The sequence below is a fragment of the uncultured Pseudomonas sp. genome (genome assembly GCF_913777995.1).
GTDB lineage: Bacteria > Pseudomonadota > Gammaproteobacteria > Pseudomonadales > Pseudomonadaceae > Aquipseudomonas.
This window is the reverse complement of record NZ_CAJYVE010000010.1, coordinates 1-57,671: the sequence shown is the minus strand read 5'-3', so window position 1 is coordinate 57,671 and position 57,671 is coordinate 1. Positions and strand designations below refer to the sequence as shown.

The 57,671-nt window shown below is 64.8% G+C and carries 48 protein-coding genes; 35 read left to right on the top strand and 13 right to left on the bottom strand.

All coding sequences use genetic code 11. The features are described from left to right. The first annotated feature begins 366 nt into the window (after positions 1 to 366). Positions 367 to 1,332 (top strand): AraC family transcriptional regulator, encoded by a 966-nt coding sequence (locus tag QZ497_RS02985; protein ID WP_295470903.1) that lies wholly within the window; start codon positions 367 to 369, stop codon positions 1,330 to 1,332. A gap of 164 nt (positions 1,333 to 1,496) precedes the next feature. Beyond that, complete coding sequence (locus QZ497_RS02980; RefSeq protein WP_295470901.1) at positions 1,497 to 2,327, top strand: oxidoreductase; 831 nt, start codon at positions 1,497 to 1,499, stop codon at positions 2,325 to 2,327. A 49-nt stretch (positions 2,328 to 2,376) separates the two neighbouring features. Here the strand turns inward: QZ497_RS02980 and QZ497_RS02975 are convergent, their stop codons facing one another. The 8 genes from QZ497_RS02975 to QZ497_RS02940 all read right to left on the bottom strand — a co-directional run bounded on the left by QZ497_RS02975 (position 2,377) and on the right by QZ497_RS02940 (position 12,020). Next, positions 2,377 to 2,997 carry a dimethylsulfonioproprionate lyase family protein gene (locus QZ497_RS02975; RefSeq protein WP_295470900.1) on the bottom strand — a complete coding sequence of 207 codons (621 nt, stop codon included), beginning with the start codon at positions 2,995 to 2,997 and terminating at the stop codon, positions 2,377 to 2,379. A gap of 74 nt (positions 2,998 to 3,071) precedes the next feature. Beyond that, positions 3,072 to 5,210, bottom strand: a complete 2,139-nt coding sequence (locus QZ497_RS02970) for a methyl-accepting chemotaxis protein (protein ID WP_295470898.1) — start codon at positions 5,208 to 5,210, stop codon at positions 3,072 to 3,074. Between the two features lie 371 nt (positions 5,211 to 5,581). Beyond that, a complete protein-coding gene (locus QZ497_RS02965; RefSeq protein WP_295470897.1) occupies positions 5,582 to 6,415 on the bottom strand; it encodes an ABC transporter substrate-binding protein in 834 nt (277 codons plus the stop codon). A gap of 38 nt (positions 6,416 to 6,453) precedes the next feature. Continuing rightward, positions 6,454 to 7,113: an amino acid ABC transporter permease gene (locus QZ497_RS02960; protein ID WP_295470895.1), complete on the bottom strand. Its 660-nt coding sequence runs from the start codon at positions 7,111 to 7,113 to the stop codon at positions 6,454 to 6,456. Then, the gene (locus QZ497_RS02955) at positions 7,110 to 7,751 is read right to left on the bottom strand and encodes an amino acid ABC transporter permease (protein ID WP_295470893.1); all 642 of its coding nucleotides are present in this window, start codon (positions 7,749 to 7,751) and stop codon (positions 7,110 to 7,112) included. The genes QZ497_RS02960 and QZ497_RS02955 overlap by 4 nt, the downstream gene beginning before the upstream one ends. Next, positions 7,751 to 8,548, bottom strand: a complete 798-nt coding sequence (locus QZ497_RS02950) for an amino acid ABC transporter ATP-binding protein (protein ID WP_295471557.1) — start codon at positions 8,546 to 8,548, stop codon at positions 7,751 to 7,753. Before QZ497_RS02950 ends, QZ497_RS02955 begins: the two co-directional genes overlap by 1 nt. A gap of 34 nt (positions 8,549 to 8,582) precedes the next feature. Continuing rightward, positions 8,583 to 9,890, bottom strand: coding sequence for a Xaa-Pro peptidase family protein (locus tag QZ497_RS02945; RefSeq protein ID WP_295470891.1), 1,308 nt, complete (start codon positions 9,888 to 9,890; stop codon positions 8,583 to 8,585). A gap of 93 nt (positions 9,891 to 9,983) precedes the next feature. Next, positions 9,984 to 12,020, bottom strand: a complete 2,037-nt coding sequence (locus tag QZ497_RS02940) for an NADH:flavin oxidoreductase (protein ID WP_295470890.1) — start codon at positions 12,018 to 12,020, stop codon at positions 9,984 to 9,986. 501 nt (positions 12,021 to 12,521) lie between these two features. On the opposite strand from QZ497_RS02940, the gene QZ497_RS02935 reads away from it, so the two are divergent. After that, positions 12,522 to 13,247, top strand: a complete 726-nt coding sequence (locus QZ497_RS02935) for a TetR/AcrR family transcriptional regulator (protein ID WP_295470889.1) — start codon at positions 12,522 to 12,524, stop codon at positions 13,245 to 13,247. A 66-nt stretch (positions 13,248 to 13,313) separates the two neighbouring features. On the opposite strand, the gene QZ497_RS02930 is transcribed toward QZ497_RS02935, so the two are convergent. Next, positions 13,314 to 14,150 (bottom strand): IclR family transcriptional regulator, encoded by an 837-nt coding sequence (locus tag QZ497_RS02930; protein WP_295470887.1) that lies wholly within the window; start codon positions 14,148 to 14,150, stop codon positions 13,314 to 13,316. Between the two features lie 82 nt (positions 14,151 to 14,232). On the opposite strand from QZ497_RS02930, the gene QZ497_RS02925 reads away from it, so the two are divergent. From QZ497_RS02925 to QZ497_RS02900, 6 genes are all read left to right on the top strand, one after another. Next, a complete protein-coding gene (locus tag QZ497_RS02925) occupies positions 14,233 to 15,039 on the top strand; it encodes an enoyl-CoA hydratase/isomerase family protein (protein WP_295470886.1) in 807 nt (268 codons plus the stop codon). A 3-nt stretch (positions 15,040 to 15,042) separates the two neighbouring features. Further along, on the top strand, positions 15,043 to 17,133 hold the full coding sequence (locus QZ497_RS02920; protein WP_295470884.1) for an acetate--CoA ligase family protein: 2,091 nt from the start codon (positions 15,043 to 15,045) through the stop codon (positions 17,131 to 17,133). 262 nt (positions 17,134 to 17,395) lie between these two features. Continuing rightward, a complete protein-coding gene (locus tag QZ497_RS02915) occupies positions 17,396 to 18,154 on the top strand; it encodes an ABC transporter ATP-binding protein (RefSeq protein ID WP_295471556.1) in 759 nt (252 codons plus the stop codon). A 26-nt stretch (positions 18,155 to 18,180) separates the two neighbouring features. Further along, positions 18,181 to 18,948, top strand: a complete 768-nt coding sequence (locus QZ497_RS02910; RefSeq protein ID WP_295470882.1) for an ABC transporter permease — start codon at positions 18,181 to 18,183, stop codon at positions 18,946 to 18,948. A 129-nt stretch (positions 18,949 to 19,077) separates the two neighbouring features. Next, positions 19,078 to 20,076 carry an ABC transporter substrate-binding protein gene (locus QZ497_RS02905; protein WP_295470881.1) on the top strand — a complete coding sequence of 333 codons (999 nt, stop codon included), beginning with the start codon at positions 19,078 to 19,080 and terminating at the stop codon, positions 20,074 to 20,076. Between the two features lie 73 nt (positions 20,077 to 20,149). Further along, complete coding sequence (locus QZ497_RS02900) at positions 20,150 to 22,234, top strand: 3-hydroxyacyl-CoA dehydrogenase NAD-binding domain-containing protein (protein ID WP_295470879.1); 2,085 nt, start codon at positions 20,150 to 20,152, stop codon at positions 22,232 to 22,234. 1 nt (position 22,235) lies between these two features. On the opposite strand, the gene QZ497_RS02895 is transcribed toward QZ497_RS02900, so the two are convergent. Further along, the gene (locus QZ497_RS02895) at positions 22,236 to 23,135 is read right to left on the bottom strand and encodes a GGDEF domain-containing protein (RefSeq protein ID WP_295470877.1); all 900 of its coding nucleotides are present in this window, start codon (positions 23,133 to 23,135) and stop codon (positions 22,236 to 22,238) included. A gap of 706 nt (positions 23,136 to 23,841) precedes the next feature. On the opposite strand from QZ497_RS02895, the gene QZ497_RS02890 reads away from it, so the two are divergent. Further along, positions 23,842 to 25,140: an MFS transporter gene (locus QZ497_RS02890; protein WP_295470875.1), complete on the top strand. Its 1,299-nt coding sequence runs from the start codon at positions 23,842 to 23,844 to the stop codon at positions 25,138 to 25,140. Between the two features lie 13 nt (positions 25,141 to 25,153). On the opposite strand, the gene QZ497_RS02885 is transcribed toward QZ497_RS02890, so the two are convergent. Continuing rightward, positions 25,154 to 25,570, bottom strand: a complete 417-nt coding sequence (locus QZ497_RS02885) for a carboxymuconolactone decarboxylase family protein (protein ID WP_295470874.1) — start codon at positions 25,568 to 25,570, stop codon at positions 25,154 to 25,156. Between the two features lie 202 nt (positions 25,571 to 25,772). Here QZ497_RS02885 and pdxY point away from each other — a divergent pair, with 202 nt between their 5' ends. From pdxY to QZ497_RS02805, 16 genes are all read left to right on the top strand, one after another. Beyond that, positions 25,773 to 26,642: a pyridoxal kinase PdxY gene (gene pdxY / locus QZ497_RS02880; RefSeq protein WP_295470872.1), complete on the top strand. Its 870-nt coding sequence runs from the start codon at positions 25,773 to 25,775 to the stop codon at positions 26,640 to 26,642. 203 nt (positions 26,643 to 26,845) lie between these two features. Next, on the top strand, positions 26,846 to 28,063 hold the full coding sequence (gene hutI, locus QZ497_RS02875; RefSeq protein ID WP_295470871.1) for an imidazolonepropionase: 1,218 nt from the start codon (positions 26,846 to 26,848) through the stop codon (positions 28,061 to 28,063). After that, positions 28,053 to 29,003, top strand: a complete 951-nt coding sequence (hutG, locus tag QZ497_RS02870; RefSeq protein ID WP_295470870.1) for a formimidoylglutamase — start codon at positions 28,053 to 28,055, stop codon at positions 29,001 to 29,003. Before hutI ends, hutG begins: the two co-directional genes overlap by 11 nt. A 32-nt stretch (positions 29,004 to 29,035) precedes the next feature. Then, complete coding sequence (hutU, locus tag QZ497_RS02865) at positions 29,036 to 30,706, top strand: urocanate hydratase (RefSeq protein WP_295470868.1); 1,671 nt, start codon at positions 29,036 to 29,038, stop codon at positions 30,704 to 30,706. A 3-nt stretch (positions 30,707 to 30,709) separates the two neighbouring features. After that, the gene (hutH, locus tag QZ497_RS02860; protein WP_295470867.1) at positions 30,710 to 32,242 is read left to right on the top strand and encodes a histidine ammonia-lyase; all 1,533 of its coding nucleotides are present in this window, start codon (positions 30,710 to 30,712) and stop codon (positions 32,240 to 32,242) included. 177 nt (positions 32,243 to 32,419) lie between these two features. After that, positions 32,420 to 33,133 carry a histidine utilization repressor gene (gene hutC / locus QZ497_RS02855; protein WP_295470866.1) on the top strand — a complete coding sequence of 238 codons (714 nt, stop codon included), beginning with the start codon at positions 32,420 to 32,422 and terminating at the stop codon, positions 33,131 to 33,133. Between the two features lie 101 nt (positions 33,134 to 33,234). Further along, positions 33,235 to 34,962 (top strand): gamma-glutamyltransferase, encoded by a 1,728-nt coding sequence (gene ggt / locus QZ497_RS02850; RefSeq protein ID WP_315961196.1) that lies wholly within the window; start codon positions 33,235 to 33,237, stop codon positions 34,960 to 34,962. Positions 34,963 to 35,330: 368 nt separating this feature from the next. Further along, positions 35,331 to 36,251 carry a transcriptional regulator FeaR gene (gene feaR, locus QZ497_RS02845; RefSeq protein ID WP_295470864.1) on the top strand — a complete coding sequence of 307 codons (921 nt, stop codon included), beginning with the start codon at positions 35,331 to 35,333 and terminating at the stop codon, positions 36,249 to 36,251. Positions 36,252 to 36,342: 91 nt separating this feature from the next. Continuing rightward, positions 36,343 to 37,830, top strand: a complete 1,488-nt coding sequence (locus tag QZ497_RS02840) for an aldehyde dehydrogenase family protein (protein WP_295470861.1) — start codon at positions 36,343 to 36,345, stop codon at positions 37,828 to 37,830. A gap of 504 nt (positions 37,831 to 38,334) precedes the next feature. Then, entirely contained in the window at positions 38,335 to 39,507 is a 1,173-nt protein-coding gene (gene iacA, locus QZ497_RS02835) for an indole-3-acetate monooxygenase (protein WP_295470859.1), read from the top strand. Positions 39,508 to 39,523: 16 nt separating this feature from the next. Further along, positions 39,524 to 39,886 carry an IacB protein gene (locus tag QZ497_RS02830; protein ID WP_295470857.1) on the top strand — a complete coding sequence of 121 codons (363 nt, stop codon included), beginning with the start codon at positions 39,524 to 39,526 and terminating at the stop codon, positions 39,884 to 39,886. A gap of 16 nt (positions 39,887 to 39,902) precedes the next feature. Continuing rightward, positions 39,903 to 41,186, top strand: a complete 1,284-nt coding sequence (locus tag QZ497_RS02825; RefSeq protein WP_295470856.1) for an aromatic ring-hydroxylating dioxygenase subunit alpha — start codon at positions 39,903 to 39,905, stop codon at positions 41,184 to 41,186. Continuing rightward, on the top strand, positions 41,186 to 41,662 hold the full coding sequence (locus tag QZ497_RS02820; protein ID WP_295471555.1) for an aromatic-ring-hydroxylating dioxygenase subunit beta: 477 nt from the start codon (positions 41,186 to 41,188) through the stop codon (positions 41,660 to 41,662). The genes QZ497_RS02825 and QZ497_RS02820 overlap by 1 nt, the downstream gene beginning before the upstream one ends. Positions 41,663 to 41,672: 10 nt before the next feature. After that, positions 41,673 to 42,413: an SDR family NAD(P)-dependent oxidoreductase gene (locus QZ497_RS02815; RefSeq protein ID WP_295470854.1), complete on the top strand. Its 741-nt coding sequence runs from the start codon at positions 41,673 to 41,675 to the stop codon at positions 42,411 to 42,413. A gap of 170 nt (positions 42,414 to 42,583) precedes the next feature. Continuing rightward, a complete protein-coding gene (locus QZ497_RS02810) occupies positions 42,584 to 43,543 on the top strand; it encodes a PDR/VanB family oxidoreductase (protein WP_295470853.1) in 960 nt (319 codons plus the stop codon). Positions 43,544 to 43,554: 11 nt separating this feature from the next. After that, positions 43,555 to 44,052: a flavin reductase gene (locus tag QZ497_RS02805; protein ID WP_295470852.1), complete on the top strand. Its 498-nt coding sequence runs from the start codon at positions 43,555 to 43,557 to the stop codon at positions 44,050 to 44,052. 9 nt (positions 44,053 to 44,061) lie between these two features. Here QZ497_RS02805 and QZ497_RS02800 read toward each other — a convergent pair whose 3' ends face one another. Continuing rightward, on the bottom strand, positions 44,062 to 44,538 hold the full coding sequence (locus tag QZ497_RS02800; RefSeq protein WP_295471554.1) for a MarR family transcriptional regulator: 477 nt from the start codon (positions 44,536 to 44,538) through the stop codon (positions 44,062 to 44,064). A gap of 119 nt (positions 44,539 to 44,657) precedes the next feature. On the opposite strand from QZ497_RS02800, the gene QZ497_RS02795 reads away from it, so the two are divergent. The 5 genes from QZ497_RS02795 (at position 44,658) to QZ497_RS02775 (ending at position 50,344) form a co-directional block, all read left to right on the top strand. After that, on the top strand, positions 44,658 to 45,779 hold the full coding sequence (locus QZ497_RS02795) for an amidase family protein (protein WP_295470850.1): 1,122 nt from the start codon (positions 44,658 to 44,660) through the stop codon (positions 45,777 to 45,779). Positions 45,780 to 45,800: 21 nt separating this feature from the next. After that, a complete protein-coding gene (locus tag QZ497_RS02790; protein WP_295470848.1) occupies positions 45,801 to 46,313 on the top strand; it encodes a nuclear transport factor 2 family protein in 513 nt (170 codons plus the stop codon). A 165-nt stretch (positions 46,314 to 46,478) separates the two neighbouring features. Continuing rightward, the gene (locus QZ497_RS02785; RefSeq protein WP_295470847.1) at positions 46,479 to 47,927 is read left to right on the top strand and encodes an APC family permease; all 1,449 of its coding nucleotides are present in this window, start codon (positions 46,479 to 46,481) and stop codon (positions 47,925 to 47,927) included. A 100-nt stretch (positions 47,928 to 48,027) separates the two neighbouring features. Beyond that, positions 48,028 to 49,332, top strand: a complete 1,305-nt coding sequence (locus tag QZ497_RS02780; protein ID WP_295470845.1) for a hypothetical protein — start codon at positions 48,028 to 48,030, stop codon at positions 49,330 to 49,332. A gap of 76 nt (positions 49,333 to 49,408) precedes the next feature. Then, positions 49,409 to 50,344, top strand: a complete 936-nt coding sequence (locus QZ497_RS02775; protein ID WP_295470843.1) for a helix-turn-helix domain-containing protein — start codon at positions 49,409 to 49,411, stop codon at positions 50,342 to 50,344. Between the two features lie 50 nt (positions 50,345 to 50,394). On the opposite strand, the gene QZ497_RS02770 is transcribed toward QZ497_RS02775, so the two are convergent. Then, a complete protein-coding gene (locus QZ497_RS02770) occupies positions 50,395 to 51,231 on the bottom strand; it encodes a helix-turn-helix domain-containing protein (RefSeq protein WP_295471553.1) in 837 nt (278 codons plus the stop codon). Positions 51,232 to 51,608: 377 nt separating this feature from the next. Between QZ497_RS02770 and QZ497_RS02765 the strand changes: the two genes are divergently transcribed. The 4 genes from QZ497_RS02765 to QZ497_RS02750 all read left to right on the top strand — a co-directional run bounded on the left by QZ497_RS02765 (position 51,609) and on the right by QZ497_RS02750 (position 57,303). Further along, complete coding sequence (locus tag QZ497_RS02765) at positions 51,609 to 53,060, top strand: APC family permease (RefSeq protein WP_295470841.1); 1,452 nt, start codon at positions 51,609 to 51,611, stop codon at positions 53,058 to 53,060. A gap of 70 nt (positions 53,061 to 53,130) precedes the next feature. Then, complete coding sequence (locus QZ497_RS02760; RefSeq protein ID WP_295470840.1) at positions 53,131 to 54,549, top strand: aldehyde dehydrogenase family protein; 1,419 nt, start codon at positions 53,131 to 53,133, stop codon at positions 54,547 to 54,549. A 10-nt stretch (positions 54,550 to 54,559) separates the two neighbouring features. Further along, on the top strand, positions 54,560 to 55,909 hold the full coding sequence (locus QZ497_RS02755) for an aminotransferase class III-fold pyridoxal phosphate-dependent enzyme (RefSeq protein WP_295470838.1): 1,350 nt from the start codon (positions 54,560 to 54,562) through the stop codon (positions 55,907 to 55,909). A 119-nt stretch (positions 55,910 to 56,028) separates the two neighbouring features. Then, on the top strand, positions 56,029 to 57,303 hold the full coding sequence (locus QZ497_RS02750; protein ID WP_295471552.1) for a hypothetical protein: 1,275 nt from the start codon (positions 56,029 to 56,031) through the stop codon (positions 57,301 to 57,303). Positions 57,304 to 57,671: the final 368 nt, after the last annotated feature.

The window sequence follows — 57,671 nt, the reverse complement described above, 5'->3', positions numbered from 1 at the left end:
TCAAGTCCTACCATACAAGCGAGCTTGCTCGCGGTAAGCTGGCAAAGCCGCGCCATCTGCTGGGAGCCTGACGACTTGATCGCGAGCACGCGCTGCAACGGTCTGATCGAGGGGTATTGGGCGCAAGGCGGGTCGAGCACGCGCTCCAGGGCATTGAGCATGATGCCGCCCTTGCCTGGGATCGAGTTGCAGAGCCGTGGTGGATATGTCGCCTCTGGAATTCATACGGCACGGGGCGCATGATCCGCACTGGCATTCATATCTGGGCGGTATTGACCACCGACCTCGATTTCTCAGTGACTCACACAGCAGTTAGATCCGATGGCACGTAACCTCACCTTTTCTCTGCACATCGGTTGGCGGACATTGCTCAAGGATTTCGGTGTGCAGCCCGAGCCCGTGCTACGCCAGGCCCGCTTGCCAGAGGACCTCTTTTCCCGCCCGGACCACGGGCTGTCGACCGACGAGTACTTTCGTTTCTGGCAGGCCCTGGAGTCGCAGGTCGACGACCCGATGTTTCCACTGCGTCTTGTCGAAACCGTATCAGCCGAAGTTTTCGATCCGCCGCTATTCGCGGCCTTGTGCAGTGCCAATCTGATGCAGGCCGTGCAGCGCCTGGCCAAGTACAAGCAGCTCGTCGCGCCCATGAGCCTTGAAGTGAAGGTGGACGAAAGCGGTGAAATGACCGTCTTTCCACGGTGGTTATCGATGCACGAAGAGGTGCCCCATTCCTTGCAAGTCGCCGAGGTCGCGTTCTTCCTGCGGTTGGCCAGCCTGGCCACGCGTGAACGCATCAAGGCTGTGCAGGTAACGTTTGCGCACCTGCCGCCTGACCGCTATGGGCGACGCTACGAAGCGTTTTTCGGTGTTCCAGCCAGGCAAGGAGCAAACCTGAGCATCACCTTTACCGCCGCCGATGCACTGCGACCGTTCCTTACTGCCAATCAGCAGATGTGGAGGGTGTTCGAGCCTGATCTGCGTCGTCGCCTGAGTGAATTGGATGCCGCGGCGACGATGGCCGAGCGCGTTCGTGCGGTCCTGCTCGAACTGCTACCCAGCAATACGGCCACGATCGAGCAGGCGGCGCTGCGCCTCGGGCTCAGCAAGCGCACCCTGCAGCGCCGCCTGGAGGAGGAAGGGGAGAGTTTCCGTGCGTTGGTGAATACCACGCGTGCGAGCCTGGCCCGTCATTACCTGGGCAGCACTCGCTTGTCTGGGGGCGAGATCGCTTTTCTGCTCGGTTTCGAAGACCCGAATTCGTTCTATCGCGCTTTTCAGGACTGGACAGGGGAGACGCCGGATACCGCGCGTCAAGCCATGCGCCTGGGCTGAGCGCAGGCTGCAAGGCCGTGGGTGCCGTGCCGACAGGAGAGCCTGTCACGAAATCAGCTCTGTGGCGTGCGTGGCGCAAGATGCAAGTCCATTGGCATATCGTGCGAGAGGCAGTGGCTGCCGTGCTTGAGACACTGAGCACCTTCCTACGAGTGAGGTGCGCCATGTTCAGCAAGGACAATAAAACGGCCCTGGTTACCGGGGCTTCTTCAGGCATGGGTAAAGCCATTGCCAGACAACTGATTCAAGACGGCTACCAGGTCTACGCCGCCGCACGCAGTGTCGACAAAATGACAGACCTGGCGCAGCTCGGTGCTCACCTCTTGCGAATGGATGTGTCCAAGGACGACGAGATGGTCAAAGGTGTGCAGACCATCCTGGCCCTTACAGGTGGCGTAGATGTACTGGTCAATAATGCGGGGTTCGGTCTGTACGGCCCCGTGGAAGAAATCGGGCTTGACGAAGCTCGCTATCAGTTCGAAGTCAACCTGTTCGGTGCCGCCCGCCTCACTCAGTTGTTGCTGCCCGCCATGCGTGCCCGACGCGCCGGACACATCGTCAACATCACCTCGATGGGGGGCAAGATGTACAGCGCCCTGGGGGCCTGGTACCACGCCACCAAGCATGCCTTTGAGGGCTGGTCGGATTGCCTGCGCCTGGAGTTGGCCGAATTCGGCATCAAGGTGGTGATCGTCGAGCCCGGTGTGATCGAAACGGGCTTCGGCGACGGCGCCAGCGAAACCCTGGTCAAACGCGCTGTCGGCGGTCCTTACGGGCGGTTGGTGAAACAGGTCGCCAAGTCGATCGAAAGCACCTATGGACACGGGACCGGCAGCGACCCGCAGGTGATTGCCGACGTGGTGTCCAAGGCCGTGGCCAGCGGCAAGCCGCGTACTCGCTACGCCACCGGAAAGTTCGCCAAGATGCTGATCCGCATGCGTGTCTGGCTCGGTGACCGGCTGTTTGACCGCATCATTCTCAGCCAGACCCGCTGAACGAGGGAGTACAGGTTCCGCGCAGTCGGGGCCTGGACCATACGCGGACTTACAACAACAGCCCCCACAACGCCAGCAGCGGTTTTTCTGCGGATCTCATCGAGTGAACGATGGACGGCTCGTTGTGCACGATGCCGCCACAACCTGGACTCCACCAGCCACGGCCCTCCTGATACCACTCACCCTCGCTCAGCACGATGTAGAACTCTTCGGGCGGGTGCTGATGAAACGGATAAGTCACCTGCGGCGCCATCACCGCCACGCCCAGGGTGAGGGTCGCGCAGGCGATGGGCGCGGTTGGGCCCACCAGCATGGCGTGGCGATGGCGGTCGACAAAATGGTCATCCTGCCCTGGGGCGGCCTGGCGCTGCATCCAGTCGGCATGGGGCAGCAAGGCGTAGATGCTGTCGATGACCCTGTCGACCTGCGGCGCGGTACCACGGGCATCCGCCATGGCCGTGTCGAACCAGGCGCGGATAGCGGTCGGGGGCGCAACACGCTCGCCTTTCCCGGCCAGTTGCAACACGGCCGATTGCAGCGTCTTGCGGCAGCGCTCGATACCAGCGTTGTGGGTGACGCTGTGACCTTCGCTGACCAGCAGTGCGGCCAGCGCGTCCAGCAACTGCCTGGCATGAGCGGCGTGGTGATCAGGGCTGGCGACTTCGGGCATCGGCAGAGCCTCCGGGGTTCGGCAACAGGCTTGAGGACGGGTGCCGCGGGAGGGCTACTGCACCTGGCCGCTATCTAAACACGGAACTGATCCATTAGGCGCAACTGATCATTGGCCAGGCCGTTCAGCTGGCTGCTGATCTGCGCGGCGTCGTCGGCCTTCTCCGTCAGGCTTTCGGTCACGCTGCGGATGGCCGAAACGTTGCGATCGACTTCCTCGGCCACCGCGCTCTGCTGTTCTGCGGCACTAGCAATCTGCAGGTTCATGTCATTGATGACCGTCACCGCGGCGCTGATTTCGTTGAGGGCATGCGAGGCTTCATGGATGCGCTTGGCACTGGTTTCGGCCTGGGACTGGCTGGAATGCATGGTCGCGACCACGTTGGCGGTGCCTTCGCGGATACGCGCGACGACCAGGCGGATCTCTTCGACCGAGTCCTGGGTGCGCTTGGCCAGGCTGCGTACTTCATCGGCGACGACCGCGAAGCCTCGGCCGTTCTCACCGGCACGTGCGGCTTCAATGGCGGCATTGAGGGCCAGCAGGTTGGTCTGCTCGGCAATACTGCGAATCACATCCAGTACCAGGCCGACCTCCTGGCTGCTGTGCTCCAGCGCCGAGACTTCCGCTACGGCCTTGTTGACTTCGCTGGCCAGGCTGGAAATGTCCTGGTTGCTTTTTTCGATGATCGACATGCCTTGTCGGGAGGCCTGGTCCGCGTTGCGGGCGGCTTGCGTGGCATTCGAAGCGCTGTTGGCAACGTCGTGCGCGGTGGCGTTCATCTGGTTGGACGCGGCGGCCACCTGCTCGATTTCCCTGAACTGGATCTGCATGCCTTCGCTGGTCTCCCGCGCGATGCTCGACGACTGATCGGCGGTCTGGCGCGCATTGGAGGTGATCTGCTTGATCTGCGCGATGGTCGGCTGCAGCTTGTCGAGAAAGCGGTTGAACCATTTGACCAGTTCTCCCAGCTCGTCGGCCTTGTGGTAGTTGAGGCGCTGCGTCAGGTCGCCGTCACCACTGGCAATGTCCTTGAGCATTTCGGCGACACCGTTGATCGGCCGGGTAACCCCGGACGCCGTGGCCCAGATCAACAGCAGGCCCAGTGCCGCAGCGATGGACGCGATCACCAGAGATTTGATCGTGTTGTCGGTCTTGGCTTGCTCCAACAGGCTCTGCAACTTGTCAGAGTCGGCCATCAGCACCGCCTTGGGCAGATCGATCGACACACCCCATGGCGCCGCGCCGGGAATGGGCGCAACGGCACTGACCGCACGGATGGAGGCATCGCTGGTGAGGATCGACGCTGCCGGGTCTTTCAGGCCGTTGAGCAGCGGCTCGCTCTGTGCGCCGAGAACGTCCTTGACGTTCTTGCCGACCTGCGCGGCGTCGTCACTGTAGGCCGCCAGAATGCCGCTGGGCGTCACCACCAGCACTCGACCGACGCCCCCGAAGATCTTCTTCTGCGCATCGCTGGCGGCCTGTTGCAACGAGCCCAGGCTCAGGTCCACGCCAATCACCGCGACGACTTTTCCGTTTACGACCACCGGTTGGGAAAGTGAAGTCATCAACTGGACGACGCCACCTTGGGTGTCGGCGTAAGGAGCCATCAGGCAGGCTGCCTTGCTATCGCGGGGGCAGGTGTACCAGCTGTTGTAGGGCACACCGCTGATACTGAGTTCCGTCTTTGAGATATCGCTTTCGCTGATGGGGAAGTTCATGTCCTGACCTGTGCCGCGGTTCCAGGCGCTGGCAAAACGTCCCGACTCACTCGAGCCGCGGGCCATGTCATCGACGAACTCGCTGTCCTTGCCATCCAGGGCATTGGGTTCATAGGCCAACCAGATGCCCAGTACGTCGGTATTACGCTCGAAGGTGGTCTTCAGTTCCTTGTTGAGTTCTTCACGCAGCGTCGCCGCGCTCAGGTCACGCTGTGCGGCCATGGCTTGCAGGTTCTTGGCGTGGTCGGAAAGCGCAGTGATGACCTGCAGATTCTTGGCGAAGTATTGCTGCAGGCTTTTGCCCTGGTTGCCGGTTTCGGCAGACAGCAGCCGTTCCACACCGTCGGACAGCATCTTGCTGCTGGAGCTACTGATCAGGCGGTTGTTCTGCACGCCCTGGTAGATATCCATGCCAACCACCAGGCCTGTCACGATGACCAGGCACAGCCCGGACAGCAGGGTGATCTTGGAGCGGATGGAAAGGGCAGTGCGCATGGGCAAGCTCCAGTTGGGTGTTGTGATGTCGACCCGAGGCATGGTCGATGATCTTTCACGCTCTTGGGGGCATCGGCTTGGGCCAGTCTTTCTTTAAGGAATGCCGCTGGACGGACGTCGTTGTCGAAGACGGCGCCTCCCTGACAGCAGCGATATCGGCCGTCCCGGCGGCCAAAACGCAGCGTCGGTGGAGGAGGGGCAGCGGCAGGTTTCAGGCCGGCAGCTCTCTGCGGCTGAAGGCGCCTCTGCAGGGCGAGAGCGGCGCCGAAGAATGACGGGTGAGACCGACTTCAGCCGGGAAGCCTTTCGCGGCTGAAGATGTGCCTTCCAGGCGAGCGCGGTGCCGATGGATTCGACAGTATCAGGCTCGCTCAGTCGATCAGCCGAGGTGCTCCGACCTCGGTGATCTTTTCATCCAGGCCGTAGCTGCTGACGATCTTGCGCATGTCGCCGTCTGCATGCAGTTGCTGAATGTGCGCCGACAGCGCCTGGCCCAGCGCGTCGTTCTGTTTGGAGAACAGGATCGCGGCCTGGCCGGGTTGTTGCGAGGCCTTCACCCGCGGGTCGCCTTGCGCCACATTGATGCTGGCTCCCGCATAGGCGCCTTTCTGCTGCGCGGTCTTGGCCACTGCGAAGCTGTCGGTGGCGACATCGATGCGCCCCGAGCTCAGGTCCTGGGCCATGGCGACGGGGTTGGGGTAGAGCACCAGGTTGTCACCCAGCACCTTCTTCAGGTCGGCTACCCACAGGTAACCTTGCACCGTTCCCACGCGCTTGCCTTCGAGCTGGTCGATGCGGCTCAGATTGTCCTTGGAAATGATGCCCATCACGTCGAGGAAGGTCGGCGCACTGAGGCCCAGGACCTTGGCCCGTTCGGCGGTACGGTACCAGTCGCCGATGCCGACATCGGCGCGCCGGGTGATCACCGACTGCACGACCGCAGCGGTATCCACCACACTGGCGCGCAGGGTCAGGCACTCCTTGGCGGCGAAGCGCTTGAGGATGTCGCCCTCCACGCCGCCGACCTGAGCATCCGGCCCGGGAATCGCATAGGGCGGAAACACGTAGGTCGCCACCTTCAGCACGCCTTTTTCCAGGGTGTCGAAGTGATGCGCGGGCGTGCAATCGGCCAGCGCCTTGCTGGCTGCGCACAGCAGCAGGCCGGCGAGGGTGAGGTGCTTGAACAAGGTGGCGGCGTCAGTCATGGCGGTGTCCTCGGGGTGATGAGCGTCAGTAGCGAAGTTCAGGCTTGCTCGGGAGCCAGTCGGCGCTCCAGGTGCTCCACCAGCAGGGCGGCGGGAATGCACAGGGCGGCGTACATCACGCCCGCCAAGACCAGCACGGGCATGTATTGGAAGGTGCTGGAGCCGATCATCGACGCGCGGCTCACCAGCTCCGGCAGGGCGATGGTGAAGCACAGTGACGAGGCCTGGAAAATCATGATGGAGAAACCCAGCAGCGCCGGAATGGCAATGCGCAACGCCTGGGGCAGGATGACGAAGCGCATGGCATCCACAGCGTTGAGACCGATGACGTCGGCCGCTTCACGTTGGCCGGGGGCCACCGCCTCGATGCCGCCGCGCAGGATCTCGCTGGTGTAGGCCCCGGTGCAGTAGGCCAGGGCCAGAGCCGCAGCGCTGTAGGCGCTCAGGGTGATGTGCACGGACGGCAGTCCAAAGTAGAAATACTGCAGCAGGATCAGCGCCGGCGCTCCGCGACCCAGCTCCACGACGAAGAGGGTCAGCCAGCGCAGCGGTAGCACGCGGCTGGATACGCCTACGGCGAACAGCAGCCCCAGGGGGATGCCGATGAGCAATGCCAGGCCGGTGACCTGCAGCGACAGCAGCAGCCCGTGCCATAGGTCCGGGAACCACCCGGCCCAGTTGGAGAACAGTTCGATCATCGCTGGATCCTCCGGCTCAGGCGGTCACCCACGCGCCGGGCGAGCAGCGCCACGGGGACGCTCAAAGCGATGTACAGCAGTGCCGCCAGGCTGTACACCGGCAGGCCCTGGAAGGTCTGCTGGGTCTGTTGGTAGGCGGCGGCGCTGATGTCGAAGACGCCCAGCGTCGAAGCGATGGCCGAATCCTTGAGCAGGCCGATGGCGTAGGTGGCGGCGGCCGGAATGGCGATGCGCACCAGTTGCGGCAGGACCACGTCGAAGAAGCGCTGCCGAGTGCTGAGGTTGAGGACCAGCGCTGCCTCGTACTGGCCTGCGGGACTGCCCGCCAGGGCGCCGCGATAGACCTCGGCCATGTGCGCGGCAGTAATCAGCCCCAGGCCTATGCTCGCCGCCGTGAACGGCGACAGGCTCAGCCAGTCGTTGCCCAGGCCGAAGAAGATCAGGAACAGCCACACGATGGGCGGGATGGCCCGCAGGGTAAGGATCACCGCAAAGGCCAGCAGGCGCACGGCTTTGACCCGGCACACACGCAGGCCACACAGCGGCAGGCCCAGAACCAGGCCGATGGCGAAGGCGACGGCGGTCACCGCGAGCGTCCAGGGGATGCCCTGCAGCAGGGCGAGCAGGATGGCGCTCATCAGCGATTCCTCACGGCGGCCAGGAAGCGCTTGACCCGCTCATGCTGCGGGTTACGCATCACCAGGGCGCTAGGTCCCTGTTCGATGATGCGACCTTCGGCCATCACTACCACCCGGTCGGAGATGGTCTCGGCGAAGTGCATCTCATGGGTGACCATGATCATCGACATGCCTTCCTGGGCCAGCTCCTTCATCACATTGAGGACCTCGACACCCAGTTCCGGGTCCAGCGCCGAGGTGGGTTCGTCGAACAGCATCAGCTCCGGGTCCAGTGCCAGTGCCCTGGCAATCGCCACGCGCTGTTGCTGACCGCCGGAGCACTGGCTGGGATAGGCCTTGGCCTTGGTTGCCAGACCCACGCGATCAAGCAGTTCCATCGAGCGACGTTCGGCCTCCTGGCGACTGCGACCCAGGCTGCGCACCTGGGCCAGGCTGACGTTCTGCAGCACGGTCATGTGCGGAAACAGGTTGAAGGATTGAAACACCATGCCGATGCGCCGACGCAGGGCCAGCAACTCTTGGCGCGAAACGCGGCCGCCCTTCAGGCTCAGGCCTTCCAGCGTTACCGTACCGCAGGTGGGGGGCTCCAGATGGTTGATGCAGCGCAGCAGGGTGCTCTTGCCCGAGCCGCTGGGGCCGATGATGGCCAGCACTTCGCCCTTGGCCATTTCCAGGCAGACGTCATGCAGGACTTCATAAGGGCCGAAGCGTTTACCGATGCCGTCCAGGCGCAGGAATGTCGGGCATGGTCGGGGCGCGTCCTGCAATGACGATACGCAGGGGCTGGCAATATTCATCTGGCTCATTACGCGATCCTCGCAGACACGGCTATCAGTTCAGGTCGGGATCCAGCAACGGCGTGCGCGATAACTTCACCGCGCCGGCCGCCGTAATCACCACTTGTTCCTCCAGCTTCACGCCTTCGGGGCCGCCTTGTTCGCCGATGAAACTCTCGACCGAGACCACCATGTTCTGCGCGAAGGTGCCGTCATAGCCCCAGTCCGGGAAGTCGTTGGCGTAGGCCACACTGGGGTACTCGTCCACGAGGCCGACGCCATGCAGCATCATCATGTAGCGGTTGTGCTGGTACTTCTCCGGCACCGGCCAGCAGCGCTCGGCGAACTCCCGGAAACCCAGGCCGGGACGCAGCAGGTTGATGTTCTGCGTCAGTTGCTCGGCAGCGGTCTGCAGCAGGTCGCGCTGGCGAGCTGTGGGCGCCTGGCCGGGGCACACGAAGCTGCGTGAGATGTCCGACAGGTAGCCACCGGGGCCCACCATGTCGGTATCGAAGCAGACCATTTCCCCGGCCGCGATCGGCTTGTCGGTAGCGTCCTGAAACCATGGATTGGTGCGCTGCCCAGAGCTGAGCAGACGGCTTTCGGCCCATTCGCCGCCATGCGCGACGTTGGTGCCGTGCAGAATGCTCCACAGTTGGTTCTCGGTGATGCCGGGTTTCAGGCTGGCGCGCATCCGCGCGATGGCCAGGTCGCAGACGTCCATCGACACGCGGTGGCTGGCCAGTTCTTCGCTGGATTTGATCAGCCGTGCCTGTTCCATCAGCGGTTGGGCATCGTGCAGGGCCACGCCCAGGTCCACCAGCCTGACGGCGCCCCAGGGGTCGCAGCGGTCCACTGCCAGGCGCCGGTTGCCACCGCCGTATTGCCGTACCAGGTCGGCGACCTCCCGGGCCCAGCAAGTGGCCTTTTCCTCGACCCTGGGCCCGGCCAGGAAGTACAGCCAAGGCGTTGCCGGGCGAATCTCGTCGAGGGTCTCGATGTGCTCGCTGTTGTGCTTGCTGCTGCTGAAGTCGAACAGAATGACCGGCCCGCTGGTGGTCACCAGCACATAGCGGCTGGGGGAGTGCATGACCCATAGCCCCAGGTTATTGGTGTCGGTGGCGTAGCGGATGTTGATCGGGTCGGCCAACAGCGCACCGGCATAGTCATGGGCGACCAGCTGCTCGCGAATACGCTCCAGTCGATAGCGACGCAAGGCACGACGGTCGATGGACGCGTGGGCACGCAGCAGCTCGGCGTCGAGCGGAGCAAGTTGGTGTTCGCTGACGCTGGCGTCCTGGCGGAAGCCAAGACGGGCATCGACGGCCGGATCGAAGCCGGGGAGGGGCTCTGGATAGCTCATGTAAACCTCGTCTGACGTGTATTTTTCTTGTCATCCATCGAAGAGGCAGTCTGCAAAGGCGTTGCAAGCGCCCCGTCTGGGGGGCGCGTGTTCTTATAGGTCCTTCATCAGGCGCAACGCGTCGTAGATGGCGGCGTGGGTGTTGCGCGACGAGACCGCATCGCCGATGCGAAACAGCTGGAAGTGACCTGCCGGGTTGGTGACGACCTGCTGCGGCCGGCCGACGATGAGGTCCTGGTATTCGACCTGGCCCTCGTTGCTGGCCAGCGGCTTGAGCTCGAAATAGAGGTCATCCAGTGGCCGGGTGCCGTGGTTGACCACCACCTGGTCATAGTGGAAGACCTTCTCCAGTTCGCTGTAGTCGGTGCCGACGATGGCCTTGAGTCGGTCGCCGTCGCGCTCCACGGCACGCAGCCGGTAGGTGACGGTGAAATGGGTGTCCAGACCCTGTAGCGAACGCATGTAGGGCACCAGGTTCATGCCCATCACTTCAGGGGCGAAGCTGCGGTCTGGGGTCATGATCTCGGTACGCGCACCGCTGCGGGCGATGAATTCGGCGGCCTGCAACCCGGCGTGATCACCTGCATCGTCGTAGATCAGCACATTGCGCCCCGGCTTGATGTCGCCGGCGATGATGTCCCAGCTGGACACCACCAGGTCGTTACCGCGTTCAAGCACCTCGGTGTGCGGCAGGCCGCCGGTGGCGATGATCACCACGTCGGGTTCTTCGGCCTGAATTCGCTCGGCATCCGCCCAGGTGTTGAAGTGCATGCGCACGCCGAGCCGCGCGCATTGCGCCAGGCGCCAGTCGATGATGCTTTGCATTTCCCGGCGCCGCTCCGAGCGGGCGGTGAGGCGAACCTGGCCGCCGGCCTGCTCGGCCAGCTCCAGCACCACCACCTGGTGGCCGCGCTCGCCAGCCACCCGGGCGGCCTCCAGGCCACCGGGCCCGGCGCCCACTACCACCACCTTGCGCGGGGTGGCGGACTTGGGAATGTCGTGGGGCATGGTGGTTTCGCGCCCGGTGGCAGCGTTGTGGATGCAGTAGGCGGCACCAGCGTTGTAGATACGGTCCAGGCAGTAGTTGGCGCCCACGCAGGGACGAATGTCGTCTTCGCGGCCTTCGATCAGTTTGCGCACCAGGTGCGGATCGGTCATGTGCGCGCGGGTCATGCCGACCATGTCCACCAGGCCGGCGGCAATCGCGTGGCGGGCGGTGGCGACGTCCGGGATCTTGGCCGCATGGAAGGTCGGGAAACCGGTCAGCGAGCGGATCTCGCCGGCGAAGTCCAAGTGCGGTGCATTGCGCATGCCCTGTACCGGAATGATGTCGGTCAGGGCTGCGTCGGTGGCGATGTTGCCGCGGATGACGTTGAGGAAGTCGATCATCCCGCTGTCCTTGAGCAACTGAGTGATGGTCAGGCCTTCTTCCTTGGTCAGGCCACCCTTGGCGACCTCGTCGGCGGTATAGCGCATGCCGATGATGAAGCGCTCACCCACTCGGGCACGAATGGCCTTGAGTACCTCGAAGGTAAAGTTCAGGCGGTTGCGCAACGAGCCGCCGTAGGGCTCCTGCAGATCATTGGTCAGCGGCGACCAGAACTGATCCATCAAGTGCCCGTAGGCCTGCAGTTCGATGCCGTCCATGCCAGCGGCCACCATGCGTTCTGCGGCATCGGCGTAATCCTTGACGATACGTTCGATATCCCAGCTTTCCAGGCGTTTGGGAAAGGCCCGATGAGCCGGTTCGCGATTGTGCGAGGAGGACACCACCGGCAGCCAGTCGCCCTTGTCCCAACGGGTACGCCGACCCAGGTGGGTGAGCTGGATCATTACCGCCGCGCCGTGTTCATGGCATTCGTCGGTGAGTTCCTTGAGCCAGCCGACCACCTCGTCCTTGTAGGCCAGCACGTTGTTGAACACTGGCGGGCTGTCGCGCGAGATGGCGGCGGAACCCGCCGTCATGGTCATGGCCACCCCGGCCTTGGCGCGTTCCACATGATAGGCGCGGTAAAGCTGCTTGGGCATGCCGTCTTCGGGGTAGGCCGGTTCGTGTGAGGTGATGATGACGCGGTTGCGCAGTGTCAGGTGCTTGAGTTGATACGGCTGCAGCAAGGGATCGTTTTTCATGACCGGCTCCACCAGCGCTCATCAGGTGGAGATAAATTAGAAGCATCTGTACACATGTGTCAACTAAAGAGATGCATATGAACATTTTGCTCCGGCGGGGTGCTGCCGCGAGCCCAGGTCGTGCCCCACAAGTGTGCGTGCTGGAACGGCAATCGGACCCATGCGCAGTCGCGAGCAGGCCGGCCCACCCAGCCGTTGGCTGGATGTGCTGAATCCCGTTCGTGGAGGCTTTGCGAGTCGGATTAGGCGAGCGAAACGTGGGCGATCGCGGAAACGAAGGCGGGCGCAAGCGAGGCGACAGGGCGTTATCGGGAAGCCGCAGCCCTCCTGACGCCAGCCGCCGTTACCGGGGACGATCTAGGGCAGCGCTCAATAATGTGGCGCTCTGCGGCGTATCACCCTATGCCTTGCCCGGGGGCGGGCAGTTTATCTAACACCTATGTACATAAAAAAACCGTGACTGTACATTTGGCGCGTCATGTTGATTCGAGTTGAGCCGCTATGGCGCAGGTAAGCAAAACACGTAACAAGGACTCTGAAAGCGGCTGGCGGGGTTCGGCAGAAGGTTGGCTGGAAGCTGCCTATGAAACCCTGAAGGAGTCCGGCATCGATGCGGTCAAGGTCATGCCGTTGGCCAAACGACTGAAGCTGTCGCGGACCAGCTTCTACTGGTTCTTCGAAGACCGCGAGCAGTTGTTGGCCGCGCTGCTGGAGCGCTGGCGCGAGAAGAACACCGGCAGCCTGGTCAAACAGTGCGAAAGCTACGCGGAAAGCATTTCCGAAGCCATCCTCAATGTCTTTCTCTGCTGGTTGAACAACGACCTGTTTGACTCGCAGTTCGAATTCGCCGTCCGCAGCTGGGCGCTGCAATCGGCGGATGTGGCGCAGGAAATCGCCGCGGCCGATGAAGTGCGCATTGCGGCGCTGTCCAGCATGTTCAAGCGTTTCTGCTTCGACACCCATGCTGCGGATGCACGGGCACGCACCCTGTACCTGACGCAGATTGGCTATATCTCGATGAACACCTCTGAGGGGTTGATCGAGCGTTTTCGGCGTATTCCGCACTACACGAGAATCTTCACCGGCAAGGCTCCCAAGCGCCGCGAACTGGATCGTTTCTTTGGCATGTTTGGCTACGCAGAGAGTGAGCCCGGCGTGTTCGTGCCGCTGGCCTCGACCTTCGAGGGCACGACGAGCCAGGCGGCTGAAAAGGCCGACAACCGCTGAAACCTCGCCGGTCTGGGACTTCGATGCTTTGAGCGCGCCGTGACCTGGCCGATCACGACTGCCGGTCTATTCGGCACCTGCCGTTGCCAGATCAAGCCGTATTGCCTCAGCCAGCTCCAGCAGCACCGGCCCGTAGCGCTCTACGATGACTTGCGAAGCTTCCCCCGTCGCCAGGCTGATGTTCAGGGCATGGCTGGCGTACGCCGGGTTGCCGAGCGGGGTGGCGATGGCCAGTACCTCCGGCTGCCAGGCGGCCACGCAATAACCGCTGTTGTGCACCTGTGCGATGGCCTCCTCGATTTCCAGGATCAACTGATCGGCCCGCGTCTGGCAGCGCCGCGACCTGAAAAGCGCCAGCAGTGGTTGACGCTGTGCCGGGGCTAGGGTCGACAGATAGGCCCTGCCCAGCGAGGTGATGTCCATTGGAATGCGCTGGCCAGCCAGCACGTTGCGTGGCGATTTGCGGCGGCTGAAGCGGATCGACTCCAGGTAGATCATCTCATCGCCGTCGGCGGCGGCGAGGCTCACGTTCACCTGGTGTTCGCGGGCCACCTGCGCCATCAACGGTATGGCGACCTGCAACAGAGGGCTGCTGTGGTACATCGAATGCGCCAGGCCCAGCAGCGTGGGGGCCAGGCGGTAGCCGCCAGCAACCGGGTCGTAATCGAGAAAACCCGAGCGTACCAGGGTCTGTGTCAGCCTACTGACGGTGGATTTGGACAGTCCGGTCAGTTCGCTCAGGTCGCCATTGGTGAGTTGTGCGGTGCCGGGACGGAAGGCGCGCAGCAGGTCCAGGCCACGCTCCAGAGAACGGTTCGGCGGTGCCTTGCCTTGGCCGGGCAGGGACGCGCACGCCTCACCTTCATCACTGCGTTCCAGCAGGTGGAATGCTCGCGTTGTCATCGACACCTCTCTCGCTAAGACTGATTTCAAGCTTGGCGCATCGCCGGGCGCTTCATCAACCCAATAATAAGAGAGGCAGCGCATGACCCGTTCCGAGCAATTGGTGGCCCCCATCGACCTGAGCGTCAATCAGGGCATCGCCACCCTGACCCTGAATCGTCCCGAAGCGCGCAATGCCATCAGCGATGACATGCGCAGCCTGTTGATCGAACACCTCGAACGCGTCGCCGCCGATGCCAGCATCAAGGCGCTGATCGTCACCGGTAGCGGCAAGGGTTTCTGCGCTGGCGGCGACATCAAGGGCATGCAGGCACGGATGAGCGCGCCCGCCGGCTCCGTGGCCTTTAACGGCTGGAAGCGCCAACAGCGGGTGCACCAGGCGGTTTCCCTGTTGCATAACCTGCCCAAGCCAACCATTGCCGCCGTCAACGGCGCGGCGACCGGGCTGGGCTGCGACATGGCCTTGAGCTGCGATTTCATCATCGCCTCCGAGCAGGCCTCGCTGGCCATGAGCTACATCGCCCGTGGCCTGATCCCGGACGGCGGAGGGTTATATTTCCTGCCGCGGCGCGTCGGCTTGAGCAAGGCCAAGGAGCTGATCTTCAGTGGCCGCAGCGTCACGCCGGCCGAAGCCTTGCAGATTGGCATGATCGACCGGATCGTGGCTCATGACAGCCTGTTACCCGCCGCGCAGGACTGGGCCTTGCAGCTGTCCGGCGGCTCGGCCACCGCGCTGGCGCTGAGCAAATCGATCATCAATAACAGCTTCGAACTCACCCAAAGCCAGATCTTCGCCATGGGCAGCCAGGCGCAGGGTATCTGCTACACCTCCAGCGAACATCAGGAGTCGGTCGCCGCCTTCCTGGCCCGCAAGGCCGAACGGAGCTGAGCCATGAATGCCATCGCACGTCTTCTCAGCCCTACCAGCGTTGCCGTGATCGGCGCTTCCGGCGACGCTCGCAAGACCGCTGGCCGGCCCATTGCTTTCTTGCGCAAGCACGGGTTTGCCGGGCGCCTTTACCCGGTCAATCCGCGTTACGAAGAAATCGATGGGCTGACCTGCTACCCCTCGATTGCTGCACTGCCGGAAGTCCCCGATGTAGCCATCATCCTGCTCGGCCCAGAACGCGCCAACCAGGCGGTCGCCGAACTGGCCGAGCGCGGTTGTGCGGCGGCCATCGTACTGGCCGGTGGTTATGGTGAAACCGGTGCCAGCGGCGCGCTGCGCCAGGAACAACTGAAAGCCGCGCAGGGCAGCATGCGCATCCTCGGCCCCAACACCATCGGGCTGGTCAACCTCACCGAGCGCATCACGCTGTCGGCCAGTGGTGCGCTGGACATGGATCAGTTGCTGGCCGGGCGCATCGCGGTGGTGTCGCAGAGCGGTGGCATTCTTGGCGCGCTGTTGTCGCGTGGCGTCGCGGCCGGCATCGGTTTTTCCAAGCTGATTTCCACCAGTAACGAAGTGGACCTGGACGTTGCTGATTTCGTCGATTACCTGGCCGACGACCCGGCAACCTCGGTCATCGCCCTGTATATAGAAGGGCTGCGCGACAGCGAAAAATTCACCCGGGCCGCGCGCAAGGCACGGGCGGCAGGCAAGCCGGTGGTGGTGTTCAAGGTCGGGCGCTCCGAGGCCGGCGCGCATGCCGCCAATTCCCATACCGGTGCGCTGGCCGGCTCCGACGCACTGTATTCGGCCTACTTCCGCCAACTGGGGGTGATTCGCGCCGAGACCTTTGCCGACCTGTTGGACATCCCTTTTGCCCTGGCCAGCGGCCGGGTCATGCACGGCCAGCGCGTGGCGATCCTGACCTCGACCGGCGGAGCTGGCACGCTGATCGCCGACAGCCTCGGCGTCAACGGTTTCGAGACCCCGCCCCCTGGCGAGCGAACGGCGGCGCGCCTGCGGGCCCTGGACATCGGCGAACAGGCGGTACTGGACCGTAATCCTATCGACCTGACGCTGGCCGGCCTGCAGCCGGAGCTGATGCGCAGTGCTATCCGCATTCTGCTGGACAGCCCGGACTTCGACGCGGTGGTCAGTGTGGTCGGCTCGTCCGGGGTGGCCCAGCCGCACCTGATGGCCGATGCGATACGCGACAGCCTGCCTGGCACCGACAAGCCGGTGCTGGCGTACATCAGCCCCCACGCGCCGGTCGCCGCGCTGCGTATCAACAGCTGTGGCGGAGTGGCGTTCACTGCCCCGGAAAGTTGTGCCAGCGCGCTCAAGGCGCTGATGCCGAGCGATGAGCCCACCCCTGGCGAAGCCACGACCGACGCTGCGGCGCCTCTGAAACAGGCGCTGGATCTGCAACTGGAATTGCCGGATGGAGCCTTGGACGAGGCGCGCAGCAAGCGGCTGTACGCCGGTTTCGGTATTCCGGTGACCCGCGAGCGCATCGTCAGTACCGGCGAACAGGCCAGGCAGGCCGCCAGCGAGCTGGGCGGGCGGGTCGCGCTGAAGGTGCTGTCCGAACGCATCGCGCACAAGAGCGAGGTCGGCGGCGTCGCCTTGCACCTGACGCCAGAGCACATCGCCGTGCGCCTGGAGCAGATGCGCGACGAGGTGGCAGGGCATGTCGGCTTCACGCCGGAAACCTTTCTCGTGCAGGAAATGGCCTGCGGCGGCCATGAACTGATCCTCGGTTTCCATCGCGACCCGCAGTTGGGCCCGGCGCTGTTGCTGGGCACCGGTGGAGTGACTGCCGAGCTGTTCCAGGACACCACCCTGCGCTTGCTGCCGGTCAGCCTGGCGCAGGCCCGGCAGATGCTCGGCGAACTGAAGACCTTCCCGCTGCTGGATGGCTTCCGTGGCCTGCCGAAGGCCGATGTCGAGGCTGCCGCGCGGTGCATCGTGGCGTTCTCGGACATGGCCATGCGCCTGGGTGAGCGTTTGCTTGAAGCGGAGATCAACCCGCTGCTGGTACGCCCGGTCGGCAACGGGGTGATCGCCCTCGATGGCTTGACGGTCCTGGCCTGAAAAAAGCGGCTGTTCCAACAGATGGAACAGCCGCTTTGACCCTCGATTTTCGCTTTGCATAATCAAAGAAGCTTCATTTCCGACTCATAAAAATAAGCAGGTCGCTATGAACACTCCAGTATCCGCCGCTGCGCGGCAGCTTCTCTCGACTCCCTCTTCTGCAGGCACGGATGTCTCGAGTGGCGTGCCACCTGTGCGTAGCACCGCCTCGCTTGCTTCGGGTGCCGAACCTTCAAGGGCCAAGGCCACGCAGCCTACGGTCATTTCCTTCCACGACGTGTCCAAGTCATTCACTGTCAAGGGCGTCGCCAAGCAGGCCTCGCACAACATCAACGTCGATATCCGCCAGGGCCAGGTGGTGACCATCATCGGCCCGTCCGGTTGCGGCAAGTCGACCTTGCTGAATATGGTCGCTGGGCTGTTCGCGCCCACCACCGGGCAAGTGCTGTATCGCGGCGAGGCGGTGCAGGGCATCAATGGCCGTACCGGCTACATGACCCAGAGCGATCACCTGCTGCCCTGGCGCGAAGTGGCCGGCAACATCGCCGTGCCGCTGGAAATTCAGGGCGTGCCCAAGGCCCAGCGCCAGGCGCGTATTCGTGAGCTGCTGACCCTGGTCGGCCTCGATGGCCATGAAAGGTCCTATCCCAGCCAGCTCTCCGGTGGCATGCGCAAGCGCGCCGCCCTGGCCCGGCTGCTGGCCTATGACCCGGAAACCCTGTTGATGGACGAACCCTTCGCGGCCCTGGACGCGCAATTGCGCATGCGCATGCAGACCGAGTTGTTCAAGCTCAGCCGGCAGTTGAACAAGACCGTGCTGTTCGTCACCCACGACCTGGACGAGGCCGTGGCCTTGGGTGACCGTTGCCTGATCTTTTCCGGTCGCCCCGGCACCATCGTGCGCGACGTCGAAATCCCCCTGGGCGATGAGCGCAACATTCTGCAGCTGCGCAAAGACCCGCGTTACCACGAGCTGTGCGCGGACCTCTGGGAATTCATCACCCCGGCCCACGACGCCTGAACCGCGCATCACGGAGAGTCTCGAACATGAAAATCTTTCTCGGCCGCATGGCCATCTTCGCGGTGATCTTTCTGTCCTGGCAGTTCGCTTCCGGACCGCTGATCGACCCGTTCTTCGTCAGCTCGCCGCTGGAAATCGGGGGCCGCTTCATCGACCTGGTGGCCAGCGGGCGGCTGTTCTCGCACGGCTGGATCACCGTCGTGGAAACCCTGGTGGGCTTCTTCTTCGGGGCCTGCGCGGGCATCACCGTGGGCCTGATCCTTGGCCGTAACGAGCTGCTGGCCAAGCTGCTCGACCCGATCCTGGTGTCCATCTACAGCCTGCCCAAGGTGGCCCTGGCGCCGTTGTTCATCATGTGGTTCGGCATCGGCATCGAGATGAAGATCATCCTCACCGCCACCATCGTGTTCTTCCTGGTGTTCCTCAACACCTACAGCGGCGTACGTGCCGTGGAGCGCGAGCAATTGGAGATCCTGCGCCTGATGGGCGCCAAGGAACATCACCTGATCACCAAGGTGGTGCTGCCATCGGCCATCCAGTGGGTGTTCACCGGCCTGAAACTCTCGGTGCCCTATGCGCTGATCGGCGCCATCGTCGGCGAGATCATGGCTGCCAACCGGGGCCTGGGCTACCTGCTGCAGGACGCCGCTGGCCAGTTGGACACCGCCGGCGTGTTCGCCGCGTTGATCGCGATCATTGCCCTGGCGCTGATCCTTCAGGCCGCCGTGCGCAAGCTGGAAGAGTCGCTGATGCCCTGGAAGAAGGATCAGGAAGAGCGTGAGCTGTCGGTCTAGGTCCGACGCTGTGCGCTTTGGCTGTCTGTGAATGGCGGGGCTTTAGCCGCAGCAATCCGGCGCTTGAAACCGCCCCTCAGAGTCCTCACAGGCCCACCCGGTACAACAACAAGAACAGAGGTAAACGTCATGTCGATGAAACGTATGATCTGCGCACTGGGCCTGAGCGTGGCCGTGGGCGCCGCCAGCCTGTATGCCCAGGCCGCCGAGCAGGTGAAGGTCGCCCTGGGCACCGAGGGCTTCGTGCATATGCCCTTGTTCGTGGCCCTGGATGGCGGGTTGTTCAAAAAGCACGGCCTGGATGTCGAACTGGTCAAGTTCAAGGGCGGTGGCGCGGCCGCGTCCGGTCTGGCCAGTCGCTCGGTGGAGTTCTGCTCCTGCGCGATCCAGAACGCGATCAACGCCAAGGTCAAGGGCGCCGACATCACCCTGTTGGGGCGCATGGTCGGCCAGTACGCCAGCAACGTGGTCATCCACCAGGAACTCGCCGACCGCCTGGGGCTCAATGCGAGTTCTACCGTCGAGCAGCGTCTTGCCGCGTTCAAGGGCTTGCGCCTGGCGGTCAGTGGCACCGGCGGCAGCGCCGATTTCCTGGTGCGCTTCCTTGGCCAGCAGGCCAGGCTCGACGCCGAGAAGGACTTCACCCTGCTGTACCTGAACAACGGTGCGGCGATGCTGGCCGCTTTCGCGCAGAACAAGATCGACGGGTTCGCCCTGTCTTCGCCAGCCTCCGACAGCGCCGTGCTCGAACAGAAGGGCTTCACCCTGCTGGACATGTCCGAAGGCATGGTGCCTGAGCTGGACGGCTATCCGTCGATCGCCCTGAGTGCCCGTCGCCAGTGGGCGCAAGAGAACCCCGCGACGGTGAAGGCATTTCTCGCCGCCCTGAATGACGCCACCCAGCGCATCAACGAGGAACCCGAGCGGGCGATGAAGGATGTGCGCAAACGCTTCGAGGGGGTCAATGATCAAGTCTATGCCGCCGCCTGGCAGAACAACCGCAAGTCGTTCCCCAAGACGCCCTACCTGAGCGACGCAGAAGTGGAGCGCGCCATCAGGTTCCTCGGCGCCATCCAGAACGAAACCATCCCCGGCAGCGCGGCGGACTACCTGACCCAGATGCGTTAACGCCGCTGACGTGCAGTGGCCTCGGCACCCGCCGTCACCGCTGCAACCCATGAGACTCGACAGGAGAGAGGCGATGCACGCTACCGTGGTACTGCAACGCGAGGGTGATATCGGGCTGATCGTCATCGACAACCCGCCGGTCAATGCCCTTTCGCAACCGGTGCGCCAGCAGTTGCTGGCCTGCGTCGAGCAGGCTGACGCCGATGCCGATATCCAGGCCGTGGTAATTCACTGCGAAGGCCGCACGTTCGTGGCCGGGGCCGATATCAAGGAATTCGACCTGCCACTGCAGGCGCCACAGCTGCCCGATGTACTGGCGGCCATCGAGAACGCCGGTAAACCCTTCATCGCCGCGCTGCATGGTGCCGTGTTGGGGGGCGGCCTGGAACTGGCAGTGGCCTGCCATTACCGGGTGGCGGCTGTCGGTACGCGTTTTGGTCTGCCCGAAGTGAGCCTGGGGCTGATTCCGGGCGCCGGTGGAACCCAGCGGCTGCCGCGCCTATGTGGTATGCCGATGGCGCTGGACATGGTGCTGGGCAACACGCAGATCGGCACCGAGCGTGCGCTGCAGATTGGCCTGGTCGATCGGGCCTGTGAGGCTTCGCTGCTGGAGGCGGCCTTCACACTGGCCCGGCACCGGGTGACGCTGCCGATTCCGCGCGCCGTGCAGCAGGCGGTGCCGGACTTCGACCTGCCGGCCTTCGAACGCCAGGCCCAGGCGCTGTTGCGCAAGGTGCCCGGGCAGAAGGCTCCGCCGCTTGCCCTGGATGCACTGCGACAAGCCTGGCAATTACCATTCGAGCAGGGTATGGCAATGGAACGTGCGTGTTTCGTGGCCTTGCGCGAAGGCGAGCAGGCCAGGGCGCTGCGCCATGTGTTCTTCGCTGAACGCGAACTGGCCTCGCGGTGCCGTGCACTGGCCCGGCAGGCGGCGGTTCGTCCTGTGCACCGGGTAGCGGTGATCGGCGCCGGCCTGATGGGCAGCGGCATTGCCTTGTGCCTGGCCAATGCCGGCCTGCCGACGCGTCTGATCGATACCCAGCCGCAGGCCCTTGAACGGGGTCGGGCAATCGTCGAGCGCTACTATGCCACTGCCCTGGACAAAGGACGCATCAGCGCCAGCGAGGCGGCCGAGCGTGAGGCGCTCATCCAGTATCAGACCAGCCTGGAAGCCGTGACCGACGCAGACCTGGTCATCGAGGCGGTATTCGAGGATCTGGAGGTCAAGCAGGCGGTGTTCCGCCAGTTGGATCGCTTGGCCAGGCCGGGTGCGATTCTCGCGACCAACACGTCTTACCTGGATGTCGAGGCTATCGCAGCGGTGACTGGCCGCCCCGGTGAGGTCATCGGCATGCACTTCTTCAGCCCGGCGCAGGTTATGAAGCTGCTGGAGGTGGTCAAGACTGCGCATCTGCAGCCCGATGTACTGGCTACCGTGCTGCAACTGGGCGAGCGCCTGGGCAAGACCACGGTGGCGGTCGGTAACGGGTACGGCTTTGTCGGCAATCGCCTGCTGGCCGTGCGTGAGCGCGAGGCCACCTTTCTGCTGGAGGAAGGTGCGGCCCCCGAAGATGTCGACCGGGTCATGCGCGAATTCGGCTTTCCGCTCGGGCCGTTCGAGCTTCGCGACCTGGCAGGTGTGGACATCGCCTGGCTGAACCGCAAGGGGCGCGGCGAACGGCTTGGTCTGGCCGAGCGCCAGTGCAACCTGATCGAACAGTTGTACCAGGCTGGTCGGCTCGGGCAGAAGTCCGGGGCGGGTTACTACCGTTACGCCGAAGGCCAGCGCCAGGGCTTGGCTGACCCCTGGGTGTCCGGCATGCTGGACGCGCACCGCACTGCCAGGGGGCTGCAATCCCGGTCGATCGGCGATGAGGAAATTCTCCAGCGCTGCCTGTTCGTGATGGTCAATGAGGCGGCGCACATGCTCGAGGAAGGTGTGGCCGAAAACCCCGACGACATCGATCTGGTATGGCTACATGGCTACGGCTTTCCGCGCTATCGCGGCGGCTTGCTCTACCATGCCGAGCAGGTCGGCCTGCGTACCGTGTACTCGGCACTGGTGGCGTGGGCCGATGAGCATCCTGAGCGTGAGTGGCGCCTTTCAAGCCGGTTGCAACAGTGTGCCGAGCAGGGTAGGGGGCTGACCGAGTGCTGATTCAGGAGTGAAATTCGGCGCAAAGATTACCGCCCTGGCGCTTGGCGGCATAAGAAGCCTGGTCGGCACGGTCCATCAGCGCTTCCAGGGCGCTGTCCGGGGTGGCGTGGGCGTAGCCGAGGCTGGCGCCGATCTCGACTTGCAGGGTCTGGTCGAACAGCCAGAAGGGTTCGCCCAGTGCCTGCGTGATGCGTGCGGCCAGTGCCGTGGCATCTTCGGCTTTCAAGAGTGGAGCCTGGAGCACGACGAATTCGTCGCCGCCGAGTCGGGCCACGGTGTCGGTGCTGCGTACCACGCCCTGGATGCGCGACGCGACCTGCTTGAGCAGCGCGTCGCCGGCGGAATGCCCATGGGTGTCGTTGATCGCCTTGAAGCGGTCCAGGTCGAGGCAGTGCAGCACGAACGGCTCTGTGGAGTGCGTGGCGAGCTTGAAGGCCTTGACCAGGCCACGGTGGTTGGCAAGGCCGGTCAGCGGGTCGTACTCCGCCAGGCGGGCCATTTCCAGGCGGTCCTTGATGTTGCGGATGGCGGTCTTGTAGGCGTGTCTGATGGTGTCGATACCGCCCAGCAGAAACAGCAGGAACATGCCTGCGAGAATCTGATTGGATAATTCCCGGGTATAGAGGGCGGTCAGGATGGACGGCGGCACTGCCAGGCACAGGGCCAGGCAGGCAATCCCGGGCCTGACGTACAGCCTGGCCACGACACCGGCGGCGTAGCCGAACAGCATCGCCACGCACAGCAGCTTGACGTCCTGTTCGTTGACCAGAAATGCACGGGAAACCGACGCACCGACCGATGCCGCGATCACGGTGGTGGTCACGATATGCATGATTTCCCAGAACTGCGCTTCGGGTCTTTCCAGCCGCGAATATTTGCGACGGGCCTTATGCACTTGCATGCAGGTGACTTTTATCGCCGACGCCAGTCCGCCAATAACGGCCATCCAGGCAAAGAGTGCCTCGCTGGTGGCGTGCCAGGAAAATAAATTCAGTGCGATCAACGTGACGCACATGATGGAAGTGGGCTTGGAGGTATGGGAAAGTTCTGCGATGAGTGCCAGATAAATATCCGGGCGCTCAACTGAGGAAGTACTGTGCGAGGTCTGCATGACGGTTCTTGATAATGCTCGGGTCAGTCGTTCTGGCAGCATTCTCGCTGGGTGGGGCGCTGCGGGATTATCGATCATTTGCAGGGAAACAGGCAATTCCCAGTCGGCTTTTGGAAATTGAAAAACAGTGACCTCTGCTAATGGATCCGATATTCGGAATTACCAGGCCCTCGGGCAATTAGCCAAGCATTTCATGATTGAGCGAATTGCATGAATAATTTGCCGCGGCAATGAACGCTGCAGAGACTTTTCATTTCAACCACTTATTCCGCTCGGATAAAACGGCCCGACACTCAGGGCAAATGCTACACCGGTGGCGTAAGAAGAATTTTTCATGGGCTGGGCACTGCGCGGGGTTCTTCTGGTCATATTTTGTAACCTTTGCCCTGCAGGTCTTCCGCTCGAGGTTCGCCCGGTGGATCCGCCGAGCGCGGGTTCATCGTCGCTGGACTCGCTCAGGGCCACGTGATTCCGTACCGCCAGAAGGTCATCATTCATGCCCGTCACCTCAACTGCCTCCCGTCACATCACCGGGAGCGAGCCTTCGCGCCGTACCCGGCGCGGCCTCGACATTCTCAATTTCACCCTGGCCGACGTGCGTGACGGCCTGGGACCGTACCTGGCGATCTACCTGATTGCCGTACGCGGGCCGGGGGAGGGCTGGAACGAGGCCACGGTGGGCTTCGTCATGACCCTGGCCGGCATCGCCGGGCTGATCTCGCAGACCCCGGCGGGGGCGTTCATCGACCGAAGTCGGTACAAGCGCGCGGTGATCGGCGTCGCAGCCCTGCTGGTGACCTTCTGCAGCCTGCTGCTGCCATGGATCTCCAGCTTCGCCATGGTCGCCTTGACCCAGTCGCTGGCCCAGGTCGCGGCGGCAGTCTTCGCGCCGGCGCTGGCGGCCATCACCCTCGGGATCGTCGGGCCAGCGGCATTCACCCGGCACATCGGGCGCAACGAAGGCTTCAACCACGCGGGCAATGCCTTTTCGGCAGCACTGGCCGGTGCGCTGGGCTATCTGTTCGGGCCGATGGTGGTGTTCTGGCTGATGGCCGCGCTGGCCTTCGCTTCGATCATTGCCCTGTGGCAGGTGCCGGCCGATGAAATCGACGACGACCTGGCGCGCGGGCTGGATGATGGCCCGAGCGCGCACCCGCCGGTGTCGTCCTGGCAGGCGCTGTTAGCCAATCGCCACCTGATGCTTCTGGCGCTCCTGGCAGCGATCTTCCACCTGGCCAATGCGGCGATGTTGCCGTCCATCGGTCAGCAGCTCACGCACATCATCGGCAAGGACAGTGCCACTTCGCTGATCGCCCTGTGCATCGTCGCCGCCCAATGCGTGATGGTGCCGGTGGCGATTCTGGTGGGGCGACACGCTGACCGCTTCGGGCGCAAGCCGATATTCCTGTTCGGTTTCGCGATACTGGCGCTGCGTGGCGTGCTTTACACCTTTTCCGACAACCCCTTTTACCTGGTCGCGGTGCAGTGCCTGGACGGCATCGGCGCGGGGATCTTCGGCGCGCTGCTGCCGGTGGTGATCGCCGACCTGACCCGTGGCACCGGGCGGTTCAATGTCAGCCAGGGGGCGGTCGCCACGGTACAGGGCATCGGCGCCTCGCTGAGCGCGACGCTGGCCGGGGTGATCATCGTGCATTTCAGCTATGCGTACGCCTTCCTGACCCTGGCTGCCATCGCCGGAATCGGCTTCGTGCTGTACCTGTTGCTGATGCCGGAGACCATGCGCCAGGCTGGCGCGGCGAAGCCCGCGACCGTGCAGATCGCGGGCCAGGAATGACCTCGCTGTGGCGTCAGTCGGCCTTGGCTGCCTGATCCTGCTGGAACTTCTTCACCACTTCGTTGGCGATCTTGAAGCTGTCCAGGGCGGCGGGCACGCCGCAGTAGATGCACGCCTGCAGGAGAATTTCCTGGATCTCGGCCGGCGAGACGCCGTTGTTCAGGGCGCCGAGCACGTGCAGGCGTACCTCGTTGGGGCGGTTGAGCGCGGTGAGCATGGCCAGGTTGAGCATGCTGCGGGTCTTCAGGTCCAGGCCCGGCCGGGTCCAGACTTCGCCCCAGCACCATTCGGTGGTGATTTTCTGCATCGGGATCATGAAGTCTTCGACCTCATTCACCGAGCGGTCCACGTACTCGGCGCCGAGCACTTCGCGGCGTACCGCCAGGCCCTTGCGAAATTGCGGGGTATCGAATTCATCGGGCAGTGACATTGCAGGCTCCTGATTGCGCATGGTGAGGGGGCGGCAGGCGCCTGGCGGGCCCCGGCCGGGTGGGCAGAGAGTAGAGCACCACGGCAGGGGACGGAAAGCCTGATTTGCCCCGCGCCGCCCGGTTTGCGCCACGGGCCTGATCCCGTCCGGGCAATAGGGGTATGATCGGGGCTTTCCTTCGTCACCAGGACCCGCGCCGCCCATGCCTGATTCCCTTCCGCCCTGTGTGCTTTCCATCCAGTCCCACGTCGCCCTGGGCCACGTCGGCAACGATGCCGCCGTGTTCCCCCTGCAGCGCCTGGGCTTCGAGGTGCTGCCGGTGCATACCGTGCAGTTCTCCAACCACACCGGCTATGGTCAGTTCCGTGGCCAGGTGTTCGATGCCGAACACATTCGCGAGGTGCTGGCCGGGCTACGTGATCGCGGTGCGTTATCCCGGGTTTCGGCGGTGCTGTCCGGGTACCTGGGCGATGCGGGTATCGGTGCGGTGATCCTCGAAGCGGTGGACGAGATCCGCCGCGACAACCCGGCGGTGCGCTACCTGTGCGACCCGGTGATGGGTGACGTGGGGCGTGGCGTATTCGTCAACCCGGCGATTCCGGACTTTCTGCGCAACCTGGCGATTCCCCACGCGAGCATCGTCACCCCTAACCAGTTCGAGTTCGAACTGTTGACCGGCAGCCGCCTGGTCAGCGTCGAGGATGCCGTGCGCACTGCGCGACAACTGCGTGGGCGCGGCCCGGACGTCGTGGTGATCACCAGCCTGGCGACCCCAGACATCCCCGCCGACCAGCTCGGCACCCTGGCAGTCAACGGCGAAGGCGCCTGGCTGGTGAATACCCCGCGTCTGGCCCTGCACCCGCTGCCCAACGGTATGGGCGACGTGTTCTCCGCCACCTTGCTGGCGCGCCTGCTGGGCGGCCAGCCCGTGGCGCAGGCGCTGGAACTGGCCACCGCCACGCTGTTCGGCCTGGTAGGCGCCACCGCCGAAGGCTCCCGTGACCTGCCACTGGTCGCTGCCCAGGAGCAGATCGTCAAGCCTGAGCAGGCCTTCGCTGCCACACCCGTCTGACCTCCTTGCCTTGCGGGTCCGTGCAGTCGCGGACCCGCTCTGCTCGCGCAGGGCGCGGTGTCGCTGATCTTCTAATGTATATACAAATAGGGGCGATCCCGGATCCGCCCTTGCATTTATTCGTCTGCACTTCAGAGTGGGGGTTGACCTAAGCCATTTCGCCGGGCTAAATGTATATACATTAAACAAGAAAGGCATGACAAATGCTCTCCAGCCCAAGCCAGCGCCTGCTCTGGCGCGACCTTACCCTGTTCGATGGCACTCGCCAGCTCGATGGACCCATGGCGGTCATGGTCGAAGCCGGGCGTATCGCGGGCGTCTGGACCGAACAGGCGTTCGATCCAGCCCTGGCAACGGGTGCCGTCGAAGCCGGGCGTGGCGGGGTGATGACCCCCGGTCTGGTGGATTGCCATACCCACCTGGTGTATGCCGGCGACCGCGCCCGCGAGTTCGAACAGCGCCTGCAGGGCGTCAGCTACGAGGAGATCGCCCGCAACGGCGGTGGCATTCTCAGCACCGTGCGCGCTACCCGCCAGGCCAGTGAAGAACAGCTGATCGAAGCCAGCCTGCCGCGCCTGGATGCCTTGCTCGCCGACGGCGTGACCTGCGTGGAAATCAAGTCTGGCTATGGGCTGACCCTGGAAGATGAACTGAAAATGCTGCGTGTCGCCCGGAGCCTTGGCGAGCTGCGCCCGGTGCGGGTCGTCACCACCTTGCTGGGCGCGCATGCCTTGCCGCCGGAGTACGCCGGCAATGCCGACGGCTACATTGACCTGGTCTGCACGGCGATGATCCCGGCCGCTGCCGAGCAGGGGCTGGCCGATGCGGTGGATGTCTTCTGCGAAGGCATCGCCTTCTCCCCGGCGCAATGCGAGCGCGTGTTCCAGGCCGCCGCCGCCCATGGCCTGGCGATCAAGGCGCATGCCGAACAGCTCTCCAACCTCGGCGGCAGCGCCCTGGCCGCCCGTTATGGCGCACTGTCGGTCGACCATATCGAATACCTCGATGAAGCCGGCGTACAAGCCTTGGCGGCCGCAGGCACCGTGGCGGTGCTGCTGCCCGGCGCCTTCCACGTGCTGCGCGAGACCCAGCAGCCGCCCATCGACCTGCTGCGCCGCCATGGCGTGCCCATCGCCGTGTCCAGCGACGCCAACCCCGGCACCTCGCCCATCTGCTTGCCGACGCTGATGGCCAACATGGCCTGCACCTTCTTCCGTCTGACCCCGACCGAGGCCCTGGCCGGGATGACCGCGCACGCCGCCCAGGCGCTGGGCCGCCGCGAGCTGGGCCGCATCGAGCCGGGCGCGCCGGCCGACCTGTGCCTGTGGGATATCCATCACCCGGCCGAACTGGCCTATGCCGTGCAGGCCGGGCGCCTGCGCCAGCGCGTTTTTGCAGGAGTCATCACCCATGATCGCTGATCGCCTGAACATGGACACCTGGGCCGGGCGCGTCGACCCCGAACCGGACAGCGCGCGCTGGCACCAGTGCATCCAGCCGTGGGCCGAAGCCGCCGCGCCGGGTGTGGCGCTGCTGGGCTTCGCCTGTGACGAAGGCGTGCGTCGCAACCAGGGCCGCACCGGCGCCGCAGGTGGCCCCCTGGCGATGCGCAAGGCGCTGGCCAGCCTGGCCTGGCACCGCGCGGCACCGGCCTGGGATGCCGGCGACATTCACTGCGAAGACAGCGATCTGGAAGCGGCGCAGCAACGCCTGGCGGCTGCCGTGAGCCGCCTGCTGAGCGACGGCCATTTGCCCATCGTGCTTGGCGGTGGCCATGAGGTCGCGTTCGGCAGCTGGTCCGGCCTGGCCCGGCATTTCGAAGGGCAGGGTGCTGCGCCACGCATCGGCATCGTCAATTTCGACGCGCATTTCGACCTGCGCGACCACGCCACGGTGCGCTCGTCGGGCACGCCGTTCTCGCAGATCGCCGAGCAGTGCCGCCAGCGGGGCTGGACCTTCGACTACGCCTGCATCGGCGTCAGTCGCGCCAGCAACACGCGGGCGCTGTTCCAGCGCGCCGCCGAGCTGGGCGTGCTGGTCAGGGAAGATCATGAGATCCGCGAGTCCACGCTGCAGGTCATTGGCGATGAACTGCACTATTTCGCCCTGCGCTGCGATGCGCTGTATCTGACCATCGACATCGATGTGCTGCCAGCCAGCGAAGCGCCAGGTGTCAGTGCGCCAGCCGCGCGTGGTGTGCCCATTCATTTGCTCGAACCCCTGGTGCAGCGCCTGCGCGATAGCGGCCGGCTGCGCCTGGTGGATCTTGCCGAGCTGAATCCTTCCTTCGATATCGACAACCACACCGCCAAGGCGGCGGCGCGGCTGATCCATACCCTCACGTTGACCACTCATTACTGAACAAGAACAACAACCTTCCCAGGGAGATTGCCATGACGACTTATCGTGACACCGTGATCCGCGCGCCTCGCGGTACTCAGCTCAATGCCAAGAGCTGGCTGACCGAAGCGCCGTTGCGCATGCTGATGAACAACCTCGACCCCGAGGTCGCCGAGAACCCCAAGGAGCTGGTGGTGTATGGCGGCATCGGCCGTGCCGCGCGCAACTGGGAGTGCTACGACAAGATCGTCGAGACCCTCAAGGAACTCAACGACGACGAGACCCTGCTGGTGCAGTCCGGCAAGCCGGTCGGCGTATTCAAGACCCACGCCAACGCGCCACGGGTGCTGATCGCCAACTCCAACCTGGTGCCGCATTGGGCCAGCTGGGAGCACTTCAACGAGCTGGATGCCAAGGGTCTGGCCATGTACGGGCAGATGACCGCCGGCAGCTGGATCTACATCGGCAGCCAGGGCATCGTGCAGGGCACCTATGAAACCTTCGTCGAGGCCGGTCGCCAGCACTACGGCGGCAACCTCAAGGGCCGCTGGGTGCTCACCGCCGGCCTCGGAGGAATGGGCGGTGCCCAGCCGCTGGCCGCGACCCTGGCCGGTGCCTGCTCGCTGAACATCGAGTGCCAGCAACAGAGTATCGACTTCCGCCTACGCACCCGCTACGTCGACGAGCAGGCCAGTGACCTGGACGACGCCTTGGCGCGTATCGCCCGTTACACCGCCGAAGGCCAGGCGGTGTCCATCGCCCTGCATGGCAACGCGGCCGAAATCCTGCCTGAGCTGGTGCGGCGTGGCGTGCGCCCGGACATGGTCACCGACCAGACCAGCGCCCACGACCCGCTCAACGGCTACCTGCCGGTCGGCTGGAGCTGGGAACAGTACCGCGACCGCGCCAAGACCGACCCGGCGACGGTCATCAAGGCGGCCAAGCAGTCCATGGCCGTGCACGTGCAGGCCATGCTCGATTTCCAGAAGGCCGGCGTACCGACCTTCGACTACGGCAACAACATCCGCCAGATGGCCAAGGAAGAGGGCGTGGCCAATGCCTTCGATTTCCCGGGCTTCGTACCGGCCTACATCCGTCCGCTGTTCTGCCGTGGCATTGGCCCGTTCCGCTGGGCGGCGCTGTCTGGCGACCCGCAGGACATCTACAAGACCGACGCCAAGGTCAAGGAACTGATTCCCGACGACGCGCACCTGCATCGCTGGCTGGACATGGCCCGCGAACGCATCAGCTTCCAGGGGCTGCCGGCGCGTATCTGCTGGGTCGGCCTGGGCCTGCGTGCCAAGCTGGGCCTGGCCTTCAATGAAATGGTGCGTTCCGGCGAGTTGTCGGCGCCGGTGGTGATCGGCCGCGACCATCTGGACTCCGGCTCAGTGGCCAGCCCCAACCGTGAGACCGAAGCCATGCGCGACGGCTCCGACGCCGTATCCGACTGGCCGCTGCTCAACGCCCTGCTCAACACCGCTGGTGGCGCCACCTGGGTGTCGCTGCACCACGGCGGTGGCGTAGGGATGGGCTTTTCCCAGCATTCGGGTATGGTCATCGTCTGTGATGGCAGTGACGATGCCGCCGCGCGCATCGCCCGCGTGCTGAGCAACGACCCGGGCACCGGGGTGATGCGCCATGCCGACGCCGGCTACCAGATTGCAATCGATTGTGCCCGTGAACAGGGCCTCAACCTGCCCATGATCGGCAAAGGAGCTTGATCCGTGACTGCCCTGATTCTCAAACCCGGCACCCTTGACCTGGCCCAGCTGCGCCAGGCCTACCAGCAGCCGCTGCGCCTGCAACTCGACCCGTCGGCGCACGCGGCCATTGATGCCAGCGTTGCCTGCGTGGAAAACATCCTCGCCGAAGGCCGCACCGCCTACGGTATCAACACCGGTTTCGGCCTGCTGGCCTCGACACGCATCGCCCCGGCCGACCTGGAAAAACTGCAACGCTCTCTGGTGCTCTCGCACGCCGCCGGCGTGGGCGAGGCGCTGGACGACGCCATGGTGCGGCTGATCATGCTGCTCAAGGTCAATAGCCTGGCCCGTGGCTTCTCGGCGATTCGCCGCAAGGTCATCGACGCGCTGATCGCCCTCATCAACGCCGAGGTCTATCCGCACATTCCGCTCAAGGGTTCGGTGGGTGCCTCTGGCGACCTGGCGCCCCTGGCGCACATGTCTCTGGTGCTGATCGGCGAGAGCAAGGCCCGTTACAAAGGCCAATGGCTGCCGGCCAGCGAAGCCCTGGCCGTCGCCGGCCTGGAGCCGCTGACCCTGGCCGCCAAGGAAGGCCTGGCGCTGCTCAACGGCACCCAGGCGTCCACCGCTTATGCCCTGCGTGGCCTGTTCGAGGCGGAAGACCTGTTCGCTGCCGCCACCGTCTGCGGTGGCCTGAGCGTCGAAGCCATGCTCGGTTCGCGGGCGCCGTTCGATGCACGCATCCACGCCGCACGCGGCCAGCGCGGCCAGATCGACGTGGCGGCGGCGTACCGCGAGCTGTTGACTGAAAGCAGCGACGTGTCGCGCTCCCACGCCAACTGCGACAAGGTCCAGGACCCTTACTCGCTGCGCTGCCAGCCGCAGGTCATGGGCGCCTGCCTGACCCAACTGCGTCAGGCTGCCGAGGTGCTCGAGGTGGAGTCCAATGCGGTGTCCGACAACCCGCTGGTGTTCGCCGAGCAGGGTGACGTGATCTCGGGTGGCAACTTCCACGCCGAGCCGGTGGCCATGGCTGCCGACAACATTGCCCTGGCCGTGGCCGAAATCGGCGCGCTGTCGGAGCGGCGCATCTCGCTGATGATGGACCGTCACATGTCGCAGCTGCCGCCGTTCCTGGTCGAAAACGGCGGGGTCAATTCCGGCTTCATGATCGCCCAGGTCACCGCCGCTGCCCTGGCCAGCGACAACAAGGCCCTGGCCCATCCGCACAGCGTCGACAGCCTGCCGACCTCGGCCAACCAGGAAGACCACGTGTCCATGGCGCCTAACGCTGGCAAGCGGTTGTGGAGCATGGCTGAAAACGTGCGCGGCATTCTCGCCATCGAATGGCTGGGCGCCTGTCAGGGCCTGGACTTCCGCCATGGCCTGAAAAGCTCGCAGAAGCTGGAACAGGCCCGCAGCCTGCTGCGCGCCGAGGTGCCGTACTACCAGGAAGACCGCTTCTTCGCCCCGGACATCGAGGCCGCCAGCGCCCTGCTGGCCAGCGGTTGTCTGAACGACCTGGTGCCTGCGCGCCTGCTGCCAAGCCTCTGAGCCTTCATCCTCGATACGGTCGCCTGCTGCCGGGCGACCATTCAGGGTGCTTTGATCCTCAACGCCGGGAGGTCGACATGCCGATCCCTGTGCCAGCAGGCGCCATTGAGCTGTGGCAAGGTATGGGGCGCGGGTTATCATACGACTCTTTGCGCTGACAAATCTCATGGAGAACCGGTGAGCAGCCCGACGCCCCCGCGCTACAAGATGATCGAAGAGTTTCTGCTGACGCGAATCCGCAACGGCGACTACCCGGTCAATCACCAGATCCCTCCGGAAGAACAACTGGCGCGTGACTTTTCGGTCAGCCGCATGACCGCCAACAAGGCGATCAACAACCTGGTGCAGCAGGGTTATCTGGTGCGCCAGGCCGGGTTGGGCACCTTCGTCACCGACCTGCGTGCCGAATCGTCGCTGCAGGAAGTGATGAACATCGCCGAAGAGGTGCGTGCCCGCGGCCATCAGTACTCAAATGATGTGCTGCGCAGCGAGGCCGTCGCCGCCGATGACGAGGTGGCGCTGCGCCTGGGGCTGCGCATTGGTTCGCCGGTGTTCCACAGCATTCTGGTGCATCGCGAGAACGGCCTGCCGATCCAGCTCGAAGACCGCTACGTCAACCCGCGCTGGGTGCCGCATTACCTGGCCAGCGATTTCTCCCGGCAGACGCCCAACGAGGTCTTGGTCGCCAACTGCCCGATCAGCGACATCGAACATGTGGTCGAGGCCATCCACGCCGACGCGCAAACCGCTCGCTGGCTGGAAATCGAGCCTGGTGCGGCGTGCCTGTGCATGGTGCGGCGTACCTGGTCCAGCGAGAACCTGGTCAGCTACGTGCGCCTGACCCACCCCGGCGAGCGCTACAAGCTGCGCTCCACCACCCGCCATCGCTGAAACCGTCCGGCTTCGCTGCGATTTGCCGCTATCCTTCTTCAGGCCGCGTGCCATACCAGGCAGCGGCCCATAACCAGAATATCGAAGAAGGACGCTGGCCCATGATCTACCGCAAGTTCGCTGCGTTGCTCGCAGTCTCCGCCTGTTTCGTGCATACCCCTTTGTCGCTCGCCGCCTCGGTGGCCCCGGTGGCCGCCGAGAACGGCATGGTGGTCACCGCCCAGCATCTGGCGAGCCACGTGGGTGTGGATGTGCTCAAGGCCGGCGGTAACGCCGTGGATGCCGCCGTGGCGGTGGGCTATGCCCTGGCGGTGGTGTATCCGGCGGCGGGCAACCTGGGAGGTGGCGGCTTCATGACCATCCAGATGGCCGATGGCAAGAAGACCTTCCTCGACTTCCGCGAGAAGGCCCCGCTGGCGGCCACCGCAGACATGTACCTGGACAAGGACGGCAAGGTGGTCCCCGACCTGAGTTCCAGGGGCCACCTGGCGGTGGCGGTGCCCGGCACCGTGTCTGGCATGGAATATGCGCTGAGCAAGTACGGCAGCAAGCCGCGCGCCGAGATGATCGCCCCGGCTGTGAAACTCGCCGAGGAGGGCTTCGTGCTGGAGCAGGGTGATGTCGACCTGCTGTGGACCGCCACCGAGGAATTCAAGAAGGACATCAAGGACTCCGGGGCGATTTTCCTGTCCGACGGCAAGCCGATGCAGGTCGGCGACCGGCTGGTGCAGAAGGACCTGGCGCGCACCCTGCGGGAGATTTCCAGCAAGGGCGAAGACGGCTTCTACAAGGGCTGGGTCGCCGAGGCGATTGTCAGCTCCAGCCAGGCAGGCAAGGGCATCATCACCCAGGCCGATCTCGACCGCTACAAGACCCGGGAATTGGCGCCGGTGGAGTGCGACTACCGGGGTTACCACGTGGTTTCCGCGCCTCCACCCAGCTCTGGCGGGGTAGTGATCTGCCAGATCCTCAACATCCTCGAAGGCTATCCGATGAAGGACCTGGGCTTCCGTTCGGCGCAGGGCATGCACTACCAGATCGAAGCCATGCGCCACGCCTACGTGGACCGCAACAGCTACCTGGGTGACCCGGATTTCGTCAAGAACCCGGTCGAGCGCCTGCTCGACAAACAGTACGCGGCCAAGCTGCGCGAGGCCATCGACCCGCACAAGGCGGCGGTGTCCAAGGACCTGGCACCCGGCGTTGCACCGCACGAAGGCAACAACACCACGCACTATTCGATCATCGATAAGTGGGGCAATGCGGTGTCGGTGACCTATACCCTCAACGAATGGTTCGGTGCCGGGGTCATGGCCAGCAGCACCGGCGTGCTGCTCAACGACGAAATGGACGATTTCACGTCCAAAGTCGGCGTACCGAACATGTACGGCCTGGTGCAGGGTGAGGCCAACGCCATCGCGCCCGGCAAGACGCCGCTGTCGTCGATGAGCCCGACCATCGTCACCAAGGACGGCAAGACTGTCATGGTGGTCGGCACGCCCGGCGGCAGCCGGATCATCACCGCGACCCTGCTGACCATGCTCAACGTCATCGACTACGGCATGAACATCCAGGAAGCGGTGGATGCGCCGCGTTTCCACCAGCAGTGGCTGCCGGAAGAAACCAACGTCGATAACTTCGGTATCAGCCCCGACACGCGCAAGATCCTCGAAAGCTGGGGGCACAAGTTCGCCGGCCCGCAACCGCTGAACCACCTGGCGGCGATCCTGGTCGGAGCGCCGTCGCTGGATGGCAAGCCGGTGGGCAACAACCGCTACTACGGCGCCAATGATCCACGGCGCAACACCGGCTTGTCGCTGGGCTACTGAGCGAGTCGTCCAGGCTGCCGGGAACGGTTTCAGTCGCGAAGCGGTTTGCCAGTAACAGGTCTCTTCGCGGCGAAAGCCACTACTGTTCGCTTAAGCGGCATGTGGCCCGGTGGGAGCGGCTTTAGCCGCGAAAGCGCGAGGAAATTCACTGCATCTGGCGTGAACATGCGCTCGCTTCGCGGCTGAAGCCGCTTACCCGGTCTGACCGACCAATATTGCGGCTAAACCCAATACCGGTCAGTTAGGCCCTGGGAGCAAGCCGAGACCCGTCAGGCCAGCTGTGCAGGGCAGGGGAATGCCGTTATAGTCGCCGATAAAAATCACGTGAAAAGTGTGCTTTATAGCCACGCGTGCATGGGAGGTGATCGATGACGGCGCAGGCGCTGGTGAAGTGGAACCATGACGTGCAGGCCATCTGTGGCCGTTTCGAAACCCGCTACGAACACCATCCCGCCCTGTTCATCGGCGAGATGCAGCGTGTGCTGCTGGGCGGTACGGCGGTGGCCTTCATCCGCAGCAACGCCCACAGCATCGCCAAGCCGGCTCAGGTGCGCGGGCAGGCAACTGACCCGCATTGCTTCCTGGTCTTGCAACAGCAGGGCCAGATGACCATCGAGGCCGGCGAGCAGGTGCTGGACATGCGCGAAGGCGACCTGGCGCTGCTGGACTCCGCAACCGCCTTGCGCATGACCCCGCGCGGGCTGTTTTCCCATGTATCCATCCATCTGCCGCGGGCCGCCTTGCGCCATGTCGGCCCGTCGGCCTACGGCAAGCTGATGACCACGGGACTGTGCGGGCAGTTGCTGAGCAATCTGGTGCGTCAGGTGGCCGGTGACCAGTTGCGCCACTGGAGCTGCGCAGCCGATGGCCAGGGGCTGCAGAACGCAGTGCTGGCTCTGCTCGAACCGGTGCTGAACTATCCCAGGGCAGAGCAGCCCGGCAACCTGCAGCGGCGCGAGATCGAAGCATTGATCCAGCAGAAACTGTCCAGCACACGCCTGAGCCCGGCGCACCTGGCCGATGAGCTGGGGGTTTCGGTACGCCACCTGTACCGCCTGTTCGATGCCGAGGGCGACAGCCTGTGCCGCTACATCCATCGCCAGCGCCTGCTCAAGGCCGCCACCGACCTGCGTGACCCGGCCTGCGCCCATCGCTCGATCACCGACATCGGCATCGCCTGGGGTTTCGCCGACTCGGCGCATTTCTCCAAGGCCTTCAAGAAATACGCCGGTCATTCGCCGCGTGACTATCGCACCTTGCATCGGCGGCAGGGGCAGGGCGGTCACTGAAGTACAAGCGCCTGGCGTGCCCTGACAAGTTCGCCAGGCCGTCGCGCACCTACCCTAGGCGGGTCATCCTGTTCCTGCCTTGAGGTGCCCCATGAGTGAAGTACAACTGCTGCCCCGCGTCCGCGAATTCCTCGCCGGGCCGCTGGGCAGTTTCGTCGACGGCCAATATCAGGTCGAACCCGAGGCGCAGGCCTTCGAGGTGGTCAACCCCTCCGACGCCGAGGTCATCGCCCGCGTCGCCGAGGCCAGCGAGGCCCTGATCCTGCGTGCGGTGGCCGCCGCGCACGCCAGCTTCCACGGCAGCTGGGGCGCTACCAGCCCTTATGCACGTGGCGTGGCGCTCAATCGCCTGGCCGACCTGATCGAGGCCAACAGTGAGGAGCTGGCGCAGCTGGAGTCGGTATCGTCGGGCAAGTCGATTCACCTGAGCCGCCACCTGGAGCTGGCGCAGAGCGTGGTGTTCCTGCGCTACTTCGCCGGTTGGGCGACCAAGATCAATGGCGAGACCATGACCCCGTCGCTGCCGTCCATGCACGGCGAGCAGTACACCGCGTTCACCCGACGTGAGGCGGTCGGCGTGGTGGCCGGCATCACGCCGTGGAATTTCTCGCTGATGATCGGTGTCTGGAAGATCGCCTCGGCACTCACCTGTGGCTGCACCATCGTGATCAAACCCAGCGAATTCACGCCGCTGTCGCTGCTGCGTGTCGCCGAGCTGGCGGTGCAGGCGGGCATTCCCGCCGGCACGCTGAACGTCGTCAATGGCCGTGGCCGGGTAGGTCAGCAACTGATCGACCACCCTCAGGTGCGCAAAGTGTCGTTCACCGGCTCGGTGCCCACCGGCGTGGCGGTAGGCAAGGCCGCGATGAACGCCAACCTGACCCGCGTGACCCTGGAGCTGGGCGGCAAGAACCCGGCGGCGTTTCTCGCCGACATCGACGTCGAAGCAGCGGTGGAGGGCATCCTGCCCGCGACCTTCACCCACCAGGGACAGATCTGCGCGGCGCCGGAACGCCTCTACGTCCACCGTAGCAAGCTGCAGGCCGTGTGCGATGCCCTCAAAGCGCGCCTGACCGGCCTGCGCGCCGGGAACGCTCTGGATGAAAGCGCGCAATTCGGGCCGCTGGCCAACAAGGCGCACTACGAAAAAATCCTCGGCTGCTTCTCCACTGCCCAGGCTCGCCAGCAGGTGCTGTGCGGCGCCAGGGCATTGCCGGGGCCGGGCTACTTCGTCGAACCCACGCTGCTGCTGGCCCAGGGCGCCGACGACCCGTTCCTCAAGGATGAACACTTCGGCCCGATCCTGTGCATCCTGCCGTTCGACGATGACGAAGAACTGGTGCGACTGATGAACGACTCGCCGTTCGGCCTGGGCGCCAGCCTGTGGACCAACGACCTGTCCAGGGCGCTGCGCCTGATTCCGCGCATCGAGGCCGGTACCCTGTGGGTCAACATGCACACCTTCCTCGACCCGGCGGTGCCCTTTGGCGGCATGAAAGGCTCGGGGGTCGGTCGTGAATTCGGCAGTGCCTTCATCGAGGATTACACCGAACTGAAGTCGGTGATGATCCGCTTCTGAGTTGCACCCTGTTGTTTGAACGGCGCCCTACGGGGCGCCGTTTGCATTTGTGTGCGGTGCTGCCGATGAGGCGGGTTGCGCTTCGCAGGTGGGTGCGAAACTCGAAATCCTGCACGGGTTTTGTGCGTTTATCGGATGTTTTTAAGTTCTTTTTGATCTTTGTGTGATGAATCATCACCGTTCTGGCTATTGCTTGAATCTCCAGGATTTTCTCTGAATTGAGATAAAAGCCTTTTTAATCAATGGCATGAAGATTTCTTGTGGCCTGCCGGGCACGCCTGTGTAGGGAGAAAACTGTCGGAAAATTACAATGAATATTCAATTGACTATTCACGTAATTTGGACAGAATTCGACTCAACGGCACCCACAAGAACAAAGGTCATCACCATGCCGAATCATCCTGCTGTTCCCCGCTGCGGGGCGCGTCTTCCAGGCGACGTCCGGCCAGCGCGATTCCTTTCCTGCCTGCCCATTTCCTTCGTGACTGATGACGGAGAGTCGTTATGAATCCGCTTCGCGTGTCGGACGCAGATGCTGCGTCTTCGCTTTCCTCGGGCCCTGGCTTCGAAGCGTTGCTCGAAGGGGTGCGTACCCGCGCCCGCCTTGGTGAGTTCGACCGGCAACGGCATATTTCCCGCGATGTGATCGACGCGTTCAAGGCCCATGGCGTCTACCGTGCCCTGGTGCCACGCCGCTTTGGCGGGCTGGAATGCTCGCCGGGTCAGTTCTGCGAAATGATCGAGCGCATCGCCCATGCCGATGGCTCCGCCGGTTGGGTCGCCAGTTTCGGCATGAGCCCGGTCTACCTGGCCGCGCTGCCGCTGCAAACCTTGGCCAAGGTCTACGCCAACGGCCCGGACACGGTGTTCGCCGGTGGCATCTTCCCACCACAGCCCGCCGAGGCGGTGCCTGGTGGCTTCCGGGTCAAGGGCCGCTGGAAATACTCCAGCGGTTCGCTGGGTGCCGACATCGTCGGCGTGGGCATCGCCCCGCGCAGTGGTGACAAGCTCGACCTGCCGCGCCTGGCCGTGCTGCCGCGCAGCCAGGTACGCATCGATGAAACCTGGGACACCGTCGGCCTGCTCGGCACCGGCAGCCATGACCTGGTGATCGACGACGTGCTGGTCGCCGAGGAGTGGACCTTCATTCGCGGCGGCAAGCCCAACCTCGACGAGCCGTTCTTCCGCTACCCGTCGCTGTCGTTCGCCACCCAGGTGCTGTCGGTGGTCGGCCTGGGGGTGGCGCGGGCGGCGCTGGACGAGCTGTCGGGCATGGCCAGCGGCCGCATTTCAGTCACCGGCGCACCGGCGCTGGCCGACCGCCCGCTGGCCCAGGTCGACATCGCCAAGTCCGAAGCCAGCCTGCGTGCGGCGCGGGCGTTCTTCTACGAGTCCATCGACCAGGCCTGGCAGCACGTGCTGGCTGGCGACCCGGTGCCCGCCGAGGCGGTGAACCTGCTGCGCCTGTCATCGACCCATGCCAGCCGCGTGGCTGCCGAGGTCGCGCGCAGCGCGCAGATGCTCTCGGGCATGAGCGGCATCTACAACGACAGCCCGCTGGCGCGTTGCGTCAATGACGCGCAAGTGGTCACCCAGCACGCCTTCATGGGCGACGTCACCTACCAGAACGCCGGAGCCATGTTCTTCGGCAAACAGCCCCTGCCGGGCTACCTCTGATCACGGAGCCACCGAGATGAGCCAAAACAAACCCCTGCGCGTGCTGTTCTGCATGGGCATCAACCAGAACTTCTTCGACGCCGTGCGCGAAGAGCAACTGCAGGTCTGGGCGGCCTTCAGCCAGATGTGGAACGGCATTCACGACCTGCCCGGCGTGACGGTGCTGGGCAACATGGACGACGACCAGGCCATGGTCGGCCCGTCCGACGGTTTCCCCTGGACCACCTACCTGCTCGCCGACGTACCGGACATCCAGACCGTGCACGTGGCCTGCAACCTGTTCCGCACCACCGCCGTGGGTGAGGGGCCTTACAAGCTGTGGCGTTACGCCAAGGTCGAGGCCCGCGTCGGCCGCGAACTGATCATCCAGCGCGCCTGAGTGAGAGGACTGTCCCGTGAGCAATCTGATTCCCGCCGTGAACCTGGCGGTCGACCCTGCCGAGCTGGTGCAGGCCGACCGTGTGCATACCTCGCTGTACAACGACCCGGCGCTGTTCGACGCCGAGCTGCAGAAGATCTTCTACAGCACCTGGGTGTGGGTGGCCCACGAAAGCGAGATACCTGAATCCGGCAGCTACAAGACCACCTACATCGGCAAGCAGCCGGTGATCGTGGTGCGTGACCGCAAGAAGGACGTGCATGTGCTGCTCAACCGCTGCCGTCATCGCGGCGCAACGGTGTGCGAGCACAAGAAGGGCAAGACCCAAAGCTTCGTCTGCCCCTACCACGGCTGGGGCTATGCGCTGGACGGCTCGCTGCGCGGCATTCCGCACCCGGAAAGCTACGCCGACTGCCTGGACAAGAGCGAGCTGCCACTGGTCAGCCTGCGCGTGGAAAGCTACGCCGGGATGATCTTCGCCACCTTCAAGGACGACATCCAGCCGCTGGTGGACTTCCTTGGCCCGGCGAAGAAGTGGATGGACCTGTTCATGAAGCAGGGCGCCGGCTACGGCATCAAGGTGCCCGGCGAGCATCGCTTCCGCTTCCCTGGCAACTGGAAGATCCAGCTGGAAAATACCACCGACGCCTACCACTTCCCGCTGGTGCACAAGAGCTTCCTGTCGTCGGTGGATGAACAGACCCTGGAGCTGTTCGATTTCGTCAAAGGCCCGGGCTACGTGGAGGACCTGGGCAACGGCCACAGCGTGATGGTGATGATCCCCGACCTGATCGACCTGGAAGCCGATCTGGACAAGCCGATTCCCGAGCGCTTCGAGGGCCTGGCCGCCGAATTGCGCGACGAAGGCATCGACGACCAGCAGGTACGGCGCATCGTGCGGGCCGTGGGCGGTACCGGTTTCAACCTCAATTTGTTCCCCAACATCGCCTGTTCCATGGCGTTCTTCCGCGTGTTGCAACCGATCTCGGTGCACGAGACCGAGATCCACCACTCGGTGATCACCATGGACGGCGGCCCGGCCGTGGCCAACCGCTACCGCCTGCGTCTGCACGAGCACTTCCAAGGGCCGATGGGCTTCGGTACGCCGGACGATTCCGAGGCCTGGGAGCGCGTGCAGAAGGGCGCCCAGGCTGGCGAAGACCTATGGATCATGCTCAACCGCGGCCTGCCCGGCGAGCGCCCCAGCGAAGATGGCCTGGTGTCTGACGTAAGTGCCGAAACCGGTATGCGCGCGGCTTACCAGCAGTGGAAGAAGATGATGACCGCGGAGGCCAAATGATGAAGCTCGATCTGTTCAACGAAGTCACCGCGTTCATCTGGGAAGAAGGCGACATGCTCGACCACGGCGAGTACGACAGCTGGCTGAACCTGTGGACCGAGCAAGGGACCTACATCATCCCGATCGATCCGAAGCAAACCGACTACGAAAACACGCTGAACTACGCCTATGACGACCACCACATGCGCGGCCTGCGCGTGCAGCGGCTGATCGGCGGCGAGTCGATTTCCACCAGCCCGCAGCCACGCACGGTGCGCACCCTCTCGCGAATTCGCGTGCTCGGTGACGACGGCGTCAACGTCACCGTGCGCGCCGCGCAGAACATCCGCGAGTTCCGCAAGGAAAGCCTCAAGCACTACAGCGCCGACCTGACCTACTCACTGGTACGCGCCGAGGGCGGTTTCAAGATCCACCGCAAGGTGATCAGCCTGATCAACAGCGACGATACCCTCGCCGGTATCGGCTACATCCTCTGAGGGCCGAACCATGAGCCATGTCGCATTGGTAACCGGTGCGGGCCAGGGGCTGGGGCAGCGTTTCGCTGCCCGGTTGCTGGCCGCCGGCTACAAGGTGGTGATCAGCGACCGCAGCCTGGAGGCCGCTCAGGCTGCCGCCCGGTCGCTGGACGCGGGCGCAGAGCGGGTGTTGGCGGTGGCGTTGGATGTGGGCGAGAAAACCCACTTCGAAGCCGCCCTGGCCGCCACCCTGGAACGCTTCGGTGCCCTGCATGTGCTGGTCAACAACGCCGCCGTGACCAAGACCACGCCGCTGCTGCAGATTTCCCCGCAAGAGTTCGACGCCGTAGTGGGCCTGAACCTGCGCAGCGTGTTCCTTGGCTGCCAGGTGCTGGGCGCACACATGGCCCAAGCCGGCTACGGGCGGATCATCAACATGGCCTCGCTGGCCGGGCAGAACGGCGGCACCGCCACCGGCGCGCACTACGCCGCGAGCAAGGGCGCCATCGTGACCCTGACCAAGATCTTCGCCAAGGAATTCGCTGCCCGTGGCGTCACGGTCAACGCCATCGCGCCCGGTCCGATCGACTCGCCGGCGGTGCATGCCGCGGTGCCGGCCGAGCGTATGGACGGGCTGCTGGCGAATATTCCGGTGCGCCGCCTGGGGGATGCGGATTTCCTCGGTGACCTGATCGTCCAGCTGGCGCGCCCCGAAGCCTACTTCACCACCGGGGCGACCTGGGACGTGAATGGCGGGCTGTTCATGCGCTGAACCTATCCACCGGGCGACGGCCGCCGTCGCCTTTGAACTCAATGCTGTTCGCCTTGGTCGCGGTGACCGGCAGGAGCGGCCTGAGCCGCGAAAAGCTTCGCGGTTCAAGCCGGTCCCACAGGATGAACCGAACAGTATTGCCCCTAGCCGAACGTGCAGAGTGACCTGCCATGAATGAACAATTATTAGAAGTGGTCGTGCGCAAGCGTGACCTGCAGGGTGACGCCGTGGTCGTGCTCGACCTGGCCCAGGCCGACGGCTCGCTCTTGCCGGCCTTCGAGGCCGGCGCCCATGTCGATATCCATATCGCTCCAGACCTGATCCGCCAGTACTCGCTGTGCAGCGACCCGGCCGACCTGCGCACCTACCGCCTGGGGGTGCTCAAGGACCCGGCTTCCCGCGGCGGGTCCGTCGGCGTGCACCAGACATTGCTCGAAGGCCGCCCGGTACGCATCAGCGCACCGCGCAACCTGTTTCCCCTGGCGCCTGCGGCGCGGCGATCGATCCTCCTCGGCGGTGGTATCGGTATCACGCCGATGATCGCCATGGCGCATGCCCTGCATCGCCAGGGCGCCGATTTCGAGCTGCACTACTGCGGGCGTTCACGCCGCCACAGCGCCTTTCTCGAGGCCTTGCGCGACGCGCCTTTCGCGGCACGGGTGGTCACCCATTTCGATGACGAGGACGCCGCGCAGCGCCTGGATCTGCCCGTGGTGCTGGGGCAGGGTGAGGCCGGCGTGCATGTGTACACCTGTGGTCCGTCCGGCTTCATGGACTGGGTGATTGCCGGTGCCCGTCAGCAGGGCTACGCCGAGGACCACATCCACAAGGAGTACTTCCAGGTCGAGGTCGACGCCAGCGGCGCCAGCTTCGAGGTGGTCGCTGCGCGCAGCGGCAAGCAGGTGCAGGTCGCCGAAGGGCAGAGCATCGCCGAGGCCCTGAAGAGCATCGGCATCAAGGTGGCCATGTCCTGCGAGCAGGGCGCCTGCGGCACCTGCCTGTGCGAGGTGCTCGAAGGCGAGCCTGACCACCGTGACCACTACCTGACCGACGACGAGAAGGCGGCCAACGAACAGATCCTGCTGTGCTGTTCCCGGGCCCGATCCACCAGGCTGGTCCTGGATATCTGAGGAGAACGACCATGGTCGACGTAAACAGTTTTCGCAATGCAATGGCCATGCTCGGTGGCGCGGTTTCGGTGATCACCACCGACGGCCCGGCGGGTCGCTGCGGGTTCACCGCTTCCGCCGTGTGCAGTGTCACCGATTCACCGCCCACCTTGCTGGTGTGCATGAACCGCGCCTCGCAATCCAACGCGCAGTTCAAGGCCAACGGCATCTTGTGCGTCAACGTGCTGGCTGCCAGTCACCAGGCGTTGTCCGGCGCGTTCGCCAACAAGCACCTCAGCCCCGAGGCGCGCTTCGCCGAAGCGTCCTGGACCACCCTGGAAAGCGGTGCGCCGGTGATGCTCGATGCCCTGGTGAATTTCGACTGCCGCATCGCCCAGGTCCACGAGGTGGGTTCGCATAGCATCTTCTACTGCGAGATCCAGGACATCCGCCACGGCGGCGCGGAAGACGGGCTGGTGTATTTCAACCGTGCCTATCACCGCTTGGGCGAGGCTTCCAAAGCCTGCTGAGCGACGGATTCAGAATGTCTCGAGGTTGTGGAACACCGTCTCCAGCAGCCCGTTGAGGCGTTCGATCTGCGCCTTGGTCAGGCCGGCGAAGCTGCGTTCGAACAGGGCGTGGGTCACGTCCTGCATGCGCTCGATGGTGGCCAGGCCGGCCGGAGTGATGCTCACCTGGGTCACCCGGCCATCCTCGGCGCTGGGCGCGGTGTCCACCAGGCCGTCGTCCTTCATGCGGTAGACGATCTTGGTGGTGGTGGAGAGCTTGGCGATGGCGTGGGTGGAGATCTCGGAAATGCTCGACTGGCCGTTCTCGCTGAGGATCCACAGCACCCGCCAGCGCGGTACGTCGAGGTCGACGCGCTTGAGCAGGCGCTCCATGTTCTGGTTGTAACGACCGTGGACGCGGGCCAGCCAGTAGAAAGGGAAGTCTTCCTTGCGGAACTCCGCACTGGAGGGGTCGTAGCGGTGCTTGAGCTTCTTGGGTGGGTTCATGAGGTTCGGCAGGCAGGAAATCCAGCCGCCAATGATAGACATTTCCAGCAATTTGAACAGCGTCGCACGTGGCGCAGCCGTTCCGGGTGCGCGCTGGCGACCGATGAGGAGCAAGGTACATGACAATCGTTGTCCAGCCCCTGGATCTCGGGGGCGATGGCTTGAGGGTAATGGTCAAGGACACCCTGGACGTGGCCGGTGTGCCGACCCGCGCCTCCAGCCGTGCGCTGGCCGATGCCGCACCGGCCGCCGAACACGCCGAGGTGGTGCGGCGCCTGCTCGACGCCGGCTGCCGGCTGACCGGCAAGACCGTACTGCATGAACTGGCCTTCGGCACCACCGGCATCAACCACTACGCCGGTACGGCGCCCAACCCGCGTTATCCGGGGCGCATTCCCGGTGGCTCATCGAGCGGCTCGGCGGCGGCCGTGGCTGCGGGCCTGGCGGACTTCAGCCTGGGCACCGACACCGGTGGCTCGGTGCGTGTGCCAGCCTGCTGTTGCGGGGTGTTCGGCCTCAAGCCCAGCTTTGGGCGGGTCAGCCGCCAGGGTGTGATGCCGAGCCACAGCAGCCTCGACTGTGTCGGGCCGTTCGCCGCCACGCTGCCGATGCTGGTGCGCGCGATGAGTATCATCGACCCCTCGTTCCAGCCTGCGGCGGTGCCTGCGCGGATCACTGTCGGTGTGCTCGCTGTACCCGCCAGCCCGGCGGTGCAGGCGGTGCTCGACCAGGCCTTGCAGGCCAGCGGCCAGAGCTTGCGTGCCGTGCAGTTGGAGGATTTCCAGGCGGCCTACGAAGCGGGCATGGCGGTGATCAACCGCGAAACCTTCGACGCCTGTGCGCCGCTGCTGGAAGGCGGCCAGGTGGCGCCCGACGTAGCCGGGCGCCTGCAGGCTGCCGGGCAGACCGATGACGTGGCCCTGGCCGCTGCCGAGCAGGTGCGCCAACGCTTCACCGCCCAGGTGGACGCCGCGCTGCAGGACTGTGACGTGCTGGCATTGCCGACCCTGCCGGATTTCCCGTTGCGCCTTGAAGAGGCAGCCGACACCCGTGCGGTGCTGGGCATGACCGCACTGGTGCGGCCGTTCAACCTGTCCGGGCATCCAGCCGTCAGCCTGCCGTTGGGCAGCGACCACGGCTTGCCGGTGGGGCTGCAGCTGGTGGCCGCCAAGGGCGCCGACGAGCAGTTGCTCGCCGCCGCCGAATGCCTGTTGCAGGCGCTGCATGCGGACGCCCGCTGAGCGGCCTTACGGAGAGACGCGATGACCGATATCCAGCCACTGCTCGAACGCCTGAAGCGGCTCGAGAGCGAACAGGCGATACGTGCCTGCATGAACCGCTACATGCTGCTGTGTGACCAGCTCGACGCCCACACGCCCCTCGACGAACTGGCCGGGCTGTTCACCCGCCAGGCGGTCTGGGAGGGCAAGGGCGCGAAATACGCGAAGAGTTTCGGAGGCTATCGAGGCCGCGAGGCGATTCGTGACATGTTCGCGCGCTACACCGAGCCACCGGCGCACTTCGCGCTCAATGTGCACTTCCTTACCAGTGAGCTGATCCGTGTCGATGGCGCGCAGGCCGAGGGCAGCTGGGTGATGCTGCAGACCAGCACCTTCGCCAGCGGCGCCTCGCACCTCAATGCCGCGCGTCTGGCGGTGCGTTTCGCCGAGGAAGACGGGCAGTGGCGCATGGCGCATTTCCAGACCGAAAACCTGTTCAGCCGGCCCGTCACGGCCTGGCACAGCGAAGCCGAGCTGCCAGTGCCCGGCCGTTGACCCCGGTGGCCGCAAAGACGGCCAATTTGGGATAGCCGCCGGCAGGGTGCAGGTCCAGTATCGAAGCCTGCCGACAGGCCCATAACAATAATCAGCCACGGGCGTGCCCAGCCTGTTCCCGTGGACCTCCCGCAACGACTGCCTCATAGAAAAAGGTATAACAGAATGAGCGTATCCTCCGGCGGTGGTTCGACCACGCAGCTTCGCCGCGGCACCCTGGGTGTCGCCATGATCGTGTTTTTCGTCATCTCCGCCGCCAGCCCGCTCAGCGTGCTGGCCGGGGGCTTTCCCATCGGCCTGATGCTGGGCAACGGCGCGGGCCTGCCGGCGCTGGTGATCGTGGCCCTGGCGGTGTTGCTGTGCTTCGCCGCCGGCTATACCGGCATGGCGCGCCATGTGACCCACGCCGGTGGCTTCTATGCCTTCATTTCCCGTGGCCTGGGCGGCATGGCCGGCGGTGCGGCCGGGGTGCTGGCGATGGTCGCCTACAACATCCTGCAGGCGGGCATGTACGGCCTGTTCGGCGCCGTGTTCGCCGGCACCCTGGAGGCCGGTAGCGGCATCCTGGTGCCTTGGTGGCTGGGCTCGCTGCTCGCCCTGCTGGGCATCGCCTGGCTCGGTTACCGCAACATCGACCTCTCGGCGCGGGTGCTGTCGATCATGGTGATCGCCGAATACGCGGTGGTGGTCGTGCTGGACGTGGCGATCTTCAGCCAGGGCGGGCTGCACGGGCTGAACCTGGAGTCCTTCACGCCGACCCAGATCGGCAGCGGCAACCCCTCCATCGGCCTGCTGTTCTGCTTCGCGGCCTTCATCGGCTTCGAAGCCTCCACGCTCTATGGCGAGGAGGCGCGCGACCCGCAGCGCACCATTCCACGGGCGACCTACATCTCGGTGCTGCTGATCGGCGGCTTCTACACCGTCTCGGTGTGGGCCATGGTGCTCGGTGCCGGCACAGACGAAGTGGTGGCGCGCCTGCAGGCGACCCAGGACCCGACCACCTTTCTCTATGCGCTGTCCGACCAGTATGTCGGTGCCTGGCTGACCACGGCCATTCGCCTGCTGTTCGTGGTCAGCCTGTTCGCCGGCCTGCTGGCTTTCCACAACGCGGCGGCGCGTTATTTCTTCGCCATCGGGCGTGACGGTCTGCTGCCCGAGCGCCTGGGCAACACCCACCGCGTGCACCAGAGCCCGCATATCGGCTCGCTGGTGCAGAGCCTGGTGGCGGCGACCATCCTCTGCATCTTCGCACTGATCGGCGCCGACCCGGTGCTGCAGCTGTTCTCCTGGTTCTCCAACCTGGCCACCCTGTGTCTGATTCTGCTGATGGCGCTGACCTCCCTGGCGGTGATCGGCTTCTTCAAGGCGCGCCCGCAACTGGTCAGCAGTGCGCTGCGCTGCTTCATCCTGCCTGCCGTGTCGGGCGTGGCGCTGTTGGCGATCGGCCTGACCGCCGTGGTGCACTTCGACGTGCTTACCGGTGCCAGCACCTCGATCTCGGTGGTGCTCTGGTCGGTGATCCCGCTGTCGGTGGTCATTGGCCTGCTGCTCGCCGCGCGGCTGCGCAGCCAGGCACCGCTGCGCTTCAGTGCACTGGGCAATCAGTCGGCCTGAACAGCCACCTTTCTTCCTCCCGACGCGGCACAGACCGCGCGGGAGCCTCGCTTGACCGCTGCCTACTAAAAAAATACCTCGTGGTTAAGGATCTGAATCCATGCGTTATCACAGCATTCTCGGCGTCATTACCCTGGCCGGCCTGACGGCTCACGCCCAGGCATTGCCATTGATCGACACGCCCGACACCCACGTCAGCGTCGAAGGCCTGGCGGCCTACGGGCTGTTCGACAGCCGCAAGCGCTATGACGGCGGGGAGGGCGGCAAGCATTGGCGTGAAGGCTTCATCAAGTACGGGCTCAAGGGCGATACCCGCATGGCCGATGCCGGCACTCTGTATGGCGCCTTCGCCCTGGTGTCATCGGCCACTTGGGGCGATGGCGATGCTGGCGGTTTCACCGACGGCTCCGAGCGCACCACCAAGATCGAGGACGCCTACCTGGGCTGGCGTTCCGCTGACCTGTTCCCGGCCTTCGGCCAGGACGGCGTGGACTTCTCGTTCGGCCGCCAGGTGTACAAGGTCGGGCGGGGCTTCCTGATCAACGACGACGGCCCGAACCTGGGCAAGGGCGTCGCCGACGGCAGTCTCAACCGGGGCGGTGCCTATTACCTGGGTGCCCGACATGCCTTCGACCGTACGGCGGTATTGCGCTTGGGCGGCGAGCAGGGCTGGCACGGCAGTGCGGCCTGGCTGAAGTCCGACAACCGCGCCCAGGCCGAGCCGGAACTGAGTGTCGTCGACCTGCAATACACCCAGCCGATCGGCACCCTGGCGGCGACCTGGATCCACGGCCTGGATGTCTCGCGGCGCTTCGCCAGCGAGTTCCAGCAACGCCGCGACGGCATGAACGTCTACGGCCTGCGCGCCGAGGGCAACGCCGGTATCGACAACGCCAGTTTCGCCGCCGAGTACGCCCTGCAGGACGCCCAGGGCGACCAGGCACGGGCCTGGTACCTGGAGGCCGGCTACCGCTTCGCCGACCTGTTGTGGGCACCGACGCTCACCGCGCGCTACACCCGCTACGGGCAGAACTGGGACTCTCTGCTGACCGGCTACAGCACCGGCTACGGCACCTGGTTCCAGGGCGAGGTGGCAGCCAACTACGCCGGGCCATTCAACAGCAACACGGCGGTCAGCCATCTGGGCCTGAAGGCCAACCCGCTGGAAGCCCTGACCCTGGGTGTGCTGTTCTTCGATTTCCGCACCCTGGGTGACCGCCAGGTGCGCAACCTCGATGGCCGCGAGCTGGATCTGTTTGCCGAATGGGCGGTGTCCCCGCACCTGATCGTCACGCCGCTGATCGGCCTCTACCGCCCCGAGCGCAGCGCGGCGGACGGCGGCAGCCAGTCGGGCGGCAACGGCACCAACCTCTACAGCCAGCTGACCGTGGCCGTGCCGTTCTGATGGCGTGGGAGCAGGGGCCCTGGCCTGGAGATTGCTTCCCCTCAGCCAGGCTCCTGTTGCAGCGAGAACACCAGCGATGTTGTGCGAGATACGCCGTTTCGACGATGTGGATGTGCATGCCGGGGCGATCCTCGGCTGGCAGCAGACCTACGACCAGCTCAGCACCGGGCACGCCAGCACACTGCTCAAGCACGTCACCGGCGAGCGCTTCCAGATCTTTCAGGAGGCGCTCGACAAACGCGTGGTGCAACGCGGCACTGCGCCCCACGGGCGCCTGTGCCTGGCCATGCCGGTATCCCATGCCGGGCCGGCGGTGTTTCAGGGCCGCAGTATCGATACCCAGAGTGTCACCCTTCTGCACAGTGGCCAGGAATTCTTCGTCCAGGCCACCGAAGGCATGGACCTGTTGGCCATCACCGTGGATGCCGCTCGTCTGGAGCGCCTGGCCGACCTGGAGTTCCCGGCGCCGTCAGCTCGTCGTCTGGGCGCTCTGGCGCGCCTGGAAATGCACCAGGATGTGCTCGCGACGGTGCGTGGTCAGTTGCTGGACCTGGTAGACGCCGCATTGGCTGCAAAACAGTTACCGGAGAAGTTGCTGGAAGATCGCGTCATGGCGTGCATGCTCGACCTGCTCGGGCAGGCCGTGGAACGTGACGGGCGGGCGGTGAACCATGCGGTCAGCGCCTACCTGGTGCGGCAGAGCCAGGAGCTGGCCCTGGACCTGGCGCAGCGCGACGAGCCGGTTTCGGTACTGGAAATCTGCGAGTGCCTCAACGTCAGCCGCCGCACCCTGCAGCGCAGTTTCCAGACCCTGACCGGCTTGCGCCCGGTGGAGTACCTGCGTGCCGTGCGGCTCAACGCCGCGCGTCGGCGCCTGCGCGGTACCGACCCACGGCAGCTGACCGTGGCGCGGGTGGCCAGTGACCTGGGCTTTACCCACCTGGGGCACTTCGCCGGTTATTACAAGACGCTGTTCGGCGAACATCCTTCCGAGACGCCACGCCACGGCTGAGCCCGGCTGCCTATCGGCGTATGTTCCGTAGCAGGGCAGGGTGCCTGCTTTCAGTGCAGGTCCATTACCCGGATACGCTCGTTCCAGCCGTCCTTGCTGACGCGCCGGTGGTAGTCGTTGGGGGTGGTGCTGACCAGCTTCTTGAAGTCGCGCAGGAAGTGCGACTGGTCGGTGAAGCCCAGTTCCATCGCCAGCTCCGAGAACGACACCTGCGCCTGGGTGGTGATGCTGTTCAGCGCGGCCTGGCAGCGGATGATCCGGCAGAAGGTCTTGGGGGTCATGCCGGTGTCCTGGCGGAACTGGCGCTGCAGGGTGCGGCCGCTGTAGCCGCTGAGGTCTTCCAGCTGGCTGACGCGGATGTCGCCGCGGTGGGCGATGATGGTGCGCACCACCTGGCTGGTCAGCCCTGCGCTGGTCTCGCCCAGGCGCTGGGCGGCGAAGGCGTTGAAGCAGCTCATCTGCTCGTCGAAGCCGGGGCTGGCAGCGATGGTGTCGATCAGCGACTGGGCGCCGGGGACGATGTCCAGCAGGTTGATCTCCTGCTCGGTGAGTTCTTCGGCCAGATTGTGCAGCAGGCCCGGCACTACGCCAGGGCGAAAGCGCAGGCCGAAGTAGCGGTGACGGTGTAACAACTCGACACGCCGGGCCTCCAGCGGGGTGCCACAGACCCGCGCGGCGGGATGATCGGTATCACAATCGAAGATGATGTCGACGCAGCCGTCCGGCACCGCGAAGGTGCGCTCTGCCGAGGGCGCGACGTCGAACGCATAGTAATGGGCGATGGCCGGATGCCGCGTGTTCATCACGCAGTAGCGCGACGAGTTCAGCACGAACCAGGGCTGTTCACAGGCGTTGCGTGGCGTGGGCGCGGGGCTGGGCGGGATCATCATGAGGTCTGCGTGGTTACACGTCGTTATTGTCGGTCATCAGGCAGCAATTAACGTACCAGTCGCACGGCCGCCGCCTCTCGGGGCCAGGGCACCGATCCTACGTGCCTCCACCCTCGCGCTGTTATCCATGTTCGGCAGCTTTGCAGGCTCGAGCCCACTCCTGGCGCACCAGCACAGTGCGCCGGGTGACCGCCATCAGCGTGCTGCCGGGGTGGTGCGTATCGGCTGCCAATTCGGGATAACGCCTGCCCGGCGATCGGCATAGCATCGATTCAGGCCTGCGAGCCCCATAACAAGACGCATGCGAGCCGCGCCTGACGCCAGGTGCCGGCTTTTCCAAGACAACGACTGCCTCATACAACAAGGTCAAGAAAATGAGCGTATCCGTGACTTCCGCCGCGAGTTCCACCGGCCTGCGGCGTGGCGCCCTGAGCGTCGGCTTCATCATCTTCTTCGTGGTCTCGGCCGCGAGTCCCCTGAGTGTGCTGGCCGGTGGTTTTCCCATCGGCATCATGCTCGGCAATGGCGCGGGTACGCCGGCGTTGCTGATTCTGGCATTGCTGGTGCTGCTGGCCTTCTCGGTCGGCTACACCACCATGGCCCGTCACCTGACCAACGCCGGTGGCTTCTACGCCTTTTCCTCGCGGGGCCTGGGCGGGCTGGCAGGCGGTGCAGCCGGGGTGCTGGCGATGTTCGCCTACAACATTCTGCAGGTCGGCCTGTACGGCATGTTCGGCGGCGTGGTGGCCGGCACCATGGCCACCGTCTTCGGCATCGACTGGCCCTGGTGGACCTACTCGCTGCTGGCCATGGCCAGCATCGCGGTACTGGGTTACCGCAACATCGACCTGTCGGCCCGGGTGCTGTCGTTCATCGTGGTCGCCGAGTACCTGGCCATTCTCGTTCTCGATGTGGCGATCCTGCGCAGCGGCGGTGACAGCGGCATCAACTTCGACTCGTTCAAGAGCGAGCAGGTGTTCAGCGGCACGCCCTCGATCGGCCTGCTGTTCTGCTTCGCCGCGTTCATCGGCTTCGAGGCCACGACCATCTACGGCGAAGAGGCCAAGAACCCGCAGCGCGCGATTCCGATCGCCACGTATGTCTCGGTGCTGCTGATCGGCTGCTTCTACGCCCTGTCGATCTGGTCGATGGTCATCGGCGTCGGTGCCGACAAGATCGTCGGCGTGCTGCAGAACCTCGGCGACCCGACACATTTCATCTATGGCCTGTCGGACCACTTCGTCGGTCCCCGCCTGACCGAGGTGATCCGCGTGCTGTTCATGGTCAGCATCTACGCCGGCCTGCTGGCCTTTCACAATTCGGCGGCGCGCTACTTCTACGCCATCGGCCGTGACGGCCTGCTGCCACGCAGCCTGGGGGTCACCCACCGCATCCACCAGAGCCCGCACATGGGGTCGGCGCTGCAGAGCCTGATCGCCGCGGTGGTGGTGCTGGTTTTCGCGGCCATGGATGCCGACCCGATCCTGCAGCTGTTCGCCTGGTTCTCCAGCCTGGCCACCCTGTGCCTGCTGCTGCTCATGGCCATGACCTCGGCAGCGGTGCTGATGTACTTCCGGCGCAACCCGCAGCTGGGCCTGGGGGTGACACGGCGCCTGCTGCTGCCGGCATTCTCCTGCGTGGCGCTGGGCATCGTGCTGGTCATCGCGGTGCTGCACTTCGACGTGCTCACCGGTTCCAGCCAGGCGTTGTCATGGCTGCTCTGCGCGGTGATTCCGGCAGCGCTGGCCGGCGGGGTGCTGCTGGCCGCGCGGCTGCGGCGTGTCTCGCCGCAATGCTTCGCCGCCCTGGGCAGCCACAAGCTCTGAACGCTCAAGCGCTTACGCCCATCATTTGGCGCTGGCCGGCGGAGGCTGGCGCCCGAAACTGGAGGTTCTCATGTACGACTATCGAATGTTGATTGACGGTGCCCGGGTCGAGGGCGAGGCCGGCCACTTCGACATCATCAACCCGGCCAGTGGCGTCGCCTTCGCCCAATGCGGTGCCGGTTCCATCGCCCAGCTGGACCAGGCCGTCGAGGCGGCGCAGCGCGCCTTTGGCGAATGGCGGTTGAGCAGCCATGCGCAGCGCAGCGCCTGCCTGCAGCGTATCGCCGACGACCTGGAACACGAGGCCGATGCGCTGGCGCGGCTGATCGTGGCCGAGCAGGGCAAGCCCCTGGCCCTGGCGATGTCCGAGGTCATGGGCGGGGTGGCCTGGACGCGCTACGCCGCCGGCCAGGAGATTCCGGTGGAACTGGTCGAGGAAAACCCCAGCCAGCGCGTGGAGTTGCATCGCAAGCCGCTGGGCGTAGTGGCCTCGATCACGCCGTGGAACTGGCCGTTCATGATCGCCATCTGGCACATCATGCCGGCGCTGCGTGCCGGCAACTGTGTGGTCAGCAAGCCGTCGAGCCTGACCCCGCTGAGCACCCTGGCGCTGGTGGAGATCATCGCTCGCCACGTGCCACGCGGGGTGATCAACGTGATCACCGGCGAGCGCGGTTTCGGCAGCGCCATCTCCAGTCATCCGGGTATCCACAAGATCGTCTTCACCGGCTCTACCGCCACCGGCCAGCGGGTGATGCAAGCGGCAGCCGGCAACCTCAAGCGCCTGACCCTGGAGCTGGGCGGCAACGACGCGGCCATCGTGCTGCCGGGCACGGCGGTGCAGGAGGTGGTCGAGGACATCTTCCAGGCGGCGTTTCTCAACATGGGGCAGACCTGCGCGGCGCTCAAGCGCCTGTACGTGCACGAGTCGCAGGTCGAGGCATTCGGCGAGGCGCTGGCGAGCATTGCGCGGCGCCAGGTGATCGGCGATGGCCTGCAGCCCGAGGTCACCTTCGGCCCGGTGCAGAACCTGGAACAACTGCAGTTGGTCGCCGAACTGGTCGATGACGCCCGGCGCCAGGGCGGACGGGTGTTGTGCGGTGGGGAGCGGCTGGCGCAACCGGGCTATTTCTATCCGCCGACCATCGTCACCGGCGTGCACGATGGCCAGCGCCTGGTGGACGAGGAACAGTTCGGTCCGGTGCTGCCGGTGATCGCCTACCGCGATGTGGAAGAAGTACTGCAGCGCGCCAACCACAGCGACATGGGACTGGGCGGCTCGGTGTGGGGCAGTGACCCGGACCAGGCCCAGGCCCTGGCCAGTCGCCTGGAAAGCGGCGTGGCCTGGGTCAACTGCCACGCGCAGATCCAGCCCAATACGCCGTTCGGTGGCTGCAAGCTGTCGGGCTTCGGGGTCGAGTTCGGCCTGGAAGGGCTGCTGGAGTTCACCACCCAACAGCTGCTTTATGTGCGCAAGCCCAAGGGCTGAGGAGACGCTCATGTACGACCGCTATCGCAACGCTGAAAAGAAATTCTGGCACCCCATGGGCAGCGCTGCCCCCGGCCAGCGTGACAAGACCCTGGTGATCGCCAGGGGCGACGGCAACTACGTCACCGACATCGACGGCAACCGCCTGCTCGATGGTGTGGGCGGTCTGTGGAACGTCAACGTCGGTCACAATCGTGCCGAGGTGAAAGCCGCCATCGCCGCCCAGCTCGACGAACTGGCCTATTACCAGACCTTCGATGGCATCGCGCACCCGCGCGTATTCGACCTGGCCGAGCGGCTCACCGGTCTGTTCGCGCAGGAGCGCATGAGCCGCGTGCTGTTCAACTCGGGCGGTTCCGATGCCGTGGAAACCGCACTGAAGATGGCCCGTCAGTACTGGGTGGCCGCTGGTGAGCCCGGGCGCACGCGCTTTCTGTCGCTGCGCAACGGTTACCACGGCGTGCACCTGGGCGGCACGTCGGTCGGTGGCAACGGTGTGTATCACTACAACCACGGCCCGCTGCTCGCGGGCTGCCACTTGCTCGACACACCCTGGTTGTACCGCAACCCCTGGGATTGCCGCGAGCCGCAGGCGCTGGTCGAACATTGCATTCGCCAGCTGGAAGCGCAGATCCAGTTCCTCGGAGCCGGCAGCATCGCCGCATTCATCGCCGAGCCGGTGCAGGGCGCCGGCGGGGTCATCGTACCGCCGGCCAGCTATTGGCCGCGCCTGCGCGAAGTCTGCGACCGCCACGGCATCCTGCTGATCGCCGATGAGGTGGTCACCGGCTTCGGTCGCTCCGGTTGCCTGTTGGGCAGCCGTGGCTGGGGGGTGGCGCCGGACATCCTGTGCCTGGCCAAGGGCATCTCTGCCGGTTACATCCCGCTGGGCGCCACGCTGTTCAATGCGCGTATCGCCCAGGCCATTGAGAATGGCCCGGGGTTCTCCAGCATGGTCATGCACGGCTACACCTACAGCGGCCACCCGGTGGCCTGTGCGGCGGCGCTGGCGGTGCTGGGCATCGTCGAAGCCGAGGACCTGCCTGGCAACGCCGCCCGCGTCGGCGCCGGGCTGCTCGAACAGTTGCAGCCGCTGGTGGATCGGCATGCGGTGGTCGGCGAAGTGCGGGGCAAAGGCTTGATGATTGCCCTCGACCTGGTCGCCGACAAGCGCACCCGTGAACCGCTCGACCCGGCCGCCGGGCATGCCGCGCGCATCGCCGATGCGGCGCGCCGTGAGGGTGTGCTGGTGCGGCCTGTGGGCAACAAGATCATCCTCTCGCCGCCGCTGACACTGACCGCGGACGAGGCCGCCGGCCTGGTCGAGGCGCTGGACAAGGCACTGACACGCCACCCTTGATCACGACCGGTTCCTGCGCGATGCAGGTCCGGGCAGCAGACACATAACGACCCTCGGCAAAGGGGGCAGGAGCAGACAATATGCGCAATCGACGACTGGCCACGGGCCTGGCCCTGACCATGGGCCTGAGTACGGCAACTGGCACCCAGGCCTATGAGTTGTACGCCGATGACGACACTCATCTGAATGCCGACATGCAGGCGGTATTTGGCTGGATGAACAGCCGCAAGAACTACGACGGTACGCCAGGAGGGTCGAGCTGGCGTGAAGGCTTCATCAAGTACGGCGTCAGTGGTGATCAGGGATTGGGCGGGGCGGGGACCCTGCGCGGTGCGTTCAACCTGGTCAGTTCGGCCACCTGGGGCGATGGTGATGCAGCGGGCAATACCGACGGCAGCGAGCGCACCACCAAGATCGAAGACGCCTGGCTGGGCTGGCGCTCTGCCGATCTGGTGCCGGCGCTGGGCCAGGACGGCGTGGACTTTTCGTTCGGGCGGCAGGTGGTCAAGCTCGGCCGCGGCTTCCTGATCAACGACGACGGCCCCAATCTGGGCAAGGGGCCGGCTGGCGGCGACCTGAATCGTGGCGGTGCCTACTACATAGCTGCCCGCCACGCCTTCGACCGTACCGCAGTGCTGCGCCTGGGTGGCCAGGATGGCTTGCACGGCAGCGTGCTGTGGCTCAAGTCCGACAACCGCGCCCAGGCGGAAACCGAACTGGCCGCCGGCACCCTGGACTACAGCGGCGCGGCGGGAACCCTGGGGCTGACCTGGATCCATGGCCTGGATGTCAACCCGCGCTGGGCCAGCCCGCTGCAAAGCCAGCGCAAGGATCTGGACGTGTACAGTCTGCGCGGGGAGGGCAGTGCCGGTATCGACAATGCCAGCTTCGCCTTTGAATACGCCTGGCAGGACAAGCCGCAAGGCAGCGAGCAGGCCTGGTATGGCGAGGCCGGTTACACCTTCGCCGATGCCCCTTGGGCGCCGACCCTGACCTACCGCTACACCCGCTACTCCACAGGCTGGGATTCACTGTTCACCGGCCTGAGCACCGGCTATGGCACCTGGTTCCAGGGCGAAGTGGCGGCCAACTACGCCGGGCCGTTCAACAGCAACACCGGCATTCACCACCTGGGGCTGAAGGTCAAGCCACGCGAAGACCTGACCCTCGGCGCGCTGTACTTCGACTTCAGCACCCTGGGCCGGCGCAGCCAGCTGAACCTGGATGCCCGCGAGCTGGACCTGTATGCCGAGTGGGCAGTCAGCGAACACTTGATCGTCAGCCCGCTGGTGGGGCTCTACCAGCCGCGCAAGAGTGCTGAAAACGGCGGCAACCAGGTGGGTGGCAACGGGACCAACGTCTACAGCCAACTGCTGCTGATCATGCCGTTCTAGGTCCAATGCAGGTCAGTGAGTCGTCAGGTGGCTCGGTAGGAACGGCTTTAGCCGCAATACAGTTCAGTTAGGCCGGGTAGGAGCGGCTTCAGCCGCGAAGCGACCGCCTGTTCACGACAGATGCAGTGAGTTTCCTGGCGCTTTCGCGGCTAAAGCCGCTCCCACCGGGCCACATGCCGCTTAAGCGAACAGTATTGGCTTTAGCCGCAATACTGATCTTTTAGACCAAAGCAATCCGATGTGGCGTCGCGTTTGCTTTTCAAGCACAGAACTTACAGACGCCGCCGAACGCGACTTCGGTGCAGGCCGAGTGGAGGTGTCATGGAAGGGGGTAAGCCGGCAGGGAAGCCGGCTTAGGCGCACTGGGC

Coding starts and splice junctions, on each gene's coding strand:
- QZ497_RS02920 (WP_295470884.1), top strand. CDS start 15,043: ATGAATGCCATCGCACGTCTTCTCAGCCCTACCAGCGTTGCCGTGATC.
- QZ497_RS02780 (WP_295470845.1), top strand. CDS start 48,028: ATGCGTTATCACAGCATTCTCGGCGTCATTACCCTGGCCGGCCTGACG.
- QZ497_RS02980 (WP_295470901.1), top strand. CDS start 1,497: ATGTTCAGCAAGGACAATAAAACGGCCCTGGTTACCGGGGCTTCTTCA.
- QZ497_RS02805 (WP_295470852.1), top strand. CDS start 43,555: ATGGTCGACGTAAACAGTTTTCGCAATGCAATGGCCATGCTCGGTGGC.
- QZ497_RS02765 (WP_295470841.1), top strand. CDS start 51,609: ATGAGCGTATCCGTGACTTCCGCCGCGAGTTCCACCGGCCTGCGGCGT.
- QZ497_RS02760 (WP_295470840.1), top strand. CDS start 53,131: ATGTACGACTATCGAATGTTGATTGACGGTGCCCGGGTCGAGGGCGAG.
- QZ497_RS02775 (WP_295470843.1), top strand. CDS start 49,409: ATGTTGTGCGAGATACGCCGTTTCGACGATGTGGATGTGCATGCCGGG.
- QZ497_RS02935 (WP_295470889.1), top strand. CDS start 12,522: ATGGCGCAGGTAAGCAAAACACGTAACAAGGACTCTGAAAGCGGCTGG.
- QZ497_RS02970 (WP_295470898.1), bottom strand. CDS start 5,210: ATGCGCACTGCCCTTTCCATCCGCTCCAAGATCACCCTGCTGTCCGGG.
- QZ497_RS02750 (WP_295471552.1), top strand. CDS start 56,029: ATGGGCCTGAGTACGGCAACTGGCACCCAGGCCTATGAGTTGTACGCC.
- feaR (WP_295470864.1), top strand. CDS start 35,331: ATGACGGCGCAGGCGCTGGTGAAGTGGAACCATGACGTGCAGGCCATC.
- QZ497_RS02965 (WP_295470897.1), bottom strand. CDS start 6,415: ATGACTGACGCCGCCACCTTGTTCAAGCACCTCACCCTCGCCGGCCTG.
- QZ497_RS02945 (WP_295470891.1), bottom strand. CDS start 9,890: ATGAGCTATCCAGAGCCCCTCCCCGGCTTCGATCCGGCCGTCGATGCC.
- QZ497_RS02895 (WP_295470877.1), bottom strand. CDS start 23,135: ATGCAAGTGCATAAGGCCCGTCGCAAATATTCGCGGCTGGAAAGACCC.
- QZ497_RS02940 (WP_295470890.1), bottom strand. CDS start 12,020: ATGAAAAACGATCCCTTGCTGCAGCCGTATCAACTCAAGCACCTGACA.
- QZ497_RS02975 (WP_295470900.1), bottom strand. CDS start 2,997: ATGCCCGAAGTCGCCAGCCCTGATCACCACGCCGCTCATGCCAGGCAG.
- iacA (WP_295470859.1), top strand. CDS start 38,335: ATGAATCCGCTTCGCGTGTCGGACGCAGATGCTGCGTCTTCGCTTTCC.
- QZ497_RS02910 (WP_295470882.1), top strand. CDS start 18,181: ATGAAAATCTTTCTCGGCCGCATGGCCATCTTCGCGGTGATCTTTCTG.
- hutU (WP_295470868.1), top strand. CDS start 29,036: ATGACGACTTATCGTGACACCGTGATCCGCGCGCCTCGCGGTACTCAG.
- QZ497_RS02840 (WP_295470861.1), top strand. CDS start 36,343: ATGAGTGAAGTACAACTGCTGCCCCGCGTCCGCGAATTCCTCGCCGGG.
- pdxY (WP_295470872.1), top strand. CDS start 25,773: ATGCCTGATTCCCTTCCGCCCTGTGTGCTTTCCATCCAGTCCCACGTC.
- QZ497_RS02930 (WP_295470887.1), bottom strand. CDS start 14,150: ATGACAACGCGAGCATTCCACCTGCTGGAACGCAGTGATGAAGGTGAG.
- QZ497_RS02905 (WP_295470881.1), top strand. CDS start 19,078: ATGTCGATGAAACGTATGATCTGCGCACTGGGCCTGAGCGTGGCCGTG.
- QZ497_RS02810 (WP_295470853.1), top strand. CDS start 42,584: ATGAATGAACAATTATTAGAAGTGGTCGTGCGCAAGCGTGACCTGCAG.
- QZ497_RS02960 (WP_295470895.1), bottom strand. CDS start 7,113: ATGATCGAACTGTTCTCCAACTGGGCCGGGTGGTTCCCGGACCTATGG.
- QZ497_RS02900 (WP_295470879.1), top strand. CDS start 20,150: ATGCACGCTACCGTGGTACTGCAACGCGAGGGTGATATCGGGCTGATC.
- hutI (WP_295470871.1), top strand. CDS start 26,846: ATGCTCTCCAGCCCAAGCCAGCGCCTGCTCTGGCGCGACCTTACCCTG.
- QZ497_RS02815 (WP_295470854.1), top strand. CDS start 41,673: ATGAGCCATGTCGCATTGGTAACCGGTGCGGGCCAGGGGCTGGGGCAG.
- QZ497_RS02830 (WP_295470857.1), top strand. CDS start 39,524: ATGAGCCAAAACAAACCCCTGCGCGTGCTGTTCTGCATGGGCATCAAC.
- ggt (WP_315961196.1), top strand. CDS start 33,235: ATGATCTACCGCAAGTTCGCTGCGTTGCTCGCAGTCTCCGCCTGTTTC.
- QZ497_RS02785 (WP_295470847.1), top strand. CDS start 46,479: ATGAGCGTATCCTCCGGCGGTGGTTCGACCACGCAGCTTCGCCGCGGC.
- QZ497_RS02795 (WP_295470850.1), top strand. CDS start 44,658: ATGACAATCGTTGTCCAGCCCCTGGATCTCGGGGGCGATGGCTTGAGG.
- QZ497_RS02755 (WP_295470838.1), top strand. CDS start 54,560: ATGTACGACCGCTATCGCAACGCTGAAAAGAAATTCTGGCACCCCATG.
- QZ497_RS02925 (WP_295470886.1), top strand. CDS start 14,233: ATGACCCGTTCCGAGCAATTGGTGGCCCCCATCGACCTGAGCGTCAAT.
- QZ497_RS02790 (WP_295470848.1), top strand. CDS start 45,801: ATGACCGATATCCAGCCACTGCTCGAACGCCTGAAGCGGCTCGAGAGC.
- hutG (WP_295470870.1), top strand. CDS start 28,053: ATGATCGCTGATCGCCTGAACATGGACACCTGGGCCGGGCGCGTCGAC.
- QZ497_RS02820 (WP_295471555.1), top strand. CDS start 41,186: ATGAAGCTCGATCTGTTCAACGAAGTCACCGCGTTCATCTGGGAAGAA.
- QZ497_RS02955 (WP_295470893.1), bottom strand. CDS start 7,751: ATGAGCGCCATCCTGCTCGCCCTGCTGCAGGGCATCCCCTGGACGCTC.
- QZ497_RS02890 (WP_295470875.1), top strand. CDS start 23,842: ATGCCCGTCACCTCAACTGCCTCCCGTCACATCACCGGGAGCGAGCCT.
- QZ497_RS02770 (WP_295471553.1), bottom strand. CDS start 51,231: ATGATCCCGCCCAGCCCCGCGCCCACGCCACGCAACGCCTGTGAACAG.
- QZ497_RS02885 (WP_295470874.1), bottom strand. CDS start 25,570: ATGTCACTGCCCGATGAATTCGATACCCCGCAATTTCGCAAGGGCCTG.
- QZ497_RS02800 (WP_295471554.1), bottom strand. CDS start 44,538: ATGAACCCACCCAAGAAGCTCAAGCACCGCTACGACCCCTCCAGTGCG.
- QZ497_RS02950 (WP_295471557.1), bottom strand. CDS start 8,548: ATGAATATTGCCAGCCCCTGCGTATCGTCATTGCAGGACGCGCCCCGA.